The sequence below is a fragment of the Pseudomonas sp. NPDC008258 genome (assembly GCF_042956345.1).
In the GTDB taxonomy this organism is placed as follows: domain Bacteria; phylum Pseudomonadota; class Gammaproteobacteria; order Pseudomonadales; family Pseudomonadaceae; genus Aquipseudomonas.
In genome coordinates this window covers 1-56,990 of the sequence record NZ_JBIBGE010000031.1, presented here as the reverse complement: position 1 = coordinate 56,990, position 56,990 = coordinate 1, and the positions used below count along the sequence as shown (strand labels likewise).

The window sequence follows — 56,990 nt, the reverse complement described above, 5'->3', positions numbered from 1 at the left end:
ACTGGACAGCATGGCACAAGGTACCCCGGCCGCGCAGGTCGAGGTGCGTTTCGACCACCCGGAAAAATTCCGCGATGCCAGCCTGGACAACCATGGCTACGAGCGTGGCGCCGATGACTATGTAATGAAAACCCTCACCCAGTACCTGCAGAAACTCGGCCAGCGTTACCTGCAACCGGGCCAGCAGCTGGTCATTGACATCCGCGATATCGACCTGGCCGGGCGCTTCGAGCCCTGGCACAGCCAGGCCTACGATGTGCGCTTCATGCGCGAGATCACCTGGCCAACCATCGACCTGACCTACACCCTCAGCCAACCGGGCAAGCCCGCCCAGCAAGCGCAGGAGCGGGTCAGCGACAAGATGTACCTCAGCCGCCCGGGCAGGGTCGCCAGCAGCAGCGACCGCCTGTATGCCGAGAAAGCCATGCTCAACGACTGGTTCCGCCAGCGCTTCGCCCCGCACCCGGCAACCTGAAAAACCCTTCACTGGTACAGGCGTTGGTGCCGGTAGTATGCTCGGCCCTTCAACCTGTACCAGGGAAGGGTTTAGATGAAACTGTGCGCCGTACAACTGGCGTCGCTCAAGGGCGATGTGCCAGGCAACCTCCAGCGCCACCTGGCCTGCATCGAGCAAGCCGCGGCCCTTGGCGCCGAGCTGGTGGTATTCCCCGAACTTTCGCTGACGGGCTATGAGCCTACCCTGGCACGCCAGACCGCCCTGCCGGTCAGCTCTGCACGGCTGGACCCACTGCAAGCGGCCTGTGACCGGCTGGGTATCACCGTGGCCGCAGGCCTGCCGTTGCCGACACCCGAGGGCATTCGCATCGGCATGCCGATTCTCAGCCCCATGGCTGCCCGCCAGGCCTATGCCAAACGGCGCCTGCATGAAGACGAGTTGCCGTATTTCATCCCGGGCGACCAGGCAGTGTTGCTGCAGGTGGGTGAGCACCGGGTGGCACCGGCAATCTGCTACGAATCCATGTTCATGGCGCACGCGGCCGCTGCCCGCGAGCTTGGCGCCGACCTGTACCTGGTCAGCGTGGCGAAAACCGCCAAGGGCATCCGCGAGGGGTACGTGCATTACCCTGATGTAGCGCGCGAGCTGGGCATGCCGGTGTTGATGGCCAACTGCGTGGGCCCGGCCGACACCTTCATCGGTGCCGGGGGTTCGGCGGCATGGGACGGCCAAGGGCGCTTGCTGGCCAGCCTGGATGACCACAGTGAAGGGCTGATCCTGCTGGACACTGGCAACGCCAGCGCAATCGCCCTGCCCTTGGACCCGCAATCGGCATGATCTATGTGCTTATCGCGCTGGTGAGCTACAGCGGCACGTACTACCTGGTCGGCTTGCTGGTTCAGGGCCAGCTTGCCGATGTGGCCGAAGGGTTGCGCCATCGGCCCGATGCGCCGACACCCGGCGAGTACCTGCGCGAGGTCAGGCCCCATGCACGCAGGGCCCACCGGCACTACACCCTGATGGCCGGGTCGGCGGTGGCCATACTGGCCTGCCTGCTCGCCAGCTGGTTCACCTGACGCCTTACAGGTCCAGTGCCAGGCTCTGCCGACCTTCCAGCGCCAGCAAGTACTGCTTGGCCGCCAGGCCGCCGGCAAACCCGGTAAGGCTGCCCGAAGCGCCGATCACGCGGTGGCACGGGGCGATGATGGAGATCGGGTTGCGGCCGTTGGCGGCGCCTACCGCCCGCACTGCATTGGGGTTGCCGATTTGCCGGGCAATGTCGCTGTAGCTGCGGGTTTCACCAAACGGTATCGCCAGCAACGCGGCCCATACCTGACGCTGAAACGCGGTGCCGGCAAAGTCCAGCGCCAGCTCGAAACACTGGCGTTTACCGGCAAAATACTCGCCGAGTTGCCGAGCGGTTTCCCGCAGCACCGGGCACTGGTCATCGCGGTGCAAGGCGCCGAGGCGCACGCGGTTTTCCCGTTCTTCTTCCCACAATACGGCGGCCAGGCACTCGCCACGGGCCACCAGGGTCAAGGTGCCGACGGGGGACTGCATGAGGGTGAATGCGCTGGACATATGCGTTTACCTGCCTGTTTGCGATGGGCGTACTGTACGCATCTACAGCCCTGCACGCACCCGCTTTCTTGCTCAGGTAATTGCACAACCGGCAATCTGCCGCGCCTCGTTCAGGTTGACCTTGGGGATCAACTCGGCGGGTATGCGCGAGTTGGCCGACAGGTTGTAGACGTGGAAGTGCTCGTTCACCACCTCCCGTGCCATCAGCGTCAGCGACGGCAGGATGCGGCTGTCCCAGTGCTGGTCGAGCCCGCATGGCGAATACGGGCCCTGGCCATTTTCGTAGAAACGCCCCACGGTCTGGTCCAGGTCTACACCGACCAGCAACACTTCTTCAAAACCCAGGTGATACGCCAGTTGCAGCGCCACATAGGCCACAGTCCGGGCATCAAAGAACCCGTATGCCAGGTCTTTGCTGAAGGCGATCGACCGGGTCCGTTTGCTCCACAGTGCCCGGTTGCAGACGCAGTTGTCACCGTGGCCTCGCAAACCGTCCAGCAGGCCTGGGGTGTCGGCCTTGCGCAGGGCGTAGCGCTCGGTGCTGGCTGGCACATTGGCACCGGCATATTGCTCGGGCCAGAGCGCCAGGCGTTCGCTGTCGCGCAGGGCGGTGGCGAACAGGGCCGGCTGTTGCTGGCGGAAGCTTTTGTCCGTGCATACGTAGAAGAAAGGCTTGATGCCATGTTCGGCAGTCATGGCGACCGAGCCGTTCATGGCGATGATGGGCAAATGCGCGAACTCGCCCAGCGGGAAATGCTTGGCAGAGGCGCCGGAGGCAAGAATCACCACGGGGCCCTGACGGGTATTGCGACACGCCTCGAAACTGGAGAACGCCCCGCGTTCAGCGCTTGGCTGCGACGGAAGTGTGTTCATCAATGGCATCTATAACTGGACAGTACAAACCACAATACTGATCCGTGTATGTGCCGTGGCCGCTTTTACCTAACTTTACCCAACTGAACAGTAGTCGACCGCCGAGTCCATGATTGGCGGGGTTCAGGCTGCTATGCAGCCCTCATGGACCACCTGTACCAAGGGTAGTTCCCCTACTTTGCGTGAGGAATAGAGGTTACCGCTGCCGACACGACAGACGGCTTTATTCATGAGCCAGCTTGATGCCTATGGTTGGCAAGTTAACCATTACCCGTTTGCCAATCGGCAAGCAGACGCTGGGCATTCGTTTCGCAATCCATCCCTTGTGGCTTGCCTTCGATACCCGCAATAACCGCCAGCAACTGGGCGCGGTTCTGCGCCAGGCGCTGTTGCAGGGCTTCGATCTCCGTCACCTTGCGCTTGAGGCTCGCCAACAACTGGCCGTGGCCCGCCGCCGTTGCCCCTGAGGTGTCGCCCAGTTCGCGCATTTCCTCAAGGCTGAACCCGGCCTGCTGGCCACAGGTGATGATCTCCAGCGCCCGAACTACCTGCTCCGGGTAATCCCGGTATCCATTACCCAGGCGCCGGGCGGCAATCAACCCGCTGGCTTCATAAAAGCGGATGCGCGATGCACTGAGCCCCGTACGTCGCGCCAGTTCACCAATTTTCATTTCGGCATCATTCCCCTATTGACCTTAAAGTTGACTTTAACCTTAGCCTTCTCGGGAACCTAGGGTTTGTACGAAAAGTCGCCGAGCGGCGATCAGGCAAGGCGAAAACAGGCGAGGAACGGCCGGGGTCGCGCCCGACTTTGCTGGTTGCAAATGAGCATTCCGAGCCTGTTTTCAACGCAGCATGATCGTCGCGCAGGCACTTTGCGCACAAAGCCTAGCCCACGCCTGCGCAAATCGATGCGTGGTAGCCATCTCGGAGATCGCCATGACGCCATTCCAGCCCCTGCACCTGCACCTGCCCAACGGCAGCATCATTCCCAACCGCATCGCCAAGGCCGCGATGGAAGAAAACCTGGCCAACGCGGACCAGACCCCTTCCGACAAGTTGCTGCGCCTGTACCAGGCTTGGGCCGAAGGCGGTGCCGGGTTGTTGCTGACAGGCAACGTGATGATTGACCCCGGTGCAATGACTGGCCCCGGCGGCGTGATGCTGGACGACAGCCAGCCGCTACAACCCTTTCGCGACTGGGCCCGCACCGGTCGCGCCCATGGCGCGCAGTTCTGGATGCAGATCAACCACCCCGGGCGGCAGATGCAGGCCAACCTGGGCCAGCCCACCGTGGCACCTTCGGCTGTCGCCCTGGACATGGGCGGCCTGTCCAGGCTGTTTCCGGTGCCCAAGCCACTGGATGAAGCCGAGATCGCCGCAGTGATCCAGCGCTTCGCCCGCACCGCAGCACTGGCCGAAGAAGCGGGTTTCAACGGTGTGCAGATCCACGCCGCCCACGGGTATCTGCTGAGCCAGTTTCTGTCGCCGTTGAGCAACCAGCGTCAGGACCGATGGGGTGGCAGCCTGGAAAACCGTGCGCGGCTGTTGCTGGAAGTGGTGAAAGCCGTGCGCGAAGTGGTTTCGCCCGGCTTCAGCGTGGCCGTAAAGCTGAATTCGGCAGACTTCCAACGCGGCGGCTTCGAACCTGCCGATGCCCGCCAGGTGGTGCTGTGGCTGAATGAATTGCCGGTGGACCTGGTGGAGCTTTCGGGCGGCAGTTACGAGGCCCCCGCGATGCAAGGCGATGCGCGAGACGGCCGCACCCTGGCTCGCGAGGCTTACTTCCTGGAGTTTGCCCAGGAAATTGCGCGCATCGCGACCATGCCGGTGATGGTCACCGGGGGCATTCGCCGCCTGCCGGTGGTCGAGCAGGTACTGGGCAGTGGTGTGGCAATGGCCGGCATTGCCACGGCCCTGGCCGTGGAGCCCACCCTGCCCCGGCGCTGGCAGCGAGGGGAACCTGCGGCCACCGCTGCACTGCAGTCGATTCGCTGGAAGCGCAAGGCATTCGCCGCGCTGGCTTACATGGCCCTGGTGAAGTTGCAGATGCGCCGGCTGGCAGCCGGCAACAGGCCAAAAGCACACGCGTGGCCGTTGCGGGCCTTGTTGTTGGAACAGGGCTGCACATTACTGCGGGTAAGGCAGTACAGGCGTATGATGAAAGGCCGAGCGAATCAAGGGTGAGGCATTGTCATGAACAAACCCTTACACGCGCTGATCTTCGCCTTGGCGGCGCTGTCTGCCTGCTCATCCAGCTCAGCGCAGTATCACGACCTGCCACTGGTGGCCAATGTCGAAACCGGCATGAGCAAGGACCAGGTCGTGCAAATCGGCGGCAAGCCTGTTGCCGAGTCGGACCGCACCGTCGTGCCGGGCACCTGTTATGACTACGTGCTCAGCAAAGCCGCAAACCGGCAACCCTACAGCGTGAGCTTCGACGGTGCCGGCAAGGTCGACAAGACCGCCTTCATGACCTGCGCCGAGTGGAGCAATGCTCAGCACAAGGCCCGGTTGCCCAGCATGGGCGGCTCAAGCGGCTCGGGCTACTGAGGTCAGTCCAGGCATTCCCTGGCTGCCTGGCGCAACTTGTCGCCAGACAGGAAGCTGCCTTTGTAGAACGTTGCGCGGCTGCCCTCGCGAGAATCGACTACGTCCAGCACATCGTCGGACGCCACTGCGCTGGGGGCCGTGAGCCGATAACCATGGGCGATTGACTTCTGTGTGGCCTGGGGCGCCAGCGCTTGCCACTTGGGCAGGACACAGGCGGCATACTGCTGCGGTGACTTCTTGGTCAGTTTGCTGGCAGTGGGGTTGCCGGGCGTTGCGCAGCCGGCAAGGTTGGCGGCTAACAAAGCGCCGATCAGAATACGAAAAGTAGGCATTTGCAATTGGCCGTTGGGGATACGCTGCATTCTATCGATAGTTGCCGGAAGTTACTAATCAACCAAGGTCTTGCTACAGGCACCGTGCGCACCAGCACCTGATAATTCTGCCAGTGGCATGGGTTGGTAAATGCTGGGAAAGTGAAACACCCAGGCGGCAGCCAACCACAACCCTGTAAGGAACATCACGCCATGCAAAAGAATACCAACACCATGCAATATTTCTACCAGAACGGACAACTTGTCACCCTGACTGGAAAGCAAAGCCGCAGCATCTTTCGAAGCCCAGACATGCCGCTTGCAGAATACCAAACGCAAGGCAGCAGTTTGCTGGTTACGGACGACAAAGGGTCTGTACTTCAAGTGCAGGAAAAGGATTGATCGGCCACGGTCTTCCCAAAGCGGGAAGACCATGCCGGGCCAACAATGCCCGCCTGCATGAATCCATTTGCTCCTGCGCAAACCTGCGTCCGCAAGGTCCTTCTTGTACACTCCTCGCATTAGCCCCCACCTGCACATTTTTTGGTGAACGCATGATCGAGGTAACCGAGGTTTCCATTGCCGAGCTGCGCGACGCGCTCGAGTCGGGCCGCACGACGGCGGTCGAGCTGGTCAAGGCCTACCTGGCGCGTATCGACGCCTACGATGGCGCCGACACCGCCACGGCCTTGAACGCCGTGGTAGTGCGCAACCCAGAGGCGCTGAAAGAAGCCGAGGCCTCCGACGCCCGCCGCGCCAATGGCCAGGTACTGAGCCCGCTGGACGGCATCCCCTACACCGCCAAGGACAGCTACCTGGTCAAAGGCCTGACTGCTGCTTCCGGCAGCCCTGCCTTCAAGGACCTGGTCGCCCAGCGCGACGCTTTCACCATCGAGCGCCTGCGCGCCGCCGGTGCCGTGTGTCTGGGCAAGACCAACATGCCCCCCATGGCCAACGGTGGCATGCAGCGCGGCGTATATGGCCGCGCCGAAAGCCCCTACAACGCCAATTACCTGACCGCGCCCTTTGCCTCGGGCTCTTCCAACGGTGCCGGTACCGCCACCGCTGCCAGCTTCAGCGCCTTCGGCCTGGCCGAAGAAACCTGGTCCAGCGGCCGTGGCCCGGCATCCAACAACGGCTTGTGCGCCTACACCCCATCGCGTGGCGTGATTTCGGTGCGTGGCAACTGGCCGCTGACCCCGACCATGGACGTGGTGGTGCCTTACGCCCGCACCATGGCCGACTTGCTGGAAATCCTCGACGTGGTGGTAGCCGATGACGCTGACAAGCGCGGCGACCTGTGGCGCTTGCAGCCTTGGGTGCCGATCCCGGCAGCATCGGCTGTGCGCCCTGCGTCGTATCTGGACCTTGCAGTAGATGCCGGCGCACTCAAGGGCAAGCGCTTTGGCGTACCGCGCATGTATATCAATGCCGACACCGAAGCAGGCACCAGCGAGAAGCCAGGTATCGGTGGCCCGACCGGCCAGCGCATCAACACCCGCGCCACCGTGATCGACTTGTGGCAACAGGCACGCCAGGCCCTGGAAGCGGCCGGCGCCGAAGTGCTGGAAGTGGACTTCCCGCTGGTATCCAACTGCGAGGGCGACCGCCCAGGCGCCCCGACTGTTTACAACCGTGGCATCGTCAGCAAGGAATTCCTGCATGACGAACTGTGGGAACTGTCCGGTTGGGGCTTTGACGACTTCCTGCGTGCCAACGGTGACCCCAAGCTCAACCGCCTGGCCGATGTCGACGGCCCACGGATCTTCCCGCACGACCCAGGCACCCTGCCCAACCGGGAAGACGACCTGGCTGCCGGCATGGACGAATACGTCAACATGGCCAAGCGCGGGCTGAAGACCTGGGACCAGATCGAAACCCTGCCTGACGGCCTGCGCGGCCTGGAACAGACCCGCAAGCTGGACCTGGAAGACTGGATGGACACGTTGGGTCTGGATGCGGTGCTGTTCCCCACCGTGGCCGATGTGGGCCCGGCGGATGCCGACGTCAACCCGGCCTCGGCAGACATCGCCTGGAGCAACGGCATCTGGGTTGCCAACGGCAACCTGGCAATCCGTCATCTTGGCGTACCAACCGTCACCGTGCCCATGGGCGTGATGGCCGATATCGGCATGCCGGTGGGCCTGACCTTTGCCGGGCGGGCTTACAGCGATAATGCGCTGCTGAGCTTTGGTGCAGCGTTTGAGGCAACCGGCTCGCGCCGCATGATCCCACCACGGACCCCGGCCCTCAGCTAAGTACCGGGGCTGCTTCGCAGCCCATCGCCACCTCGACCGCGCCGCTCTCATGGCCTGTGCAGCACCTGTGGGAGCTGGCTTGCCGGCGATGAGGCCGGTAACAGCAGCATGAATCGCATAATTCAACGTTGTGTGTAAAAATACACATAACGTTGAATTATGCGATCTGCCATGCCCATCTCTCCTAGCGAAGAACGCCACCTCACCCTCACCGTACTCAAGGCTGCCATCCAGGCCCTGGGTAGCGTTGCCGCACGCAACATGGAAATCCTCCTGCACGACCTGGACCACGCGGAGCACTCCGTGGTGGCGATAGTCAACGGCCACCTTTCCGGCCGTAGCGTCGGCAGCCCGATTCTCGCCGCCCCGGAACAGGACCAAGGGTTCAAGGCATTGATGCAGGCCTCGGCCGATCAGCGCGGCTGCGAGCCCGTGGTACTTCCCGACTACCCCACCACGCTGAAGGGCCGCACCCTGCGCAGTGCCACTGCCATCTTCCGCGACAGCACCGGCCACCCCTTCGCCAGCCTCTGCGTCAACACCGACGTCACCGGCCTGGACGCTGCCATGAGTTTTCTCCAGCAGTTACAGCCATTGGGGGCCACACCCACCGTCAGCGAACCTGCCGACATGGAACAGCTGATGAGTGAAATCATCCAGGCCTCGCTGCAGCGTACCGGCCAGGGGCGAATGAACAAACAGGCCAAAGTCGAGGCTGTTCGAGTCATGCAGGAGCGTGGCCTGTTCATCGTCAAAGGCGGCGTGGAGAAGGCTGCCAGTGCCCTGGGCGTGACCCGTTACACCATTTACAACTACCTTGAACAATTGCGCGGAGCCAGCCAATGACCTTGCATATCCACACACCCCTGATCGAATCGCGCCCGCTGTCGTTGGCCGCCGGCTGCAATGTCTGGCTCAAGCTCGATGCCCTGCAACCTTGCGGCTCCTTCAAGCTGCGCGGGGTGGGCCATGCCTGCGAAGTGCATCAGGCCCGCGGCGCCAAACAGTTCATCTCGTCCTCGGGCGGCAACGCCGGCCTGGCGGTGGCATACGCCGGGCGCAAGCTGGGCGTGCCGGTAACCGTGGTAGTGCCCGAAACCACCACGGAGCGGGCCAAGCAATTGCTGCATCTGGAAGACGCCAAGGTGGTGGTGCATGGCAGCTCCTGGCAAGAAGCCAACGCCCTGGCACAGACCCTCATCGGCCCGGATGACGCCTTTATCCACCCGTTTGACGACCCACTGCTGTGGACCGGGCATGCCAGCCTGATCGATGAAGTGGCCCAAGCCGGCGTGAAGCCCGACGCGGTGGTGCTGTCGGTAGGCGGTGGCGGCTTGCTCAGCGGCGTGGTCGAAGGGTTGCAGCGCAATGGTTGGGCTGATGTACCGGTGCTGGCAGTGGAAACCAACGGCGCAGCATCGCTGAATGCGGCCATACAGGCGGGGCATTCGGTTGAGCTGGAGCGTATTGCTTCAGTGGCAACATCGCTGGGGGCAAAGCGCGTCGCAAACCAGGCGCTGGCCTGCGCACAGCAGCACCCGGTGCACAGCCACCTGGTCAGCGATCGCGCAGCGCTGCAGGCCTGCGAGCGGTTCCTGCTGGACCATCGCGTGCTGGTGGAGCCGGCCTGCGGAGCGGCGTTGGCACTGGCCTATACACCGGCCACCTTGGCGCAATACCAGAACGTGCTGCTGGTGGTTTGCGGCGGCGCTACGGCAACGCTGGAACAGATTCAGGCGTGGTTGCAGCAGGCCGATTGAGGCCTGCCACTTGTCGGTGCTGATTACGATAGTCACATGCGCCTGATCTACTGAGCCCGCCGCAACCGGAAAAATGCCTTCGCAACCGCGTCAACCCTGACGAAATGCGTATCGCACCCTTTCGGTCTGCGGCAAGTGAAGGCACAATGCGTGTCCTTTTTTTGGCCGGCCTGGCCGGGGGCCTTTAAATGATCAAGACGCCGTACTACCTCATCGACAAAACCAAGCTGCTCAGCAACATGGAGAAGATCGCCTACGTGCGTGAACACTCCGGTGCCAAGGCGCTGCTTGCCCTCAAGTGCTTCGCCACCTGGTCGGTGTTCGACCTGATGCAGCAGTACATGGACGGCACCACCTCGTCCTCCCTGTTCGAGCTCAAGCTCGGCCGCCAGAAGTTCGCCGGCGAAACCCACGCCTACAGCGTGGCCTGGGCCGACGACGAGGTCGAGGAGATGCTCGAGAACTGCGACAAGATCATCTTCAACTCGATCGGCCAGCTGCAGCGCTTTGCCGAACAGTCCGAAGGCAAGGTGCGTGGCCTGCGCGTCAACCCGCAAGTCAGCAGCTCCGACTACCTGCTGGCCGACCCGGCCCGCCCGTTCAGCCGCCTGGGCGAATGGGACCCGGAAAAAATCGAAGGGGTGATCGAGCAGATCTCCGGCTTCATGTTCCACAACAATTGCGAGAACGGCGACTTCGGCCTGTTCGACAAGATGCTGACGCACATCGAAGAACGCTTCGGCCACTTGCTGCACAAGGTCGAGTGGGTCAGCCTGGGTGGCGGCATCCACTTCACCGGTGAAGACTATGCGGTAGACGCCTTCTGCGCGCGCCTCAAGGCCTTCTCGCAAACCTACGGCGTGCAGGTGTACCTGGAGCCGGGCGAAGCGGCCATCACCAACAGTGCCTCGCTGGAAGTGACCGTGCTCGACACCCTGTATAACGGCAAGCACCTGGCCGTGGTCGACAGCTCCATCGAAGCGCACCTGCTCGACCTGCTGATCTACCGCCTCAACGCCAAGATGGCCCCCAACGACGGCGAGCACACCTACATGGTCTGCGGCAAGTCGTGCCTGGCCGGTGACATCTTCGGCGAGTACCAATTCGACCGCCCGTTGGCCATTGGCGATCGCCTGTCGTTCATCGACACGGCGGGCTACACCATGGTCAAGAAAAACTGGTTCAACGGTCTGAAGATGCCTTCCATCGTGGTCAAGCAACTCGACGGCAGCGTCGAGGTTGTTCGCGAGTTCGGTTTCGAAGACTACGTTTCCAGCCTGTCGTAAGACCGGCTATCCAAGTAAGGAGCAAAAGGTAAATTGAAGAAGAACGTTCTTATCATTGGTGCAGGAGGTGTCGCCAAGGTGGTGGCCCACAAGTGCGCACAGCATAACGACGAACTGGGTCGTATCGCTATCGCGTCACGGAACATCTCCAAATGCCAGGCCATCATCGACAGCGTCAAGGCCAAGGGTAGCCTCAAGGTACCCGCCGACATCCAGGCCTTCTCGCTCAACGCCCTCGATGTCGAGGCAACCAAGGCTCTGATCCGCGAGACCGAATCGCAGATCGTGATCAACGTGGGGTCCGCCTTCCTCAACATGTCGGTGCTGCGTGCCTGCATCGATACCGGTGTTGCCTACCTGGACACCGCCATCCACGAAGAGCCGGGCAAGATCTGCGAAACCCCGCCGTGGTACGGCAACTACGAGTGGAAACACCTCGAAGAGTGCCAACAAAAGAACATCACTGCCATTCTCGGCGTCGGTTTCGACCCGGGTGTGGTGAACAGCTACGCAAAACTTGCGCAGCAGCAGTATTTCGACAGCATTGATTCGATCGACATTCTCGATGTCAATGCCGGTTCGCATGGCAAGTACTTTGCCACCAACTTCGACCCGGAAATCAACTTCCGCGAGTTCACCGGGCAAGTATGGAGCTGGCAGAACAGCCAGTGGACCAGCAACACCATGTTCGAGGTCAAGCGTACCGACGACCTGCCCGTGGTAGGTTCGCAAAACCTGTACCTGACGGGTCACGATGAAGTTCACTCGATTTCGAAGAACCTCAACGTGCCGAACGTGCGTTTCTGGATGAGCTTCGGCGAGCACTACATCAACGTGTTCACCGTGCTGAAAAACCTGGGCCTGCTCAGCGAGCAGCCGGTAAAAACCGCCGAAGGCCTGGAAGTGGTACCGCTGAAGGTGGTGAAGGCCGTACTGCCAGACCCGGCCTCGCTGGCGCCTGGCTACACCGGCAAGACCTGCATTGGTGACCTGGTCAAGGGCACCAAGGATGGCCAGCCACGCGAAGTCTTCATCTACAACGTGGCCGACCACGAAGAAGCCTACGCCGAGACCGACAGCCAGGGCATTTCCTACACCGCCGGCGTACCGCCAGTGGCTGCTGCCCTGCTGGTTGCCCGTGGCGAGTGGGATGCCAAACGCATGGTCAACGTCGAGGAGCTGCCAGCCGAGCCGTTCCTCAAGGCGCTGGACGTGATGGGCCTGCCGACCCGCGTGAAAGATGAAAAAGGCGATCGTCCTTGGGACGCTGAAGCCTAAGCGGTAAAACAGAGGGGGCGCCAACAGGGCGCCCCTTCTGCTTTTACAGGCCTGGCCTCTTCGCGGGCACGCCCGCTCCCACAAGTAATGCGTTGGTTTCAGGCCTGTGGTAATCCTGTGGGAGCGGGCGTGCCCGCGAAGAGGCCAGCACAGGATTACCCCCTACTTGCGGGCCTCCAGAATCAGGTTGAACGGCGTTTGCGTCGCCCGCCGGAACCGGCTGAACCCCGCCTCCTCGAACACCGCCCGCAACCGCGCCTCGCCGGCCTGCGCACCTAGCCCCAACCCCACCTCCTGGGACAACGAGTTCGGCGTGCAGATAAACGTAGACGCCGCATAGAACAACCGCCCAACCGGTGTCAGGTTGCCGTCCAGCGAATCCTCGGCATAAGGCTCCACCAGCATCACCGAACCGTCAGGCTTCAATGCACGGTAGGCATGCCTGGCTGCCCCCACCGGGTCGCCCATATCGTGCAGGCAATCGAAGAAGCACACCAAGTCATGGTCATGCCCCGGGTAGTCCTTGGCGCTGGCTTGCTGAAAACTCACCCGCTGCGCCAGCCCTGCTTCTTGCGCACGCTGGTTGGCGGTGGTGATCGATGGAGCGTGGTAGTCATAGCCCACAAACGTCGACGCAGGAAATGCCTGGGCCATCACCAGCGTCGAAGCGCCGTGCCCACAACCCACGTCTGCCACCTTGGCACCGGCTTGCAGCTTGCCGACCACACCCTCCAGCGCCGGCAGCCACTCAGCTACCAGGAAAGTGCGATACCCTGGCCGGAAGAACCGCTCGGTACCACTGAACATGCACGGGTGGTGGTCGCCCCAGGCCAGGCCGCCGTCACCGCGCATGGCCGCAACCAGCTTGTCCTTGTCATGGAACAGCGCCGCGATCACCGCCGCCCCGCCGGCCATGTACGCAGGGGAGTCCTCCAGTGCCAGCGCCATGGCCTGCTCTTCGGGCAACACGAAAACGCCCTTGTCATGCGTCATGTAGCCCGATGCCGCCTGGGCGTTCAGCCACTCGCGCACCAGCCGTGGGTGGCAACCTGTCTTGGCCGCCAGCGCCTCGGGCGTGGTCGGTTGGCTGTCTGCCATGGCCCGATACAGGCCCAGCTCGTCGCCCAGAATGACATTTGCCAGCGTCGCTGCCGCGCCCATGTCACCTACCAGCTTACCCATGAAATCGTGAAGCCTTGCCTCGTCCATGACCTGCCCTCCTCTGCAAGAAGGCCATCGCCAGCGAGGGACGTCCGCTCCGGGGAGGCGGTGGTCGATTGAATGGTATGGGCCTGCCGAGCGCTACCCGACGCAGGCCACCTGTAAGTTTAGTTGCCCCTATCGGTGCGCTTCGCCTGCTCAGCCAATTTCTCCAGCAGTACCGTGGCCAGCGCCTTGTCCGAGAACGGGTTCTGCCCGGTGATCAGTTCGCGGTCCACCACCACGTTGGGTTGCCAGGCCTTGGCGTACCCCATGTCGCCACCGGCCATTCCCAAGGCGTTGGCCGGGTAGAACAACAGGCGCTGGTCCTTGAGCGAACCTTCGAACACCTGCTCCTCCGGGTCGGAGAAAATGGTCATCTTATAGCCCTTGTACAGCCAGTCATTGGCAGCCGGCTTCTCGCCACGCGCCAGTGCCGCCTGGTAGCCGACCGGGTCCTGCTGCGCCGAAAGCAAGGCGATAGGGCCGTGGCAGATGGCCGCAGTGGGTTTGCCCGCCTGGTGGAAATGCCGCAACAAGGTGCCCACGTCAGGGTTGTTGGCCAGGTCAATCAACGGCGCGTGGCCGCCAGGAATGAACAGCCCGACATAACGGCCCAGGTCGCTGGCCAGCACTTCCTTCACCGACAGGGTATCGCCAATGTCCGGCAAGCCCTGCACGACCTGTTCGATCCGGCGCATTTCGGCCGCATCACCGGCAAAGTACTGCGGGTCAACCGAGCGCTGGTCCACACTCGGGGCATTACCCTTGGGCGTCACTAGCACCAGTTGGTAACCGGCCTTGAGCAACTGGTCAGCGGGCACGCCGAACTCGTTGAGGTAGTAGCCGGTGGCGTAGTGTTTGCCGTCCTGCAACGGCAGCTGGTGCTCGCTGGACAGCAGCACAAGTACCTCACCCTTTGGCGCCGCGTGGGCACCACCGGCGAGCAACGCGCCGGCAACCGCCACCGCCACTGTGGACATCTTGTTCATGCAGTTATCTCCTGATCAGGCAAAAGGTGCGATAGCAAGGGGACGGACCAATCGCACCTGTGTGGGTGCTGCCAGCCATTGCGCGGTGGCTGAGCGGTACGTCTGGTAATGGGGGCTCTGGCGATGAGCCTCGACAGCAGCCTGGTCGACATAAAGTTCGAACAGATCAAAGGTCAGTTCATCGACGTCGTGAACGAACAGGTCGTAGCGCAAGTTGCCCGATTCAGCTCGGGTTTGTTCGACCATCACCCGCAGTGCCCGCTCGACCGCGTTGCGGTGTTCGGACTTGGGCGTGATGGTGGCAAAGATAGCTACGTGCATGGTGGCTCCATGTCAGTCAAAAACTGGGAGAATCCTATCTCCACCGTTATCATTCGTTAATTCGAAAGCCGTCATATCCGACATCCAAAATATGAATATCATCAGCAAGGACCTCAACCTGCTGTACCTGTTTCATGTGCTGTACCAGGAACGTAACGCCACCCTCGCCGCCCATCGCATGGCGCTGAGCCAGCCCGCGCTCAGCCACAAGCTCAACAAGCTGCGTCATCAGTTTGGCGACCCCCTGTTCGTCCGCGCCCCCAGGGGCCTGACACCCACACCGCGCGCCCACGAACTGGCACCCGAGGTGGAACGCCTGGTAGCGGGCCTGGAAGGGTTCTATGAACGCTGCGAAGGGCAGGATTTTCTCAGCCGCCCTGCCCGCCTGCACATGTACAGCACCGACTATGTGGAACAGACACTGCTGCCCAGGCTGCTGCCGATCCTGCGCTGCCACGCACCTAACCTGACGCTGGTCACCCAAAACACCCGCGGCCAGCTACCTCGCGAAGGCCTGGAAAAAGGCACCTGTGACCTGGCCGTTGCCGGGTTCTACACCGACCTGCCAGAAACCTTCCACCAACAACGCCTGCTCAGCGAGCACTTCGTAGTATTGGCCTCGCGCAGCCATCCGGGCCTGGACAACGGCCTGGACCTCGACACCTTCCTTGCCAGCGACCACCTGCTCACCACCCTCACCGGCGACCTCGATGGGCTGGTCGACCGCGCCCTGCACAGCCAAGGTAAGCAGCGACGGGTGGTGGCAGGGCTGTCGAGCTTCATCGCGCCCACACGCCTGCTGCGCGGCACCGACCTGCTGCTTACCTGCCTGCGCTCATTGGCCATCGAAGCCACCCAGCACGATGACGACCTGCGCATGTACCCACTGCCGCTGGCACTGCCCGATGTCGAGGTGATGCAGATCTGGCACGAACGCACCCACGCCGACCCGCTACGACGCTGGTTCCGCCAACAGCTATGGACCGTTGCCCAAGAAGCAGATGGCCGCACAGGTCACAATTCCTAAACAACAATGTGACATTTTTTTTCAGCTTTCTTATCAAGGAGCTGAACGATGAAGGTCACGGTTTTCGGTACCGGCTATGTCGGCCTCACCCAGGCAGTGTGCCTGGCCCAGGTGGGGCACTCGGTGTTGTGCATGGACGTCAACGCCGAGCGGGTCGCCGCGCTCAACAAAGGCCATTGCCCGATCTTCGAGCCCGGCCTGGCGCCGATGCTGGACAAAAACCTGGCCTGCGGCCGCCTGCGCTTCACCACGGATGCCAGGGAAGCAGCCAACTACGCCAAATTGCAGTTCATCGCTGTCGGCACACCGCCACAAGCCGATGGCAGCGCCGACCTGAAGCACGTTTTTGCGGTGGTCGACGGCATCCTCGAACATGCTGACGGCGCCAGGGTGATCGTCAACAAATCCACCGCACCGGTCGGCACTGTGCACCGTATCAAATCGCGCATAGCCCAAACGGTCGCCGACAGCGGTCGCTTTCAGGTAATCAGCAACCCGGAGTTCCTCAAGGAAGGCTCGGCCGTGGATGATTGCATGCGCCCGAAGCGCATCATCATCGGCGGCGCAGAACCGGCAGAAGTGGAACTGCTGCGTGAGCTATACCTGCCCTTCAGCCGCAACCGCGAAAAACTCATGGTGATGGATGCACGCAGCGCCGAACTGACCAAGTACGCGGCCAACTGCATGCTGGCGACCAAAATCTCCTTCATCAACGAAATCGCCAACCTGGCCGAGCACCTGGGGGCCGACATCGAGATGGTGCGCCGCGGCATCGGTTCCGACCCGCGCATCGGCTACGACTTCATCTACGCCGGCTGCGGCTTTGGCGGCTCGTGCTTCCCCAAGGACCTGCAAGCCCTGCGCCGTAGCGCCGAGGCGGAAGGCTTCGAGCCGCAACTGCTGCGGGCGGTAGAGTCTGTCAACCAGCATCAGAAGGGCCGGCTGTTCAGCAAGATCCAGCGGCACTATCCCGATGGCCTGCGGGGCAAGGTATTTGCCTTGTGGGGGCTGTCGTTCAAACCCAACACCAATGACATCCGCGAGGCCTCCAGCCGGGTCTTGCTGGAAGCGCTGTGGGCCGCTGGCGCACGGGTACAGGCCCATGACCCGCAGGCGATGGAGGCGATACAGCAGCACTACGGCCCGCGTACCGACCTGCAACTGGTACCGTGCAAGGATGATGCTCTGGAGGGTGCCGACGCGCTGGTGATCGTCACCGAGTGGCAGGACTACCGTGTACTCAACCTGGACAAGGTGCCGCAACTGCTGGCGGACCGGGTGGTGTTCGACGGGCGCAACCTGTTCGAGCCCGAGCACATGGCCGCTGCCGGCCTGACTTACTACGGTATCGGCCGTGGCCAGGTGCAGCCAGCATGCCCGTACTGATTACCGGCGTGGCCGGTTTCATCGGCTTCCACCTTGCGCGCCGCCTGTGCGAGGCAGGCATCGAGGTGGTTGGTATCGACAACCTCAATGCCTACTACAGCATCGAGCTGAAACAGGCGCGCCTGCAGCAGTTGACCGGCTTCACCCATTTCCGCTTCCAGCACCTCGATATCGCCAACGCTGCCGACCTGCAACAGCTGTTCTGCGGGCAAGCTTTCAGCGAGGTGATCCACCTGGCAGCCCAGGCCGGGGTGCGCTATTCGCTGGACAACCCCGGCGCGTACGGCCAGGCCAATCTGGTGGGCTTTCTCAATGTGCTCGAAGCCTGCCGCCAGCAACCACCACGCCACCTGATCTACGCCTCCAGCAGCTCGGTGTACGGCGCCAACGCCAAGCTGCCATTCAGCGTCGACGACCCGGTCGAGCAGCCGGTATCGCTGTACGCTGCCAGCAAGCGCGCCAATGAACTGATGGCGCACAGCTATGCGCACCTGTATCGGCTACCCGCTACCGGCTTGCGTTTTTTCACCGTATACGGCCCATGGGGCCGCCCCGACATGGCGCTGTTCAAGTTCACCCGCGCCATGCTCGAAGGCCGCCCGATCGAAATCTACAACAACGGTTTGATGGGGCGCGACTTCACCTACATCGACGACATCGTCGAGAGCATCCTGCGCCTGCGCCTGAAGCCGCCACAGCCTGCCTACGGGCAAGCGCCCTGCGAGTTGTTCAACATCGGCCGCGGCCAACCGGTGCGGCTGCTGCACTTCGTCGAATGCCTGGAGGATGCATTGGGCATCAAGGCCCGGCGCGAGTACCTGCCGCTGCAAGCAGGCGACGTGCTTGAAACCTGGGCCGATGTGAGCTCACTGGCACGCTGGATCGGCTTCACACCGGGCACGCCGCTGGAACACGGCGTTAACGCTTTCGTTGGCTGGTACCGGGATTTCTACCGGGTTTGAGCCACGCAATCACAACAAGATCACAGGTAGCCTCATGACAGATCCACTTGACCTCTCGGTACTGATCCCCGCCCGGAACGAGGTCGACAACTTGCCGTCACTGTTGATGGAAATACGCACCGCGCTGGCAGCCGTAAACCATGAAGTACTGGTGGTTGATGACGGTAGCAGCGACCGCACCCTGAGCGTGCTGCAGCAACTGAAAAGCCAGGGCTACACGCAACTGCGCATACTGCGTCACGACCGATCGTTGGGCCAGAGTACCGCCCTGTGGCATGCCGCGCAGGCAGCCCGTGGTCAATGGCTGGCCACCCTCGACGGCGACGGCCAGAACGACCCCGCCGACATCCCCGGCATGCTGGCCCTGGTGCGTGCCGATCAGGACCTGGCAGGCGGCGTAAAGCTGGTGGCCGGGCACCGGGTCAACCGCCGCGACAGCGCCAGCAAGCGCTGGGCTTCACGCTTTGCCAACGGGCTGCGCAGCCGCCTGCTCAAGGACGCCACGCCAGACACCGGCTGCGGGCTGAAGCTGATCGAACGCGCCGCCTTCCTGCGCCTGCCCTACTTCGACCACATGCACCGCTTTATCCCGGCCCTGATCCTGCGCCACAACGGCTGCATGCTGGTGCACCCGGTCAACCACCGGCCGCGCCATGCCGGGGTGTCCAAGTACGGCAACCTGGACCGCGCGCTGGTTGGCATCGTCGACCTGTTCGGGGTGTGGTGGCTGATCCGCCGCACCCGCCTGGGCAGCCAACCGCAGGAGCTTGAAGGATGACCCGCGAAACCCTGTGGCTGATCATCGGCTTCGCCGGCCAGGCGGTATTCACCGGGCGCTTCGTGCTGCAGTGGCTGTACAGCGAGTTCAAGCGCCGCAGCGTGATCCCGGTAGGGTTCTGGTACCTCAGCATGCTCGGCAGTGCGCTGCTGCTGACCTATGCCATCTACCGCCAGGACCCGGTGTTCATCATCGGCCAGAGCTTCGGGTTTCTGGTTTACCTGCGCAACCTGCAACTGATCGCCCGCAACCAGGAACAGAAGGAATAGCCCTTGCCAAGCTTCAAGACGCTTGGGGCCGAACGCCTGGCCCTGATTGCCCTCGCGGTGCTGCTGGTAGGCGCAGGAATCGGCTGGCGTCAGCCGATGAATGTGGATGAAGAACGCTTTCTGGGCGTGGCCCTGGAAATGCTGCAGAGCGGCAACTGGTTCATCCCGCACCGGGCTGGGGAAATCTACGGCGACAAACCACCGCTGTTCATGTGGACCGTGGCCCTGTTCAGCCAGCTGACCGGCTCGCCCAAGGTCGCCCTCTACATCCCTGGGCTGCTGTCGGCGGCGACCATTACCTGGGTGCTGCATGATCTGGGGCGGCGCCTGTGGAACCGGCGTGTCGGCATGATTGCCGCCTTGCTGTTCCTGGCCACTTACCAGAGCTACAGCATCCTGCGCACCGGGCAGATCGACAGTTTCCTGTGCCTGTGGGTGGCGCTGGGCATCTACGGCATGGTGCGCCACCTGCTGTTAGGGCCAGCGTGGGGATGGTTCTACCTGGCCTGTGCGGCCATGGGCCTGGGCATCATCAGCAAGGGCGTGGGCTTTGTCCCGGCGCTGATGCTGCTGCCTTATGCCTGGGCGGTACGCCAGCGCTGGCACGGCGTTGTCGCCATGTCTGGCCAAGGGTGGCGCTGGAGCCTGGGGCTGCTGTGCCTGCTGGCCGGTTGTGCGGTGTGGCTGCTGCCGCTGCTGGTGTCGATTGCCCACGGCGGTGGCGCGGCGGAGCTGGCCTACCTGAAGGAAATCCTGCTGCGCCAGACCGCCAGCCGCTATGCCAATGCCTGGGACCATCGCGAACCGTTCTGGTACTTTTTCGTCAAGGTCATCCCCAAGTACTGGCTACCGCTGATACTGGCCCTGCCGTGGCTGGTGCCTGCCTGGCGCCGGCAGTTGCAAAAGCACGATGGCCGCTTTCTGCTGCTGCTCGGCTGGGTAGCGCTGGTGCTGCTGTTTTTCAGCCTCAGCAGCGGCAAACGCAAGCTGTACATCTTCCCGGCCTTGCCAGGCCTGGTGCTGGCCATCGCCCCGCTGGTGCCATGGTTGCTCAAACACTGGTTTCAGCGCCGGCCGGGCTGGCGCAAGGCATTTACCGCCGTGGCGGTGGTGTGGTTTGCCCTGTGGTTTGCGCGTGGCTTTGTCGAGCCGCTCAAGGAGGGACGCAACCCGCACGACACCTTGATGAGCGAAGCTGCGCGCGCCACCGGCGGTGCCGAGCTGGTACTGGTCAACTGGCGCGAGGGCCACTGGCTGTTTGCCCGACAGCCCATCGTGCACTTCGGTTTTACCGGCCAATCCAAGGCGGATGCGGCGGCCTACTGGCTGCGCCACAACCCCAGCGCCTTCGCCCTGATTCCGGCCTCCGAGCTGGGCCGCTGCTTCAGTGCCGACAAGGCGCGCAGGCTAGGTGAGACTTCACGGGCCGAGTGGTATGTGGTGGGTGCCGGTGCCGACAACGGCCAGTGCCTGGCTACTGGCCCCAGCCACGTCTACCACTTCGCCTGGGCGAATACGCCTTAACGCGGTCCGGCGAGGTTTGCCGGCTTTACTGGGGCTGCTCTGCAGCCCTTCGCGGGCACGCCCGCTCCCACAGGAATCGCGCCTTTTCTGGGCTCAGCGCTACACCTGTGGGAGCGGGCGTGCCCGCGAAGGGCCGCACAGAGGCCCCACCGGCCTCAACTGACATCGTCAAGGTGTAACGGCGCTCACAGGTGGATCAAGCTGCAACACCTCGTTGGTATACGCCCACTCCTTCTCTACTTGCTCGGGGTGATCGTTCAGGCGCGTGCCGTAGGACGGGATAATCTGCTTGATCTTCGCCTGCCACTCGGGCGACGCCACCTTGTCCTTGAACACTTTGTTCAACACATCGAGCATGATCGGTGGCGCAGTCGAGGCACCCGGCGAGGCCCCCAACAAGCCGGCGATGCTGCCGTCCTTGGCCGTCACCACTTCAGTCCCGAGCTTGAGCACGCCACCCAATGCGTCGTCCTTCTTGATGATCTGTACCCGCTGGCCCGCCTGCCACAGCCGCCAGTCCTCCTTCTTCGCTTCGGGGAAGTAGGTGCGCAGCGCCTCGAAGCGGTCATTGTCGGATTGCAGCACCTGCCCGATCAGGTATTGCACCAGGTCGAACTCGCGCACCCCCACCCGCACCATTGGCCAGGCATTGTGTACGCTGGTGCTGGCAAGCAGGTCGAGCAGCGAGCCTTGCTTGAGGAACTTGGTCGAGAAGGTGGCAAACGGCCCGAACAGGATCATGCGCTTGCCATCGAGCACCCGGGTGTCCAGGTGCGGCACTGACATCGGCGGCGCACCGGTGGCGGCGATACCGTAGGCCTTGGCCATGTGGCGCTGGGCGATGGCTGGGTTGTCGGTGACCAGGAACGACCCGCCGACCGGGAACCCGGCATAGTCTTTGGCTTCGTCGATACCCGACTTTTGCAACAGCGGCAATGCTGCACCGCCAGCGCCGATGAACAGGAACTTGGCGTCGGTGGCCGCCTTGCTGCCGTCCTTGAGGTTCTTGTATTCGACATGCCAGGAGCCGTCGCCGTTACGGGTGATGTCCTGCACCTCAGTCGACAGCTTGAGGTCGAAGTTCGGCCGGGTCTGCAGGTAGCCCACATACTGCCGGGTAATCTCGCCAAAATTGACGTCGGTGCCGATTGGCGTCCAGGTCACGGCCAGTTTCTGGTTGGGGTCTCGCCCTTCCATCATCAACGGTACCCATTTGCGGATCTGCTCATGGTCCTCGGAGTACTGCATGGGCTTGAACAACGGGCTGGCCTGCAGCGCGTCGTAGCGTTTTTTCAGGAAACGGATGTTGTCGTCGCCCCAGACAAAACTCATGTGCGGGGTGGTGTTGATAAACGAGTGCGGGTTCTTCAACACCCCCTGCTTCACCTGCCAGGCCAGGAACTGGCGGGTGATCTGGAAAGACTCGTTGATCTCCACGGCCTTGCTGATATCGATCTTGCCGTCTTTTTCCGGCGTGTAGTTCAGCTCCGCCAGAGCCGAGTGGCCGGTGCCCGCGTTATTCCAGCCGTTGGAGCTTTCCTCGGCGACCTTGTCCAGGCGCTCGACCATTTCCATCGACCAGCCCGGCTCCAGCTCGTTGAGCCAGACCGCCAGCGTGGAACTCATGATGCCGCCGCCTACCAGCATGACATCGACCTTCCTGGTTTCCGCGGCCTGGGCGTTGAGCATGCCAAAGGCCAAGGCCAGCCCGGCCAATGCCAGCTCCGGCTTCAGGGTGATTTTCATAACCTTTTCCGCGCCTCGTTGCTATCTGTAAGTCCAGCCACAAGCTTAGCTGACAGATTTAGTCGGGTATGGTTGACGTACAACCACTTGCAATCAATCGAATCTCAAAATACTGTATGAATATTCAGTACCAAGAGACAGACCCATGCAACTCATCGCCAAACTCGGCATCCTTGCCGACGCCGCCAAGTACGACGCATCGTGCGCCAGCAGCGGCGCGCCCAAACGCAATTCGCGCGGCGGCAATGGCCTGGGCGCTACCAATGGCATGGGCATCTGTCACAGCTACACCCCCGATGGCCGCTGTGTTTCGCTGCTCAAGGTGCTGCTGACCAATTTCTGCCTGTACGACTGCCAGTACTGCGTCAACCGCCGTTCCAGCAACGTGCCACGCGCGCGTTTCAGCCCCGAGGAAGTGGTACGCCTGACGCTGGATTTCTATCGGCGCAACTGCATCAGCGGCCTGTTCCTCAGTTCGGGCATCATCCGTTCGGCGGACTACACCATGGAGCAGCTGATCCGTGTAGCCCGGCTACTGCGCGAAGAGCACAACTTCCGCGGCTACATTCACCTCAAGACGATCCCTGATGCCGACCCGCTGCTGATCGAAGAGGCCGGCCGCCTGGCCGACCGCCTCAGCGTCAACATAGAACTGCCCACCGAAGCCAGCCTCAAGCGCCTGGCACCGGAAAAACACGCGCATACCATCCGCCAGGCCATGGGCGTGATTCACCAGGGCCAACAAGCGGTGGCCAACGAACCCAGGGCCCCGCGCTTCACCCCTGCCGGGCAAAGTACCCAAGTCATCGTCGGCGCCGACAGCACCGACGACAGCACCCTGCTGCGCAATGCCGAGTCGCTGTACCGGGGCTACGGCCTCAAGCGTGTGTACTACTCCGCCTTCAGCCCGATCCCCGACAGCCCTGGCAGCGTGCCCCTGGCTGCACCGCCGTTGCTGCGCGAACACCGCCTGTACCAGGCCGACTTCCTGCTGCGCGGCTACGGCTACAAAGCGGGCGAATTGCTTGGCCAGAGCGGCAACCTGGCGCTGGACATCGACCCCAAGCTGGCCTGGGCGCTGGCCAACCGTGACGTTTTCCCGCTGGATGTGAACCGCGCCGAACCTGCACTGCTGGCGCGCATTCCCGGTATCGGTTTGCGTAGCGTACAGCGCCTGGTCGCGCTGCGCCGGGAACGGCGAATCCGCTATGACGACCTGATCCAGTTGCGTTGCGTGCTGGACAAGGCGCGGCCGTTCATTGTCACCAGCGATTACCGCCCGGCACAGGCCGAGCTGCGCAGCGGCTTGTTGCGGGCGCGTTTGCGCGAGCCACAGGCGCCGGTGCAAATGGGATTGTGGGGATGATTGCGCTCGACTGCGATGACCGCTTCGCCACCTGGCGGGACCAGGCCCGCGTGTTGCTGGGGCACGGCATCGACCCATCGCAGGTTACCTGGTCACATGGCCCGATGGCCGACTTGCTGGCGGTGCCCGCGCCGCCCCCTGAAGGCCCAGGCCCTTTCCGCGCCAAGGTACCTGCCGCCCTGCTAAGTCAGTTGGAACAGGCTGCCCGTTACTGCGGCGAGCAACGTTGGAGCCTGCTATACGAAGTGCTGTGGCGGGTGGCCCATGGGGACCGCACGGCCATGCTGGCCGGCGACCGGTTGGGCAGTGAATTGCAACGGCGCATCAAGCAAGTCACCCGTGAGGCACATCACCTGCATGCATTTGTGCGCTTCGTGCCCTTGCCAGAGCCTCTGGCAGAGCGCCTGCAACTTGATCTGGTGGCCTATCACGAACCGGCACATGACATTCTGGAGAGCGCCAGCGCACATTTTGCCGACCGCCTGGGGCGTTTGCGCTGGTTGATCGCCACGCCACAGGATGGCATTCGCTTCGATGGCCAGGTTTTCGATTACCAACGCCAGTGCCCCAAGCACTGGCAGCAATGGGCGCGCAATGCTGAAGACCCTGGCGCTGAACTATGGCGCACCTATTACCGCCACACCTTCAACCCCGCCCGCCTCAACCCCGATGCCCTGCGCCTGCACATGCCCGGGCGGTTCTGGCGGCACTTACCGGAGGGTATGTTGATACCACAGCTTGAAGGCCTCGCCCGGCAAGGCAAGCAGCGGGACGGTCAGGCGCTGGAAGTGGCCGCCAAACCAGGCAAACAGATCAACGCACCAGCAGGTGGCTGACCACACAATTGGCTCGTGCAATATCTATAAAGTTGACGCGATTACTCTGTGGGAGATTGCCCAGCCCATGGGCTGCGCTGTCGCGCAGAGAACTGATGCCGGGCGCACCGCGTACCCTGTGGGAGCGGGCGTGCCCGCGAAGAATCCTACGCGGTGCATGGCACCGGCTGCGCCGGTGTTCGCGGGCATGCCCGCTCCCACAGGTACCGCGCTGGCTTTGAGTTAACGCGGTACCTGTGGGAGCGGCTTTAGCCGCGAACACCGGCGTAGCCGGGGCCATCCACTTCAATGCCTGTCCGTTAAAGCAACCAGCCAGCATCCCCCTCCTCCAGCACACCACCATGATCCGTCCGGTCGCCTTTACGCGCCACCGCCGCACCTTCGATCAGGAAATGCTCGGCCCCACTCTCGATCACCGCACCACACGTGGTCCGGTCGCCCACCCTGGCAACGGCCCTGCCGTTGAACGTATAGGCAGCACTGCCGCTCTCCACCTGGTTAACCCCATGCAGCGGACATTTGTGTTGATGGCCTACAAGTACAACCGGGCTCATAGGGTTTCTCCTTCAGACGGTGCAGTTCGGGATTCAAGATCAATCGCCACTGGCCAGTGAACTTTCGGCGCCAGGCAATGCATGTGGCTAAGGCCATCGTCATCGTTCCAGTCACGGGGTGGGTGCACGAATGTTGGCAGCGCTTCGGGGCCTTGTTGCATGAACAGCCGGGCGATGGCCCAGTAGGCTTCACCCTTATATAGGTTGGAGGCGAATTCCACGCGATCAATGACTTCATTGGTTTCGGGGTTGCGGACAGACAACTTGACGTTTTCGATAACACCGCCGTGGCCGGGGGCGTAGATTCGGTGGACCTCGGCGGTAACGTCATCCCAGTTATAGGCGACAGGTTTTACACCCCAGTGCTTACGGCTGAACAAGTAAATGTAGTGGTATCGGTATTGATAGAAATAGATTTTTCGTCGCAGACGATTAAAACGGATTGGTTCGTCCCTTGGAAGCACTAAATCCAACTTAGCAAATGGGATAATAGCCCAAAGCGAAACAATCGGCACTAAAAAACCAAGAACGTTAGTCAACCAATCATGCGACCAGTCGCCACTAAATAAATCCCAGTACATCCATAACATCAAACCAATCTGAAACATCAAAAGAGGAATACTGATCAAAGCTATAACACCACGCAAAATGATACTGGACCGAGGCAGTTCCAGATACACCTCGTCAATATAATTTGGCGGCGGCTTGATGTCCCCTACACTGAAGCGCGGTGCTGGCACCTCGTCAACGTGCGGAAGGTCGTAGCTCCAGCCTATCGCTCGCCCCCATAATGCTTTTGGTTCACGATTAATCATTTAGCCCCCGACTACACACCTCGACATATGCACTATCAATATTCCGATCAGGCCAATACATTAGCAACAACGTAGATGCAACAATAGAGTGACTTCCTATTGTCGACATAAGACCCACAACCCCAGACACCTCTAAGTTAACGACTCCACCCTCATCCATCGCAGCAACATGAATTTTTTTATCAAAACCAAAACCGCTTTTATAGTCAGGAAACCGCGGCACTGCGAAGCCTGAAAAACTAACAAACTTGGTTAAAGGGTCTACAGATGAGGCATGATACTCGTCAGCAAGAATGTACTCCCCACCCGTGAACTCAGGGAACTCGCCATCTCCGCACCGATGTAAAATCAAACTCCAACGGTAAGCTGAAATCTCTTCTTTATAACCTGGTAAAATTATTTGAAATTTCAGTTTCTGCTCTCTTTCCAGCCCGATCAGCCCTCCTATCCGTGGCGCTGTAGGATCGGTACTGAGAGTCGACTCGAAATGCAAGGCAGCCGTTACACCCAACGTGGCTGCGTTGAGCTCTGCAAACGCAATGTCTGCGTATTCAGGAGTTTTCCAATGGACAACTGGAATTTCATCTGCCCTTCCAAAGCAGCATCGCCTTGCCCAACGCTCTAACGGGGAAGATTCGTTTTTTTCAGCATGCTTGCTTAGCGCATATGCTCCCAGCATCAGCAGTAAAGCCAGGCCTAAAGGGCCAAGCAAAGACGTTTTAATAACCGCCACTGCAAAGGCTACAGACCCAGAACCATAAAGTGCCGCAGCCAGCCTATGCTGCTTTCGCGCCGTACTATCGCCAAATGCTTTAGCCCGTTGACTAGCAGCGACTGCCTGAGCCATGTCGAAAATGCCTGCCACAGAACTTATAACCGCACCGACTTTTATCAAGACCTCTCCAGCAATTGCGACGCCTCTAGTCCACGGCATGTTTACGTGAGCAACACCAGATCGCATGATTAGCCCAATCACCTCGATATTCCCCCCAAGCACTCCCAGCGTTGAGCCTTGCAACGCCAACTGTGCTTCATGAGCCTTTGGCCCAATCTCCGCTTCCGCTTTTTCCTGGTTTCTGGTCAAACTGTCATGCTGCAAGTACAACCCGCCTATCGCCAATAGCAGCTCCCAACTGCCTGCCACACCCCGCAACCCGCCAAAGCCGGTTCGCACCAGCTGTGCTGCTTGATGTGAAGTAATGCGCAGCCCCTGGAAGACTTTTCGCGCATCCGCCTCCAGCGTCCCCGCCGCCACCGAGATATCCACCAAGGTCCGCTGCGCCAAGCTGCTCGCCTGGGTCACCTTCATGTTGGCTTCATCCAGCAAACGGCCACGCACCTCCTCAGCTGTGCCCTCGATCCACACCGACACACTGATCATGGTGTTGGTAAACCGCGGATCAAGCACGGCCAGGCTCATCAGCCCGTGCTGCATGATCGGCCGTACCTTGTTCCAGGCCTTCGTTGAATGAATGTCGATGTCATCGATATTGCGATGCATCCGGTCCCTGGCCTCCGCAATCGACGCATTGGCCTTGTGCTGCAACTCGCGTAGGTGGGCACTCTGCAGGGCGTAGTACTCGCCCAGCTTCATCTTCACTTCCAGTTCGATCAGGTGCACGCCGTTGTAAAGGAACTGCGTCGCGCTGTTCAGATGCCGCACAGCGTTCTGGATACCCGCTGGCAAGCGAGGTGCCAGGCGCTGGCTGGCGGCGTTGAGGCCTCCTTGGGTTTCTGCGATGGCCTGCTTGAGGGTATTGCGCATGCGCAAGCCGGCGTCGTTGCTGGCAATGATCTTGCTCAGCATGCCGTAGAGCTTGTCGCTGTCATTCCAGTTGATGGCTTCGGCAGTGGCAAAGCTGGGAAGCAGGCCAGCCAGCAACGCGCGGTCGCGCATCAGCAATGCGCGGTACGGTGGGCTATCGGGGTCTTGCAGCCATTTCAGCCAGAGCGTTTCGCTGGTACCAGCCGCAGGCGTTGCATCGGGCGCCACCGCCTCGGTAATGCCACCGCCCAGGCACAGCGCCATGGTCTTGGCATACGCCACGCCAGACTCACGATGCGCACCGTCGTAGTCGTATTGTTCGGCCACCTTGAACATGGGCGTGTCGAACAGCGCGGCATACGCGCGGGCGTCCTTGTCGATGTAACCCTGAAATTCAGCTTCCTGCTGATCGTACTCGGCCTGGAACGCTGCCCGTTGCGGTTCATGGTAGCGCTGTTCGAGTTTATCGTCGCTGTCCTTCTGTGCCTGCTCGACCATACGAGGCCGGTCCAGCGTCGGATCTATCGGTACAAACGGTCCCCTACCCGCCATCGACTCCAGTGAAGGCACCTTCTGCGCCGCCCACTCCCGGTGCGTGGCGCGGATGACTTGCAGGATCTGTGAGGTCTGTAACTGATAGGCCCGCATAGGGTCTTCCCGCCAGACCTGGCGCTTCACCACCCAGTTCAAACGCTGGTGGTTGAACTCCTGAATCAAACCAACGGTGTCATCGAGCACCACCGCCAGCACGCCATTCTCCAGCTTGTGCCGGTTCATCGCATTGACCAGATACCCTTTCAGGGCAAACCGGCGCAGCCAGCGGGTGTGAAAGCCATGCGCACTGTCGAACGGCGAACACCCGTGCTGCGCATACTCGAACACTTCCTTGTCGACGTGCAGGTTGTCAGGCGTCATGGCGATGCCTGCCAACTCAGGATTGTTGCGTGCCTGGGTCAGGTCCACCCCTTCGAAGCGGTGCGCAGGCGCCTGGCCCTTCTTGTAGGCATTCAGCACACTCACCGGCCAAGGGTCGCTGGAGAAGGCCAGCCAGGCGCTGCCATATTGGTCGGTGTCGATGTTCAGGAAGGACGAGGGAATGTCGTGGTTTTCATTCGTACACTTTTCGGGCAGTGATGCAGGCAGGCCATCTGACGGCTCGTAGGGATTGAAGCGGCGCAGGTGGCCCTGCTCACTCACTTCGTAGGCATGCCAGACCTGCTGGTCGAGCAGCACATACAGGTACCCCATGCGCAACGTTCGTACGCCCAGCTTGGCCGAGATATGCAGGCTGCCGACCACAGTGGTGAGGCACTGCGGCCGGGTGTCCGGTACCAGGGCGCGGCGCAGGGGCAGGATCGGCAGGCCTTGCCGTTCGCAGGCCATGCACTGGTCGTGCAGGAGCGCAGCTTCTGCCAGCGCAAGGTTTACGGCTTCATTGATACTCATTGGCGCTCCTCGGATCCACGCAGGCTGTAAACCGTGCGTTGCCATTGCTCATCGGAGTACTGGGCAAACATCGACGTGAGCGGCCGTTGCCCTTTGGCAGCCGCGTCAATCATGCTTCGAACGGCGGGTACGGTATGCAGGCGGGAGTGAAGGCAAAGGTGATAGAGGGCGAACACCTGAATGTCATGTGTCGCGTTCAAGCCCAGCATGCGAGCGTCATCGATGAAGTTGGAGGCGCTTACGGCCGCGAAGGGCGGAATCTCGCGCTGGTTCATCAGGGATGAACCAGCCCTCAACTCCCTCCAGGCCGCGAGCACCCGTTCGATCATCTTCACATCACCCTGAATACGCAGTGCAGGCCCCGGCAAAGAATGCCGCTGCCCCCCATGCCCCTTGAGGTGAGCCAGCCTTCCACCACTGCTCAGGAACAACCAGTTGTTGATCGGCCACCACGGGCCATGCTCGACGTGCTTGAACGTCGCCGCGAGCAGCTCCAGGCGAACGGGTTCATAGACCGGGTAAATGCTGAACTTCCGCTCGGCATCGGGTATTCGGCACATGGTGGTGAGATGGGTGGCTACCGTGGCCGACGCTGCCTCGCTGAGCAGCCAGCCACACAGGTAGCGCCGGTGCTGGTGCAGCCCTTTGTATGCTGCACGCGCAGTCAGCTCCAGCAACTCACGGCTGGGCATCGTTCCGGGTGAAGCCAGGCAGGCCAGCACCGGGTGCAGGTGAGGTGCATGGGCCAGGTCAGCCCTGTACACGCGAGTCAATGCAGACGCACCCAAGGTTTCGCGCAGGTGTGCGAGCAAGGCATGGTCGCTTTTCCCCGCGATCGCCAGCGGGTCTATCAGCACATGGCAATGCAGGTGCGCCGCATGATGCCCTACGATGCGGCTGACCAGGCTGTCGACATTCATGCCTTGACCTCGCACTTGTTGCTGCCATCGGCTGTAAGCTCAAGTGACTGGCTATTGCCATCGCCTTTCGCAACAGCCTTGGTCTGCCCTTCAAGGTCAAGTGTCAGGCCATTGATTCTAATGCCCTGCGCATCCAGCACGATGCTGCCCCCAGGGCTTGTGAATTCGATACGCTCACTGGCCAGCAACCTGAAGACCGTCGTGCGTTGCTGCACCCCCTGCCCGACGCTGATCGATTGAGCCCCTTTGACCACAAGCTCGCTGTTGTTACCGATGACAACGCGATGGTTGGCGCCCGTTGTTTCGGTGTGGTTGTTACCCACCTGTTCGACAAGGTCGCACTTGATGTCCAAAAGGCTGTTTTGCCCTATGACCTGGGTATGGTTGTATGCCGTTTCCTGGCGGAAGCTGTTGCCGATGCTCAGGTGCTCATCATTGCCGACCTGCTCGATACGGTTACGCCCCACACGCGTGGTCTCATCCTGGCCGACCACATTGTTCTGGTCCCGCTGGGCATGGATGAAAACTTCCTCTTTGCCCAGTTCATCCTCGAAACGCAGTTCGTTGTAGCCGTCGCCTTTATGGGTCTGGCTCTTGATGGTCATGCGCGTCTTGTGCTCGGGCAGGTCATACGGCGGCAACTGGTCACCGCAGTAGGTCCGCCCGGTGATCATCGGCTGGTCCGGGTCGCCGTTGACGTACTGGATGATCACGTCCTGGCCGATGCGCGGAATGGCCATCGAACCCCAGCTGCCGCCAGCCCAGCCCTGCGACACACGCACCCAGCAGGAGCTGAACTCGTTGCCCTGGCTTTCCCGGTCCCAGGGGAAGCTGACCTTCACCCGGCCCCATTGGTCGCAGTAGATCTCCTCACCCTTCGGCCCGACCACCGTGGCCATGTGCGGCCCGTCGATGCGTGGCCGGGGCAAGGGCGCCGGGCGCCATTCGGCTCTGCCGGGGACCAGTACGGTTTCCTGCGTGTAGCGCGTGCCTTGCTGCGCACCCGCCGCTTCCTCCTGCAAGCTGGTGAACTGGCTGCCCTCGTGGTGCACGCGGCTGGCCCGCCAATGCAGGTTCAGGCCTTCGCGCGGGTGCCCGGTCAAGGTGAAGCTCAGCCCCGGTTGCAGGCGCACATCGTCGCCTTCCACCTCGGCCATGCGGGCGTCATGGCGCAGGGCGGTGATGCGGGTGGCAGTGAAGGGCACGCCCACCGCCTCGCGTTTGTAGCGGCCGGGGTAGTCGAAGCGTTCGTAGGGGGTGGACGGCTGCGTCAGGTCGCTGCCGTGGGCACGCTGTTCCAGGCGGTAAGCCGGGTGGGTGAAGGTGTAGTCGCGTTGCACCTGGCGGGTAGTCCGCACCTGTTCGCTGTAGCGCAGGCGGCGCAGGCAAGGCCGGGCCTGATCGCCGCCGCTGTTGGCGTGGTACAGCACCTGGTTGGGGTCGAGGTCGTCCTGCGCGAAGAAGCCGTCGTCCTCGTCATCCGCCTTGATCGCGCCCAGGCTGATCTGCCCGAAGGCCAGCAGCCGGTCGGTGATGATCAGCCTGTGCAGTTTGGGCGTGTGTTCGAAGCGGTAGACGAAGCCCTCTTCGGCGGCCAGCCGGGCGATGAAATCCAGGTCGGTTTCGCCGGCCTGCACGCAAAACTCACGCACCTCATGCTTGTCGATGCTTTTTAGCGTGTAGCCGGTAATACCCTGGCGCTCGAGCATGATTTCCAGTATCTGCGGCACGGTTTTCTGCTGGAAGATGCGCCAGTTCGAGCGCAGCCCGGCGCGAGCTAGCGTGGGTTCGACCAGGGCGTGGTAGCGGGTGCGATGGAAACCCGTTTCACCCTGGCTGAAGGTGCTGACCAGGCCGTGCACGTAGCGCAGCGGGCGCTCACCGCGCCAGACCGTGAACAGCACCGGCTTGTCGAGCAGTTGGCCGAAGTCGATATCGTCCTGGAAGCTGATCAGCTCCAGCTGCAGTTGAAAGGGCGAGCTGATGGCTTCGTCCAGTTCGAACGACACCACCTCGAACTCATTTCGGCCCACCAGCGGCTGGAAGGTAAAGCGCAAATCGGATTGGCTAGGCATGTGGCGTCCCCGCTACTGCTGGATGATGGCGTCGAGTGCTTCCAGCACTTGGGCGGTGACCAGGTCGAGGCGGTAGCTGTAGTAGCTGTAGGCGCAGACCATGGCGATGGCCGAAAGCACCAGCGGGCTCCACCAGGGCCACTCCCAGCCTGGCCCGCGGTAGGGGCGATCGACGACGTTGCTGTAGGGGTCGCACAGCTCTTCCGGCACGGGGCCGCGCAGCTCACGGATCACCTTGTGCATGCGCGAGATCAGGGCAGCGGCGATGTCATCGCACTTGGGGTCGAGGGCGTATTTGCCCCTGAGGCCCAGGCAAATGCAGAAGTACAGGAACTCCAGCACATCCTGGAATTCCTTGGGCGACTGCAGGACCCGTTCGATCAGCACGAAGATCTTTTCGCCGCCCTGGGTCTCGTCGTGGAAGATGCTGAGCAGCGGTTCGTGGCTCCAGCACGAAGGGTTGCCCCATGGGCGGCTCATCACGGCCTCGTCCAGGAACAGGCAAAGGCCGTAGGAATAGACTTCCTGCTGGGCAATGGGGTAGCCGTGCTGGCGGATCTCTTCGCGGATGTTGCGGACCTGTTGCTGCACGGTCTTGTGCACGTAGGCGATATTGGGCAGGTCATCCAGCGTGCGCAGGCGAATGACCAGGCCGAACAGCGGAGTTGCCGCGTCGAGCATCAGGTTTTTGAAGGCGCCACGTATCTGGAACTCCGGGTCGGCGGGGTAGCCTTCGTAGCCCGGCTGATCGGCTTGCCTTCCCTCGTCGGCCGGGTAAGGCGAGAGGGTATCCTGCGGGCCGTCAAGCATCCCGTGCAGGGTGTTTTCGGTTACATCGCGGGCATCGGCAGCGCCCTCGGGTTTTACCGGAGGGGTATCGGTTGGGCCGGGCATGAAGGGTCCTTGTCTACCAGCAGGCTGAAGACACGAACACTATCGGGGAATCAATTCTTCAAGGAGTCTGGGGCTTCCTAAACGGTTGTAGGATCCGTCTCTTCTTCGAGTTACCAGACATTTCTCTGGCAACATTTTGGATAAATACATGTAGGCAAAGGGGGCTCATGCCAGTCAGTTAAGCAATTTGGGGCCGCGTTGCGGCCCATCGCCGGCAAGCCAGCTCCCACAGGTACAGCGCATGGCTTGAGTTCAGTGCGATCGGTGTGGGAGCTGGCTTGCCTGCGATGGGCTGCGCAGCAGCCCCAGTATTCTTAACTGACTGGCATTAGGCAAAGGGGCCGCTTTGCGGCCCATCGCTGGCAAACCAGCCCCTATGGAAAAGCGGGCCCGCTTCATCAAAGTCAGGCAAACAGCTTGGCAACACACGCCAGCTTTTTCTTGTACGAACGCCGCGCTTCCAGTGCCTGCTCCAGGCTCACCGCCAGGAACCGTGCCTGCTGGTTGGGCTGCATCTGGCCGATCAGGTCGAGGTCGGCGCTGATCACCGTGCCGATCATGGCGTAACCACCACCGGACACGGCATCACGGTGCAGAATGATCGGCTCCAGGCCCGCAGGCACCTGGATCGAGCCGATCGGGTAGCAGCTGTCAACGATGTTGGAAGGGTCGGAACCTGCACCAAATGGTTGCTCCCGTGGCTGGAAGCTCAAGGCGCTGCCACCTTTGTAGCGGTAGCCGATACGGTCCGCTTCGGAGCCGACAGTCCAGGCCTGGGTAAAGAAGCTCTGCGCCGCAGCTTCGGTCAGACGATGGAAATACAGCCCTGGCACTACCCGCAACACGACCTCGCCACCCAAAGCCTGGCGCAGGGCCATGGGCAAGCTTGCTCCGGCCCGGGTCTTGCCACTCGCGACGCCGACCGGCAACAGGTCGCCGGCCATCAACTTGCGCCCGTGCAAGCCACCCAAGGCGCCCAGCGCGTAGGTAGAACGGCTGCCAAGCACCTGCGGCACGTCGATGCCGCCGGCCACGGCCACATACGCCCTGGCCCCCGCGGTGGGAAAGCCGAAGCTCAGCACCTGCCCGGCACGCACGGCAAACGCCGTGTCCGGGCGTTGCTCGCGGCCATCCAGCAACGCGGGCATCTGTGCACCGCATACGGCCACCAGCGCATCCTGCTGGAACTCCAGCTCCGGCCCCACCAGCGCGCACTCCAGGCCAGCCGCACCGGCCGGGTTACCCACCAGGTGGTTGGCAGCGCACAAGGCATACTGATCGAGCGCGCCGGACGGCGGGATGCCGAGGTGGTAATAGCCTTCACGGCCCAGGTCCTGGACCGAGGTGGCCAGGCCGGGTTTGATCACCTTGATCATGCCAGCACCTCCTGCAACGATTTGGGGTAGCCGACCGGGTCGGCGAGGAAGGCATCCAGAGAAAACTCCACCGGGCGGATACGCAGGTCGAAACGGCCCTCTTCCACATCCGCTACCGCCTGGTCGTAAGCCCTGCGGTCGATGGGCTTGAACTGCACGATGTCGCCTGGGCGGAAGAACACCATGTGCTGTTTCAGGTAATTCAACGTTTGCTGCGGGTCGTAGATCGGTGCCGGGGTGACGCCGAACATCTGGTAGCCCCCTGCCCCGCGCACCGAGTAGATGCAACCGAAGCAACCGCCATGGCCCAAGGTGAGCTTGGGGGTGTCGGTGCGCGGGCGCAGGTATTTGGGCACCTCCAGTTGCCGCTCGCGCTCGACCATCTGGAACATGAACGGCAGGCCCGCCACGAAACCGACCATCGATACGAACCAGGGCGCGCCACTGTGGGCGGCGATGAATGCGTCCACATCGGCCAGGCCGTTGATACGCGCCGCGTACTCAAGATCGGTGCTGTCCGGGTCCTGATGGCGGTCGCGGAAACGCATCAGGGTTTCATGGGTCCACGGGTCGTTGTACAGCACCGGGATCTCGATGATCCGCGTCTGCAACGAGCGCTCGGCCACGGCCTGCGCTTCGGCGCCTTGCACCGCTTCGAGCAGCGCCTGCGGCGCAATGCGATCCGGATCAAAGCGGATCTGGAACGAGGCGTTGGCCAGGCACACGTCCAGCACGCCATCCAGGGCCAACCGCTCCACTGCGCGGGTGACGGCCATGCCTTTGAAGAAGGCTTCCAGCGACATGCTTTCGCTGACTTCGGCAAACAGATGCTCGTCGGCGCCGAAGCTGTAGCGGATCGGGGTTGTAGCAAGCGGTTCGGCCATGACTGTTCCTTTTCTTGGAATCTTTATAGAAAGGCAGGCGAAAACAAAATGCACGGGCTCCGGCCTGTACCGGCCGGATACCTCTCGACTCAGCGCGGCGCGCGCACCACGATCCCCGCCGCGTCCAGCGCCTTGCGCGTGGTTTCGACCAGGTCGAGCGCACCGGGGGTATCGCTGTGCAGGCAGATGGAATCGAACGCGATGGCCAGGTCCTGGCCTTCGACCGTGCGTACCACGCCTTGCTGGCAAGCGCGCAGTACCCGGTCTGCAACGGCCTTGGGGTCGTAGCCACGCACATTGCGGGTAAACACGATGGAGCCGCTCAGGTCGTACTCGCGGTCGGCGTAGAACTCGCGAACCACCGGTTGGCCGAGCGCCTGGGCAATATGGCAAATCACCGAGCCCGGCATGCAATACAACAGCAGTTCAGGCTCGATCACCCGCAGGTTTTCCACCAGCAACCGCGCGGCAGCTTCGTCACGCGCCAGGTGCATGTACAGCGCACCGTGCGGCTTGATGTGCTGCAGGCGCACGCCTTGGGCGCGGGCGATTTCACGCAGTGCGCCCAGCTGGTAGAGCATGTCGTCGACCAGTTCCTGGGCAGGCGCGTTGATATGCCTGCGGCCGAAACCGACCAGGTCACGGAAACCCGGGTGCGCACCCACCGCCACGCCCAAGGCCTTGGCCCGTTCCACGGTGCGGCGCATGGTGCCGGGGTCGCCGGCATGGAAGCCGGTGGCGATGTTGGCGCTGCTGATGTAGCCCATCAGCTCGTTGTCGACGCCGTCGCCAATGGTCCATGGGCCAAACCCCTCGCCCATGTCCGAGTTGAAATCCACCACCTGCATGACTGCTTCTCCTGGCGCTTGTGACTGCATGCCAGCCACGTTAGATTCTCCTCACCCCCTTGGGAAGATCTATAAACAGATAGGGTGTCTTCGGAAAATCAGATACCCCAGGAGCCTACCGTGTCACTGACCCTGCGCCAGGTCCGCTATTTCGTTGCCACTGCCGAGATCGGCCAGATTTCCCAGGCGGCCATCCACCTGAACATTTCGCAGTCGGCGGTGACCACGGCGATCAAGGAGCTGGAGGCCATGTTGGGTGTGCTGCTGTTCCAGCGTTCGGCCCAGGGCATGAACCTGACCGAGGCCGGCCGGCACTTTCTGAACCGCGCCTATGTGATCTTGCGCAGTGTCGATGACGCCCTGAACAGCCCGCTGCCGGACGTGCGTGCCAATGGCCTGCTGCGCCTGGCGGCCAGTTACACAGTGATCGGCTACTTCCTGCCTCACCACTTGCAGCGGCTTGAGCACTGGCACCCGGACGTGACCCTGGAGCTGTACGAGCAGGAACGCAGCGCCATCGAACAAGGCTTGCTGGAGGGGCGTTTCGACATGGCGGTAGTGCTCACTGCCAACCTCACCCACCCTGATATTGTCTCTGAGACGCTGTTCAACTCCGAGCGCCGGCTGTGGCTGCCCGGCCACCACCCGCTGTGCGAGCGCTCGTCGGTGAGCCTGGCCGATGTGGCCTGCGAGCCGTTCATCCTGCTGACCGTGGACGAAGCCGAACAGAGCGCCATGCGTTATTGGGAGCAGGCCGGGCAGCGCCCGAGCGTGCGGGTGCGCACCAGTTCGGTGGAGGCAGTGCGCAGCATGGTCGCCAATGGCAGTGGCGTGGCCATCCTGTCGGACCTGGTGCACAGGCCCTGGTCTCTGGAGGGCAAGCGCATCGAAACAGTGACCATCAGCGACCCGGTGACGCCGATGAGCGTAGGGCTGGCCTGGCATCGGGAACGGGCGTTCAGCCCGGCGATGCAGGCCGTGCGCAACTACTTCCATGATGCATTTCTGGCGCCGCAGCAGTTGTCTGCCCGGCGTTGAGCCTGCGATCAGTGTTTCAGGCAGCTGTCGATATTCCAGCCGTACAACCACTGCACCGCATCGTGAAACTGCTCTTGCGAACGCCCTGCCCACAACTGGTTGCGCACCAGCCGCTCTACACCCTTGGCATGGTACAGCCGCCCCATTTCCCGCGCCGACCACAACACCCGGGCGGTACGTGGAATACGGACCGACTCGTACAAGCGGAATGCCGCCTGCAGGTCATGCTCACACGCCTTCACTGCCTGCCCCAGCACCACCGCATCTTCCAGTGCCATGCACGCCCCCTGGGCCAGGTACTGGGTCATCGGGTGTGCGGCGTCACCCAGCAAGGTCGCCCGCCCTTCGCCCCACTGCTCCACCGGGTCGCGGTCGGCAGTGGCCCAGCGGCGCCAGGAAGTTGGCCGGTCGAGCATCTGCCGTGGCCGTTCATGAATGCCCTCGAAGTACGACAGCACCTCTTCCTTGCTGCCATCGGTCACACCCCACTGTTCCTCGTTGCGGCTGTGGAAGGTCACCACCAGGTTGTACTGCTGGCCGCCGCGCAGCGGGTAGTGCACCAGGTGGCAACGGGGGCCCGCCCACAGCATAGGGGCGTTGACGCGCAGGTCTTCGGGCATGTTCTGCACATCCACCACTGCGCGGTACACCACATGCCCGGTGACCCGCGCCGGGTCGCCGACCATGCGCTCACGGATCACCGACTTGACGCCGTCGCAGCCGATGACCGCGTCAGCCTGGTAACGGTTGCCCTTGCTGTCGGTCAGGGTCACGCCCTGGTCGTCCATCTCCATGCCGGCGATGTGGGTCGAGGTCTGGAAGCGGATCAGCGGGTTCTGCTGCACGGCTTGCAGGATCGACAGGTGAATGTCGGCACGGTGGATCACGCCATACGGGTTGCCGAAGCGCTGGCGGAAACGCTCACCCACCTCGATGCGCCCCACCTCGTGGGCATCGATGGCATCCATCATGATCAGGTGGTCGGTGAACACCGAGCGGTTGCGCGCTGCATCACCCACGCCCAGCGCATCCAGCGCGGCATAGGCGTTGGGGCCAAGCTGAATGCCCGCGCCGATCTCACCGATATGGTCGGCCTGCTCCAGCAGCAGCACCTGGATACCTTGCGCGGTCAGGGCCTGGGCGGCTGCAAGGCCACCGATACCGCCACCGACGAGGATGATTTTTTGTTGTTTGGCAGTCATGGTTGGGGTCTCCGTACAGGCTGCGTTTCTTATTGGATGAAATCGGGTTGGCGGCCTGGAGCCGCGCGCTCGAACGCGGGTTGTGCCTGGCAGTGCTCGTACACCGCCATCACCCGCGGGTAGGCTTGCAGGTCGCAGCCCATGCGCTCGGCGTTGGCCACTTGCGGCACCAGGCAGCAATCCGCCAGGGTGGGTTGCTCACCAAAGCAGTACGGGCCAGCGCCATGGCGTTGGAGTAAGGCTTCGAGTGCAGCCAGGCCCTCGGCCACCCAATGGGCGTACCAGCGGTCTTTATCCTCAGCGCCCACTTCCAGCACCCGCTGCAGGTAGCCCAGCACACGTACATTGTTCAACGGGTGGATATCGCAGGCGATCAGTTGTGCAACTTCCAGCACCCGTGCGCGCAGCAGCGGCTGCTTGGGCAACAACGGCGCCTGGGGGTACTGCGCATCGAGGTAGTCGATGATGGCCAGCGACTGGGTCAGGCTGATGCCGTCGTTGCCGACCAGTACAGGTACGCCACCGATCGGGCTGAGTTCACGGTGCTGCGCCTGGCGTTGCTCGCCGGCCCGCAGGTTGATGCCGTGGTAATCCACCTCCAGGCCTTTGAGTGCCAGGGCAATGCGTACCCGGTACGAGGTGGAACTGTTGAAAAAGCTGTAAAGCTGCATGGCAGTAGTCCTGCTGGATCAGAGCGTGATGTGGGGGTTGGCGTGCAGCACGGCAGTCGGCCGCATGCCCTTGAAGAAAATCGCCGCAGCAACCAGTACGGCGGGCACCATGAGCACACCGAACAGCACCTCGAAGGACAGCCCGGCATCCATCAGCAATGCGCCGCCAAAGGTGCCGCACACCGAGCCGATGCGCCCTACCCCGTGCGCCCAGCTCACCCCGGTGGCGCGGCTGCTGGTGGGGTAGAAAGCGGCAGCCAGGGCATTGGCGCCTACCTGCGAACCACTGATGCAAAAACCCATGCCGGCCACGCTCAGGCCCAGCAGTGAGTAGTCGCCGTGGCTCTGGCCGATGGCAAACAGGCACGCTGCGCCACCGAGCAAGGCCAGCACCAGCACGCGGTGCGGGTTGAAGCGGTCCATGGCCGCGCCCAGGCACAGCGCCCCCAGGGTGCCGCCAATCTGGAACAACGCACTGATCAACGCCGCCTGGCTCAGGCTCAGGCCGGTGTCACGTACCAGCAGCGGCAGCCAGTTGGTCATGCCGTAGATGATCAGCAGGCTCATGAAGAACGCCAGCCACAGCGCCAGGGTGCCACGGCGTAATGGCGGAGCCAGAATCTGGCGCACAGGCGAATGGCCTTCGACAACGTCGTCGATGCGCAAACCCTGGCAACCGCTCGGCAGTGCGCCGATGCGCTGCAAGATGGCCAGTGCCTTGGTGTCACGCGGGTTGCGTCGCGCCAGAAAGCGCACCGACTCGGGCAGGGCCACTACCAGTACCGGTAGCAACGCCAGCGGCAAGACGCCCCCCAGCGCCAGCACACTGCGCCAGCCAAACAGCGGCAACAGCTGCGCAGCGACCACGCCACCCAACGCCGAACCCAGCGTAAAGCCGCAAAACATGCCGGTCACCATCAGCGAGCGGCGGCGTTGCGGGCAATACTCCGACGTCAGGGTAATGGCATTGGGCATTGCCCCGCCCAGCCCCAGCCCTGTAAGCAGTCGCAACAACGCCAGGCTGTGCAAGTCCTGGGCGAACGCAGCGGCCAGGCTGAAGGCGCCGAAGCAGGCCACCGACAACAACAGCACCCGCTTGCGGCCAAAACGGTCGGCCAACGGCCCGGCCATGAAGGCGCCGAGCATCAAACCGACCAGCGCGGCACCCAGCACCGGGCCAAGGTCGGCAGCGCCGATCTGCCAGTGCTCGCGTAGCGCCGGGGCAATGAAACCGATGGCAGCCGTGTCCAGGCCATCGATGGCTGTCACCAGAAAACACAGCAGCAGGATGCGCCACTGAAAGCTGGCAACAGGCTGGCTGTCGATGAAGGCTTGTACATCCACGGTATTGTTTTTGTCGGTGGAAGACATGAGCGAAACCTCCGGGCCGGCGCCAGGCGCAGGCCACGTGTATAACCGGGAGGAAGGGCCGACTGCGCCGGCCCGGGGCTATCAGAAGACGCGGACGTGGATTTCGCCCAGGCCATCGACACCACCCACCATCAACTCGCCCGCGACCACCGGGCCAACGCCTTCGGGGGTGCCGGTCATGATCAAGTCACCGGGTTGCAGCTCGAAGAAACGCGACAGGTAGGCGATGGTTTCGGGCACCGACCAGATCAGCTTGTCGATGTCACTGCGCTGGCGGTCCGCACCTTCCACCTGCAGCCAGATGCCCGCCTGTGCCGGGTGGCCAACCTCGCTGGCCGGGTACAGCGGTGCAATGGGCGCAGAAGCGTCGAACGCCTTGCCGATTTCCCAGGGGCGGCCCATCTCGCGCATTTTCATCTGCAGGTCCCGGCGGGTCATGTCCAGGCCTACCGCGTAGCCCCAGACGTGGTCACTGGCCTGTTCCAGCGGGATGTTGCGCCCGCCTTTGCCAATGGCCGCGACCAGCTCGATCTCGTAGTGGTAGTTGCTGGTCTCGGCCGGGTAGGCCAGCTCCAGGGTCTGGCCCTCGGCTACCGGTACCACGGCGTCAGCCGGCTTGCAGAAGAAGAACGGTGGTTCGCGATCAGGGTCAAAGCCCATTTCGCGGGCGTGGGCCGCGTAGTTGCGGCCCACGCAGTACACGCGGCGTACCGGGAAACGCTGGTCACTGCCGGCAATCGGCAAGCTGGTGGTGGCGGCAGGTTCGAACAGGTAGGTCATGGCAGGGTTTCCTTGGATCAATGGTCTTCGCGGGCTTCGCGCAGCAGCCCAAGGGCCTCCTGCACAGGCCGGTCGGAATAGCTGAACAGCACACACTCGTCGTCGGCTTGCAGGCTCAACGGCACCCAGCTCGGCACCACGAAGGTGTCCTTGGGTTCGAAGCTGAAGGCCTGCCCACCGATGATGGCGCGGCCCCGGCCCTCGACCACCGAATACACGGTGGCGTCGGTGCAGCGGGCTGTCTTGCCGACAAAGCCACGCGGCAGCAGCTGCATGCAGGTGCCGATGGTGGGCATGGCCCAGCCGCCAGTGGCCGGGTTGACGTAGCGCAGCTTCACCCCGTCCCAGGCATCCAGCTCGCCCTGGCGCTCAAGGGTGGCCAGGGCTTCGCGGGTGCGGGCATAGGGGTAGCTGAAAATCGGCGAGGTGGCGCCCCGTACTTCGTGACGCAGCGGCAGCATGTTGGCGCCGTAGCGGGCCAGGCTGTTGCCCTCGGGGCGACTGACGGGCTGCACTGCTTCGGGGTAGTTCTCGGCAAAGCCGGCGCCATAGAAACGCACGGTGGGGATATCGAGGCCGTCCAGCCAGATCACCGGCTCGCCACCTTCGGCCTCGCTCAGGTTGCCATGGTCGTGCCAGGTCCAGGACGGGGTGATGATGAAGTCGCCTGGGTGCATGGTGGTGCGCTCGCCATCCACCGCCGTATAGGCGCCCTTGCCTTCGACCACGAAACGCAGCGCAGACTGGCTGTGGCGGTGGCTGGGGGCAATTTCGCCCGGCAGGATCAGTTGCAAACCGGCATACAGGCTGGGGGTGATGGAGGCCTGGCCACGGATACCAGGGTTTTCCAGTACCAGCACCCGGCGTACCGCCTCTTCTGCGCTGATCAGCTGGCCGGCCTCCATCAAGTACGGGCGCACCTCGCTGAAACGCCAGAGCGCGGGAACGCAAGAGGTAGTGGGCTGTGCCGGCACCAGGTTGTGCAGTTGCTCCCACAGCGGGAACAGCGCCTGGCTGTCGATACGTTGATAGAAGCCGGCGCGGGCCGTGCCGATGTTGTCGTTGTTATTCATCGCTTCACCTGTGGTGGGCTGTATGGGGCGAATGGCAGTGGCAGCGCCCCCGTTGTGGGAGCGATTAAACGCCCACGCGACATACAAAAAAAATGATATTTTCATATGCATCCATATAAAAAAGATGATGAGAGACATGCCATGCACTGGACCCGACGCCTGCGCCCGCGCCACCTGCAACTGCTGGTGACACTGGCCGAAACCGGCAACCTCAGCGACACCGCCCGGCAGGCCTACACCACCCAGCCAGGCCTGTCGAAGTTCCTCAAGGAGCTGGAGGAAGACGCCGGCGCGTTACTGTTCGAACGCCATGCCCGTGGCCTGCGGCCGACCGCCGAGGGCACTTTGCTGGTCAACCATGCACGGCGAATCCTTAGCGAAATGGAGCGGGCGCAGAGCAACCTGGATGCCTTGCGTGAAGGCAATACGCCCAATGTGGCCATCGGTACCTCACCGGCCTCGGCACCGAGCCTGGTACCCGATGCCATCCTGTATTTCCTGGATAAACACCCGAAAGCGCAGGTATCGCTGCAGGAAAGCACCATGAATGTGCTGCTGGAGCGTTTGCAACTGGGCCAGCTGGACGTGGTGGTAGGGCGTGTCGACAATTACCAGCCGAGCCAGGCCCTGCACAGCGAAATGCTGTTCCGCGAGCCGATGCAGGTGGTCGCCCGCCCCGACCACCCTTTGGCCCAGCGAAAAGGCCTGAGCTGGGACGACCTGTACCAGTACGACTGGCTGCTGTGGCCGCCCGCCACGCCCATTCGCAACCGCCTGGACACCGCCCTGAGCAACGCCGGGCGCAAGCCGTTGCCGTGCCGAATCGAATCGTCGTCGCTGATGGCCAACCTGTGGTTGATGCAGAACAGTGACATGCTGTGCGTGGCGTCCGGGCGGGTGGCCGAGCATTTCCATGGGCGCGGGTTGTTGCAGCGGCTGGATTTCGAGTTGGAAGCGGAAGGCTCGATTGGCATGTGCTGGCGGGATGAGCCGCATATCGAGGGGGCGGTGCTGGATTTGCTGGAGAGCTTGCGCGAGGCCGCCCGCAACCCCATTCGCAAGCCTTGATCGGTGGTGTGCCATTCGCGGGCACGCCCGCTCCCACAGGATCTCCCTGTACTTTAAAACCTGTGCAGTACCTGTGGGAGCGGGCAAGCCCGCGAAAAGGGCTAAACCGATCTCGAGCCGAACGATCAGAACTCAATGCCGTCATAACCTGAGCCGGTGCCGACACGCAAAGAGGACGCGAAATGACCCAGCCCGACCCGTCATACGTCAAATGGCTCGAAGACCGCGCCATGCTCAAAGCTTCCCAGGAGCGCGCCAGTTTGTATTCAGGCCAGTCACGCCTGTGGCAACAGCCCTACGCCGAAGCCCAACCCCGACGCGCCACCAAAATCGCCTCGGTATGGCTGACGGTATACCCCGACGCCATCATCGCCCCGCAAGGCTGCTCGGTGCTCGGCGCCCTCGCCCACGAAGCACTGTGGAAACGCCTGTCGGAGATCGGCATCCAGGGCCTGCACACCGGCCCGATCAAGCTCTCCGGCGGCATTCGCGGGCGCGAGCTCACCCCCAGCGTGGACGGCAACTTCGACCGCATCAGCTTCGATATCGACCCGCTCTACGGCAGCGAACAGGAACTGGTGCAGATGAGCCGCATGGCCGCGGCCCACAATGCTGTGACCATCGACGACCTGATCCCCTCGCACACCGGCAAGGGCGCCGACTTCCGCCTGGCCGAAATGGCCCACGGGCCCTACCCGGGGCTGTACCACATGGTCGAAATCCGCGAGGAAGACTGGCCGCTGCTGCCGCAAGTGCCTGCCGGCCGTGACGCGGTGAACCTGCTGCCGGCCCAGTGCGACGAGCTCAAGGCCCGCCATTACATCGTTGGCCAGCTGCAACGGGTGATCTTCTTCGAACCCGGCGTGAAGGAAACCGACTGGAGCGTCACGCCCCCCGTGACCGGCGTCGACGGCAAAACCCGCCGCTGGGCCTACCTGCATTACTTCAAGGAAGGCCAGCCCTCGCTGAACTGGCTAGACCCGACCTTCGCCGCCCAGCAGATGATCATTGGCGATGCCCTGCACGCCCTGGACTGCCTGGGTGCCCGCGGCCTGCGCCTGGATGCCAATGGTTTTCTCGGCGTGGAGGCCCGGGCCACCGGCACCGCCTGGTCGGAAAGCCACCCGTTGTCGATTGTCGGCAACCAGTTGATCGGCGGTATGATCCGCAAGGCTGGCGGCTTCAGCTTCCAGGAGCTGAACCTGACCTTGGACGATATCGCGCAAATGTCCAAGGGCGGGGCCGACCTGTCCTACGACTTCATCACCCGGCCGGCCTATCAGCATGCGCTGCTGACCGGTGACACCGAATTCCTGCGCCTGATGCTGAAAGAGATGCACGCCTTCGGCATCGACCCCGCTTCGCTGATCCACGCCCTGCAGAACCACGACGAGCTGACCGTGGAGCTGGTGCATTTCTGGACCCTGCATGCCCACGACATGTACTTGTACAAAGGCCAGACCTTGCCCGGGAGCATCCTGCGCGAGCATATCCGTGAAGAGATCTACGAACGGCTATCGGGCGAGCACGCGCCTTACAACCTGCGCTTCGTCACCAATGGCATCGCTTGCACCACGGCCAGCCTGATTGCCGCAGCGCTGGGCATCCGCGACCTTGAGCAAATCGGCCCGGCAGAAATCGAGCACATCCAGAAAGTGCACCTGCTGCTGGTCATGTACAACGCCATGCAGCCAGGTGTGGTTGCCCTGTCTGGCTGGGACCTGGTCGGCGCCCTGCCCTTGCCCGCCGAAGCAGTCGCCGAGCGCATGCTCGATGGCGATACCCGCTGGATTCACCGGGGCGGTTACGACCTGGCCGGGCTCGACCCGCAGGCACAAGATTCGGTGCGTGGCATGCCCCGTGCCCGCGCCCTGTATGGCAGCCTGGACAGCCAGCTGGAAAACAGCGACTCGTTTGCCTGCAAGGTGAAAAAGCTGCTGGCCGTGCGACAGGCCTATGGCATTGCCACCAGCCGCCAGGTGCTGGTGCCTGAAGTCTGTAGCCCCGGGTTGCTGGTGATGGTGCACGAGCTGCCGGCCGGGCGCGGTATCCAGATCAGCGCGCTGAACTTTGGCCAGGAGGTGATTGCCGAGGAACTGCAACTGACCGGGTTTACGCCAGGGCCGGTGGTGGACATGATCAACGAAACGGTCGAGGGCGACTTGACCGAGGATGGGCGCCTGATGATCAACCTGGACCCGTATGAGGCGCTTTGCCTGCGTATCGTCAACAGCAGCGCACATGTGTAATCAGCGATGAAAACACCTGCACGATCAATCAAATCGTAATATCGAATGGCCATATTGAGCGCCCCTGAACAATAACCCGTGGTCGCCCAATGCCTTTCACGCCCAACCGCCTGGCCCTGTGCATCGCCCTGGCCTGTGCCGCCTTCGCGCCTGCCGCCTTTGCCAAGGATTACCTGATCAACAGCTCCACCACCGATACACTGGAGCTGAAGAAGTCCGACACCTTGAAGGTGACCTCGACCGGCAGCATCGTAGCCAGTGACGACGACGGCGTAATCCTGCCCAAACACACCAGCGGTGCCAACGTGAGCGTCGACAACGCCGGTATCATCCGGTCCACCGACGGCCGCGGCATCGACACCAAGGATGAAGGCGAAGACCTCAGCCACTACGTGATCAACAACCACGCCGGGGCGTTGATCCAGGGCACCAACGACGGCCTGCGCTTCCAGACCAACCCCACCGCCGGTGGCAGCCTGAGCATCGTCAACGCCGGCACTATGGAATCCACCGTCGAAGGCCAGGCCATCGACCTCGAAACCCTGAACAACCCGGCGTTCACCACCACCCTGGTGAACGAAGCCACAGGGGTGATCCATGCCGTGGGCAACGACGCGGTCAAGACCGGCTCCAACGCCACCGTTACCAACTACGGGCTTATCTACACCGATACCGCTGCGCAAGACAAGAATGGCCTGGACCAGAAGTACGACGGCATCAAGATCGGCACCTCCACCGGCGTCACCGTGTACAACCACGGCACCATCAGTGCCGACCGCCACGGCGTCGACCTGAAGACCGATGCAACGCTCTATAACTACGCAGGCGCCAGCGTTACCGGGCGCAATGGTTCGGGCTTTGGTTCGGACGGCAGTGGCACGGTGTACAACTGGGGCACCATCACCGGTGCCATCGCCGATGGCAAGATCAACGGCGATGGTGATGGCGTCGATATCGACAACATCGGCCATGTCTACAACGCCGGAACCATCCAGGGCCTGGGCGCCAAGGGTGTCGACAGCGGCGGCCGGCCGAACGGCAGCGAAGGCATTGCCATGGGCGGTGGCAGCATCGTCAACACGGCCACGGGGGTTATTCGCAGCGTCGACAACGGCATCCTGGTGGATGACGGTGCCGAAGGTGCCGGGGTAGCCACCACTACCATCAACAACGCCGGGCGCATCGAAGGCGAAGGTGGCTTTGGTATCAAGCTGATCGGCCAGTATGACGACAGCCTGACCAACAGCGGCACCATCAGGGGCGGCAACGGCCTGGCACTGAGCATGGGGGCAGGCAACGACAGCCTGACGGTACTGACCGGCGGTGTGTTCGACGGCCTGGTCGATGGCGGCGAAGGCACCGACAGTGTGACCTTGAACGGCACCGGCAGTTTTGGCAACAGCGCCAATTTCGAAACCCTCAACGTCACCGGTGGCAGCTGGACCCTGAGCAGCGTCAACGACTTCAGCCTGGGTGGCGTGGTCACGTCGGGCGCCACGCTGATCAACCAGGGCAGCATTCTCGGCCAGATGCGGGTCGAGCAAGGCGCCACCTATGCCGGCGGTGGCTCGGTCGGCGGGTTGCACGTGGACGGCACCCTGCTGACCAACACGGGCCTAGGTGTGGCGACGGTTACTGATGACCTGAGTTTCGGTCAGGGCTCAAGCCTGGTGTACGGCGTAAATGCCGATGGCAGCAGCGCACCGATCACTGTCAGCGGCACGGCCAACCTGAACGGCGCCACCCTGCGTGTGCAGCCCACCCCTGGCGAGTACCCGTGGCAAAGCCGCTACACCGTTCTGACGGCCAATGCAGTCAATGGCACGTTCGCCCAGGTGACCAGTGACTATGCCTTCCTCACCCCCACGTTGAGCTACACCAGCACTTCGGTAGGCCTGGCCTACGACCGCAACGATGTAGCCTTCGAGCATTATGCACAGTCTGACAACGCCGCCGGTGCTGCACGCAGCCTGGCCAGCCTCGGGCAGAACAGCACCCTGTACAACGCCGTGCTTGGCACAACCACTGCCGGGGCCGGCGATGCCATTGCCCAGCTGTCCGCCAGCAACACTGCCAACCTGGCGGCGGCCACCCTGGCTGGCACATCACAGGTTGGCAATACGATGCTGGGTGCCATGCAGGCGATGACCGCTACTGGCAGCCTGATGGCGGGCCTGAACGATAACGACGGCCCGGTGCTGGCCGCCACTGGCGTGCCACGCGAGGCGCGTAACCTCAACGACCCGAAAGCCCAGGGGCGTGTCTGGGCACAGGCGCTGGGCAGCTACGGCAAGGTGGATGGCAGCCATGGCGCCAGCGCACTGGAGCAGCGCACCGGGGGTGGTGTGCTGGGCGTCGACTGGGCGTTGGGCGGTGACTGGCGCCTGGGTGTGCTCGGTGGTTACTCCCATACACGCCTGGACAGCAGCGGCCTGGATGGCACTGTGCGCAGCTGGCACGCCGGGGTGTATGCCCAGCACCAGCGCGGCCCGCTGGCCCTGCGCCTGGGGGCGGCGTACAGCCGCCATGATGGCGACAGCAAGCGTGATGTGGCCTTTGCCGGTTTCAACGAGCGCCTCAAGGGTGACTATGATGCCGACAGCCAGCAAGCCTTTGTCGAACTGGGCTATGCCATGGGCAGCGGCCGCTTGAGCGCCGAGCCATTCGCCAACCTGGGCTATCAGCGTTACCACCGCGACAGCTACCGCGAACAAGGCGGTGACGCGGCACTGGCAGTGGATGCCGATACCCAGGACAACCTCAGCAGCACCTTGGGTGTGCGCCTGGCGCACCTGGGGCAGCTGGACAACGGCATGAGCCTGACGCCACGTGCGACGCTGGGCTGGCGGCACACCTATGGCAACCTCGATACCCGCACGCGGCAGGCATTCATCGCCGGGGGCGATGCGTTCAGTGTCGAGGGCAGTGCGATTGATCGCGACAGTTTGCTGGTCGAAGCCGGTCTGGACCTGGGGCTGAGTGCGCGGCAGAGCATTGGCCTGGGCTACAGCGGGGAACTGGGCAGCAATAGCCGCAATCATGCGGTGGTTGGGCAGTGGCAGTTGAAGTTCTAGATCCTGGCTGCCTGTTCTGGCCTCTTCGCGGGCAAGCCCGCTCCCACAGGTACAGCATCGAACCTCATGGCAGTGAAATCCCTGTGGGAGCGGGCGTGCCCGCGAAGAGGCCGGCACTGCCACCTTGCTTTTGAGCCTTCAGAAGCATAGCTTTCGGGTGATTTCTTTTTGTGCCCAGGAGCAACTCCATGTACACCGGCATCGTCCAGGCCGTTCGCCCTCTGCTTGATGTGACCACCTACCCTGGCCACAACCAGTTCACCATCGACCTCACCCCGGAGCTGCTCGACGAGCTGAAGGTCGGTGCCAGTGTCAGTGTCGAGGGCACTTGCCTTTCGGTCACCGAAATCGCCGGCACCCAGGTCAGGTTCGACGCCATGACCGCCACCCTTGAACGCACCAACCTGCGCAACTTCAAGGCCGGCCAGGGCGTCAACATCGAGCGTTCGGCAAAAATGAACGCCGAAGTCGGCGGCCACCTGATGGCAGGCCACATCGCCACCACCGCCGAAATCGTCGAACTGTCGATCAAGGAAACCGGCGCGTTCATCACGTTCCGCATGCCGCCGGAATGGGGCAAGTATGTATACCCGCGCGGCTTCATCGGGGTCAATGGCTGCAGCCTTACCGTCGCCGATGTCGACGACAACGTCATTACCATCAACCTGATCCCGGAAACCCTGCGCCAGACCACCTTCGCCAGCTACAAAGCCGGCGAGCTTCTCAATATCGAGGTCGATCACCAGACCATGGTGCTGGTCGATGTGGTAGAGCGCACCATCAAAGGCACCCTGGCCCGCGAGCTGCCACGCTAGTCCCGCCTTTTACTCGATGCGTGGGTGCTGCTGTGCCAGCACCTTGCGCTTGGCTTCCAGTTCGGCAATCTGCGCGTCGATGTCTTCAATCTTCTGCTCGATGTTGTCGTGGTGCTCTTGCAGCAGCTCACGCGCTTCCTCGATGTCCGATGCCGCCGGTGCTGCCCCGCGCAGCGGCTTGTTGGCGGTTTCCTTCATGGTCAGGCCGGTCACCAGGCCTACGGCAGCGATTACCATCAGGTAGTAGGCCGGCATGTACAGGTTGCCGGTACTCTCCACCAGCCAGGCCGTGAGGGTCGGGGTAAGGCCGGCGATCAGCACCGATATGTTGAAGGCACTGGCCAAGGCGCTATAGCGGATGTGCGTGGGGAACATCGCGGGCAGTGTCGACGCCATGACACCGATGAAAAAGTTCAGCATCACGGCAATGATGAGCAACCCGGCGAAAATCACCACCAGCTCACCGCTGTTGATCAGCATGAACGCCGGAATGGCCAGGGCGAACAGGCCGACGCTGCCGACAATGATGAAAGGCCGGCGGCCGAACTTGTCGCTGAGCAGCCCGATCATGGGCTGTACGAACAGCATGCCGACCATGATCGCGATGATGATCAGCACGCCATGGTCTTCGCTGTAATGCAGGTTGTGCGACAGGTAGCTGGGCATGTAGGTGAGCAGCATGTAGTAGGTCACGTTGGTGGCGATCACCACGCCAATGCACGTCACCAGGCTGCGCCAATGCTGGGTGGCCACCTCCTTGAACGACACCTTGGGCCCGGAGGCCAGGCCTTCGCGGTCGCCCTGCTCCAGCTTGTCGACGTGCTGCTGGAACGCGGGTGTTTCTTCCAGGGCATGGCGCAGGTACAGGCCGATAATGCCCAGCGGCAGGGCCAGGAAGAACGGCAGGCGCCAGCCCCATTCCAGGAACTTCTCTTCGCCGAGGACGGAGGAGATCAGCACGACCACCCCTGCGCCCAGCACAAAACCGGCGATGGAGCCGAAGTCCAGCCAGCTACCAAGAAACCCGCGCTTGCGGTCGGGCGCGTACTCGGCAACGAAGATCGACGCGCCGGTGTACTCGCCACCCACCGAGAAGCCTTGGGCCATCTTGGCCAGCAGCAACAGGATCGGCGCCCAGATGCCGATGCTGGCATAGGACGGTATCAGGCCGATGGCGAAGGTGCTGAGCGACATGATGACGATGGTTGCAGCGAGGATTTTCTGCCGGCCGAAGCGGTCACCCAAGGCGCCGAAAAACAGCCCGCCCAGTGGCCGGATCAAGAACGGCACCGAGAAGGTGGCCAGCGCCGCGATCATCTGCACGCTGGGGTCGGCGTTGGGGAAGAACACCTTGCCCAGTGCGTAGGCGACAAAGCCATAAACGCCGAAATCGAACCACTCCATGGCATTGCCCAGTGCCGCGGCGGTGATCGCCTTCTTCATCTTGGCGTCGTCGACGATGGTGATGTCCTTCAGGCCGATTGGCTGGACGCTTTTCTTGCGAGGTTTCATGCCCGTATCCCTGTCGATGAATGCTCTAAGGGTTCAGATACAACGGGACACTAAATAATTCAGCGCTTACTGATTTTTTGTGCGTTTGCGCCGCTTCACCAACAGCGCACAAAGAAAAGCCGCTGCAACTACAGCGGCTTTGTGAACCGAAGGCCTGGCTTCAGATACCTTCGCGGGCCAGGTCCATGGCAAAGTAGGTCAGGATCAGGTCGGCACCGGCACGCTTGATCGCACCAATGCTTTCACGCACCACCCGGCCTTCGTCGATGGCACCGGCCAGGCCGCCGAACTTGATCATCGCGTACTCGCCGCTTACCTGATACGCCGCCAGCGGCAGGCGCGAGGCGGCGCGGATGTCGGCGATCACGTCCAGGTAAGTACCGGCTGGCTTGACCATCAGCACGTCTGCCCCTTCCTGCTCGTCCAGCAACGACTCGCGCACTGCTTCGCGGCGGTTCATCGGGTTCATCTGGTAGCTCTTGCGGTCGCCCTTCAGCGTGGTACCGCCCGCTTCACGGAACGGGCCATACAGCGACGAGGCGAACTTGGTCGAATAGGCCATGATCGCCGTGTCGTGGAAGCCAGCGCCATCCAGCGCGCTACGGATAGCCTGCACCTGCCCGTCCATTGCCGCCGACGGGGCGATGAAGTCGGCACCGGCAGCGGCGGCGATGACCGCCTGCTTGCCCAGGTTGGCCAAGGTGGCGTCGTTGTCCACGCCGTGGTCATGCAGCACGCCGCAGTGGCCATGGCTGGTGTATTCGCAGAAGCAGGTGTCGGACATCACCACCATTTCCGGCACGGTGTCCTTGCAGATGCGCGACATGCGCGCGACCAGGCCGTTTTCGTTCCAGGTGTCGCTGCCGGTGGCGTCCAGGTTGTGCGAAACACCAAAGGTCATCACCGACTTGATACCGGCACGGGCATAGCGCTCGATTTCCTGGGCCAGCAGTTTCTCGGGAATGCGGTTGACCCCCGGCATGCTGGTGATCGGCACGAAGTCATCGATGCCCTCTTCGACGAAGATCGGCAGGATCAGGTCTTCCAGGCGGAATGCGGTTTCCTGGAAGATCGTGCGCAGGGACTCGTTCTGGCGCAGGCGGCGGGGACGAACGGACGGGAATTGGTTGGACATGACAGCTCCAGGGCATTTTGAACGGCGTATACCTTATGCCTGTCGGGCGCCAGTGAAAAGGCCAAATGACGAGATTATGTCTTGCGTCAATGGCAAAGGCCGGGGTTCCCCTGTGCTGGCCCCTTCGCGGGCTTGCCCGCTCCCACAGAGATCGCGTAGCTCTCAAGACTGGCGCGATACCTGTGGGAGCGGGCAAGCCCGCGAAGAGGCCGGGACAGGCAACAGATCACTGCAACCAGGGCGGCGTCGGCTCTTCTGCCTTGGCCGGCCCATGCTCGGCTTCGGCGCGCGCAGCGCGGCGGCGGGCGTCATCCAGCCGGGCAGCATCGATCTCACGCATGACGCCGGTCACGTCGGCTTCATGCTCATCATCCTCGAACACCCCGGTCAACGGGCTGTCTGGAAGCAAGTCACCGGCCTCGAACAGCGCCCACATTTCCTGTGCATAGCGCGTGCTTTTCAGTTCCGGGGCAAAACGCCCGAAATAGTGGGCCATGTTGTCCACATCACGTTGCAGCATGTTGAAGGCATGGTTGTTGGCTGCGGCATCCACTGCCTGTGGCAAGTCGATGATTACCGGCCCGTCAGGGCCCAGCAATACGTTGAATTCGGACAAGTCGCCATGCACCAGCCCGGCACACAGCATCAGCACGATCTGACGAATGACGAACGCGTGGAATGTGCGGGCTTCCTCGGCATCAAGGTGCACGTCGTTCAGGCGTGGGGCGGCGTCACCATCAGCATCGGTCACCAGCTCCATCAGCAGCACGCCGTCCTGGAAGTCGTAGGGCTTGGGCACCCTCACGCCAGCACTGGCCAGGCGGAACAACGCCGCCACTTCGGCGTTCTGCCAGGCGTCTTCGGCTTCTTTGCGGCCGTACTTGCTGCCCTTGGCCATGGCCCGGGCCTGGCGGCTGTTGCGTACCTTACGGCCTTCCTGGTACTCGGAGGCCTGGCGGAAACTGCGCTTGTTGGCTTCTTTATAGACCTTGGCGCAGCGCACCTGGCTGCCGCAGCGCACCACGTACACGGCGGCCTCCTTGCCACTCATCAACGGCCGCAGTACTTCGTCGACCAGGCCGTCCTCGATCAGGGGCTCTATTCTTTTGGGTGTCTTCATCAGGCTGTGTTCGGGGTCCTGGCTGTGATGGTGGACATCCTCTCACAGCCGGATGCGACTTGCTCGTCTGTCTTCAACCCAGGCTGATCAGGCGCCCTGCCTGGCTGCGATGTTTGCCTTGAGGAAGTTGCCCCCTTGAAGACTGACCTGCTCACACACCTTCTCGACGATGTAGGCGCCGATCGGGATCGCCGAAGTGGCCGCCGGCGATGGTGCGTTGCACACATTGACGCTGCGCGCGGTATTGACGAACAGGAAGTCGTCGATCAGCTTGCCGTCGCGCGAGACTGCCTGGGCGCGCACCCCGGCCGGGTATGGCGTAAGGTCGGCCTTGGTGATGCTCGGGCAATACTTCTGCACCTGCTTGAGATAGCCGCCCTTGAACAGCGAGTTCTTCATCTCGATCAGGCCCGGGCGGAAGTTCTTCGCCAGCACCTTCAGGATGCCTGGGGTGGTGAGGGTCTGGAACAGGTCGCTTGGGCTGACGTCGGTCTTGCGGTAGCCCTCGCGCTTCATCGCCAATACGGCGTTGGGGCCAACCGTGACGGTGCCGTCGATCATGCGGGTCAGGTGCACACCCAAAAACGGCATCGAAGGGTCGGGAATCGGGTAGATCAGGTGGTTGACGATCTGATTGTGCTGCTTGGGCAGCAAGTAGTACTCGCCACGGAACGGACAGATGACGAACTCGGTACGCAACCCCAGCATGCTCACCACCCGGTCAGCCATCAGGCCCGAGCAGGTCACCAGGAAACGGCTGCGCAATTCGTCGTTCTGGGTACGCACGATCACTTCGCTGGCCTGCTCCTGCAAGCCGACCACCTCGGCGCCATAGCGGATTTCACCGCCAGCGCGCTGGAATTCTGCGCCCATGGCAGCGGTTACCTGGGCGTAATTGACGATGCCACTGGACGGCACGAAGATACCGCCCATACCGACGATGTTTGGCTCGCGCTCGCGTAACTCGTCTGCCGACAGCCAGTAGCGCTCAAGGCCGTTGGCCTCGGTACGCTCCCACAGCGCCTTCATGCGTTGCATTTCCAGGTCGTTGGTGGCCACCAGCAGCTTGCCACACTCATCGAAGCGGATACCGTGCTCGGTGCAGAAGGCCTTGGTGGCCTTGTTGCCTTCCAGGCAGAAGCGCGCCTTGAGGCTGCCGGGGGTGTAATACACGCCAGCGTGTATCACGCCGCTGTTGTGGCCAGTCTGGTGGCGGGCCGGCCCGGACTCTTTCTCCAGCAAGAGAATCTTCGCGTCCGGGTAAACCTTGATCAGGTGCATGGCCGTGGACATGCCCACAATGCCACCGCCAATAATGATGAAATCGTACACAGCCTTACCTCACACGCAGGCATTGCCTGGCTGGCTCACCAAAGCCCGTACGGGCCCTGGCGGCATCGTTTTTTGCAACGACGCATGGGCGGCACCCGCCCTGCGCCCTGTCATTATTGCCCGCGCTGGTACAGCGGTTTAGGGAACGCGACGTAACCACGCTGGCGCATCAGCTCACGGCGCAGGCCCTCGTGCGGGGTGAAGCGGTCGCGGCCATGCAGCCAGAACAGGTTGTTGATCAGCAGGAAGCTGCCCACCCCCACCGGTACCGACACCTTCTTCTCGCTGCCTTCCAGCGAATCGGACAAGGCGTTCAGCCAGATGCCCTCCTCGTAGTTCTCCGGCTGCACGAACTGATCAATGTAGCGCATGGTCGGGCGCCCTTCGCCATCGGTGTCGAACACCGCATGGAACACATCTTCAGCCACCTTCTTGCTCGGCGGTGCAGTCCAGCGCATTTCGCGGCGAGCCATCGGGTGGCGGAAGAATTCCTCACACTGCTCCCAGTCATCCAGGTGCAGCAGCAGGGAATTACCGCCTTCCATGTTCTTTTCATCGATCTTGAGCATCAGCACGTAATCGGTGATCTGGTTCACGAAGGTGCCGTCGTTGTGCAGCTCCATGACCCGGTGCGGCTGGCGCAGGTAGCTGTCGGAAGTGTCGGTGTTGACCACCACGAACCGCGCGTAGAACTGGCCACTCATGGCGTCGTAGTTGGAGCGGCCGATCAGGTGCGCGCAGGCGGTGGTGAACTTGACCATGTCCTCGGCCTGGCTCACATCGTCCAGGCCCAGCGGGGTAATCAGCATGCCACCGGTGGCGCGGTCAAGAATGGTGTTGAGCAGCACCGGGCGCAGGGTGCCCTGGCACAGCTCGTCGAGGATTTCGCCGACACGGAAACGCAGGAACGACTTGTACTCCAGCGCCTGAACGGGCCATTGGGCAACGGCCTGGACAAACGCTTCGACGACTTCCTGGGCGAAGGTCAGCTCCAGCAGCCGTGGCGACTGCTTCGAAGGGGCAATGGTGAAACCATGCGGTTCGAGCGGCAGTGGCATTACAAGGTCGGCGATCTGCGTAAAGGCGTTCATGGCAGTGTCCTGGCAAAAAAGGGATTGGCGCCGTCCAGTGGTGACCTGGACCAGTGCGGGCGAGCTAAAAATATCGCTACAAATGCAAAATGTCTACATTTTTATGTTTCATCGCCAATGTACATTTTTGTCCATTGTTTTTCGTCGACAGGCGGTTTCGGTATGATCGCCAAAACGTTTTGAGGAACAGGATCTTGGAAGCGCTCGCCCCCCGACAAAACTCAGCATTCAGCGGGTATGAGAGGCTCAAGAAGGACATCATCCGTGGCGTGTTCAAGCCCGGAGAGAAACTGCTGATGAGCGCCTTGAAGGAACGCTACGACCTGGGCGTAGGCCCGCTGCGCGAAGCGCTGTCGCAACTGGTGGCCGAACACCTGGTCAACGCGATCAGCCAGAAAGGCTACCGGGTGGCGCCCATGTCGCTTGAAGAGATGAACGACATCTACGATGCCCGCGCCAACCTCGAAGCGATGATCATCGCCCTGGCCATCGAGCGCGGCGACGACGCCTGGGAGGCATCGGTGCTCGCCCACTCGCATACCTTGGCCAAGGTGGTGGAAGTGAAAACCCGCGAACAGCGCCTGGACGTGTGGGACGAGCGGCACAAGGCGTTTCACACCGCCATTGCCTCGGGCTGCGGCTCAAGGCACCTGCTGCAGGCGCGCACTTACCTGTTCGACCAGGCCGAGCGCTACCGGCACCTGTGGCTGACGCAAACGGTGTTCTCCGAACAGGCCCTGGAGCTCAAGCGCCAGGAGCACGCGGCGCTGGTGGATGTCATTCTCGCCCGGGACGCCGAGCGCGCCAGCAGCATGATGCGCTCGCACCTGATGACTCCGGTGCCGATCATCGCGCAGATCATGCATGCCGAAGGAATCGGCGCCCGTTGAAGCCTTACTCCAGGGCCGCACGATACCGTGTGGGAGCAACTGTCTTGCTCAATTTCTAAAAGCTGGCGCGATCCCTGTGGGAGCGGGCTTGCCCGCGAACACGGGCGAAGCCCGTGCCATACACCGCGGTTTCTTCTTCGCGGGTAAACCCGCTTGTATGGTAGGACTTGAAGGGAGGAGGAGGGTCATAACTCGCTTCTGACTGTTCGCGCAGTACAGACCGTGGGA

At 62.4% G+C, this 56,990-nt stretch carries 52 protein-coding genes (1 of these 52 running past the window's edge); 25 read left to right on the top strand and 27 right to left on the bottom strand.

The annotated features are described in order from the left end of the window. The 3 genes from ACFY9W_RS22515 to ACFY9W_RS22505 all read left to right on the top strand — a co-directional run. Nucleotides 1-475: the 3' portion of a DUF3016 domain-containing protein gene (locus ACFY9W_RS22515; RefSeq protein ID WP_391134919.1), read on the top strand. 41 nt of this gene lie to the left of the window's left edge; the window shows 475 of its 516 coding nt (coding positions 42-516); the start codon falls outside the window, past its left edge; it ends in the stop codon at nt 473-475. Nucleotides 476-550: 75 nt separating this feature from the next. Continuing rightward, complete coding sequence (locus tag ACFY9W_RS22510) at nt 551-1,294, top strand: nitrilase-related carbon-nitrogen hydrolase (RefSeq protein WP_391134916.1); 744 nt, start codon at nt 551-553, stop codon at nt 1,292-1,294. Next, nucleotides 1,291-1,533, top strand: a complete 243-nt coding sequence (locus ACFY9W_RS22505; RefSeq protein ID WP_391134913.1) for a hypothetical protein — start codon at nt 1,291-1,293, stop codon at nt 1,531-1,533. The genes ACFY9W_RS22510 and ACFY9W_RS22505 overlap by 4 nt, the downstream gene beginning before the upstream one ends. 4 nt (nt 1,534-1,537) lie before the next feature. On the opposite strand, the gene ACFY9W_RS22500 is transcribed toward ACFY9W_RS22505, so the two are convergent. The 3 genes from ACFY9W_RS22500 to ACFY9W_RS22490 form a co-directional block, all read right to left on the bottom strand. Further along, nucleotides 1,538-2,038, bottom strand: a complete 501-nt coding sequence (locus ACFY9W_RS22500) for a methylated-DNA--[protein]-cysteine S-methyltransferase (protein WP_391134910.1) — start codon at nt 2,036-2,038, stop codon at nt 1,538-1,540. 72 nt (nt 2,039-2,110) lie between these two features. Continuing rightward, nucleotides 2,111-2,911, bottom strand: coding sequence for a lipopolysaccharide biosynthesis protein (locus ACFY9W_RS22495; protein ID WP_391134907.1), 801 nt, complete (start codon nt 2,909-2,911; stop codon nt 2,111-2,113). Between the two features lie 260 nt (nt 2,912-3,171). Then, nucleotides 3,172-3,582 (bottom strand): MerR family transcriptional regulator, encoded by a 411-nt coding sequence (locus ACFY9W_RS22490; protein ID WP_391134904.1) that lies wholly within the window; start codon nt 3,580-3,582, stop codon nt 3,172-3,174. 268 nt (nt 3,583-3,850) lie between these two features. On the opposite strand from ACFY9W_RS22490, the gene ACFY9W_RS22485 reads away from it, so the two are divergent. After that, complete coding sequence (locus tag ACFY9W_RS22485) at nt 3,851-5,098, top strand: NADH:flavin oxidoreductase/NADH oxidase family protein (RefSeq protein WP_391134901.1); 1,248 nt, start codon at nt 3,851-3,853, stop codon at nt 5,096-5,098. Between the two features lie 9 nt (nt 5,099-5,107). Continuing rightward, complete coding sequence (osmE, locus tag ACFY9W_RS22480; RefSeq protein WP_391134898.1) at nt 5,108-5,464, top strand: osmotically-inducible lipoprotein OsmE; 357 nt, start codon at nt 5,108-5,110, stop codon at nt 5,462-5,464. Nucleotides 5,465-5,466: 2 nt separating this feature from the next. On the opposite strand, the gene ACFY9W_RS22475 is transcribed toward osmE, so the two are convergent. Further along, a complete protein-coding gene (locus tag ACFY9W_RS22475) occupies nt 5,467-5,826 on the bottom strand; it encodes a hypothetical protein (RefSeq protein WP_391134895.1) in 360 nt (119 codons plus the stop codon). Nucleotides 5,827-5,988: 162 nt separating this feature from the next. Between ACFY9W_RS22475 and ACFY9W_RS22470 the strand changes: the two genes are divergently transcribed. From ACFY9W_RS22470 to ACFY9W_RS22445, 6 genes are all read left to right on the top strand, one after another. After that, the gene (locus ACFY9W_RS22470) at nt 5,989-6,177 is read left to right on the top strand and encodes a hypothetical protein (protein ID WP_391134892.1); all 189 of its coding nucleotides are present in this window, start codon (nt 5,989-5,991) and stop codon (nt 6,175-6,177) included. Nucleotides 6,178-6,329: 152 nt separating this feature from the next. Next, a complete protein-coding gene (locus ACFY9W_RS22465; protein ID WP_391134889.1) occupies nt 6,330-8,033 on the top strand; it encodes an amidase in 1,704 nt (567 codons plus the stop codon). A gap of 171 nt (nt 8,034-8,204) precedes the next feature. Beyond that, nucleotides 8,205-8,879 (top strand): PAS domain-containing protein, encoded by a 675-nt coding sequence (locus tag ACFY9W_RS22460; protein WP_391134886.1) that lies wholly within the window; start codon nt 8,205-8,207, stop codon nt 8,877-8,879. Further along, complete coding sequence (locus tag ACFY9W_RS22455) at nt 8,876-9,793, top strand: pyridoxal-phosphate dependent enzyme (protein ID WP_391134883.1); 918 nt, start codon at nt 8,876-8,878, stop codon at nt 9,791-9,793. Before ACFY9W_RS22460 ends, ACFY9W_RS22455 begins: the two co-directional genes overlap by 4 nt. A gap of 188 nt (nt 9,794-9,981) precedes the next feature. Beyond that, nucleotides 9,982-11,079: a carboxynorspermidine decarboxylase gene (locus ACFY9W_RS22450; protein WP_391134880.1), complete on the top strand. Its 1,098-nt coding sequence runs from the start codon at nt 9,982-9,984 to the stop codon at nt 11,077-11,079. 33 nt (nt 11,080-11,112) lie between these two features. After that, a complete protein-coding gene (locus tag ACFY9W_RS22445) occupies nt 11,113-12,357 on the top strand; it encodes a saccharopine dehydrogenase family protein (RefSeq protein WP_016394970.1) in 1,245 nt (414 codons plus the stop codon). Nucleotides 12,358-12,519: 162 nt separating this feature from the next. On the opposite strand, the gene ACFY9W_RS22440 is transcribed toward ACFY9W_RS22445, so the two are convergent. The 3 genes from ACFY9W_RS22440 to ACFY9W_RS22430 all read right to left on the bottom strand — a co-directional run bounded on the left by ACFY9W_RS22440 (nt 12,520) and on the right by ACFY9W_RS22430 (nt 14,870). Further along, nucleotides 12,520-13,566: a methyltransferase domain-containing protein gene (locus ACFY9W_RS22440; RefSeq protein ID WP_391134878.1), complete on the bottom strand. Its 1,047-nt coding sequence runs from the start codon at nt 13,564-13,566 to the stop codon at nt 12,520-12,522. 119 nt (nt 13,567-13,685) lie between these two features. Further along, entirely contained in the window at nt 13,686-14,549 is an 864-nt protein-coding gene (locus ACFY9W_RS22435; protein ID WP_391134875.1) for a DJ-1/PfpI family protein, read from the bottom strand. A 15-nt stretch (nt 14,550-14,564) separates the two neighbouring features. After that, nucleotides 14,565-14,870 carry an antibiotic biosynthesis monooxygenase gene (locus tag ACFY9W_RS22430; RefSeq protein WP_391134872.1) on the bottom strand — a complete coding sequence of 102 codons (306 nt, stop codon included), beginning with the start codon at nt 14,868-14,870 and terminating at the stop codon, nt 14,565-14,567. Nucleotides 14,871-14,961: 91 nt separating this feature from the next. Between ACFY9W_RS22430 and ACFY9W_RS22425 the strand changes: the two genes are divergently transcribed. Genes ACFY9W_RS22425 through ACFY9W_RS22400 form a run of 6 tightly spaced genes read left to right on the top strand, consistent with a single transcriptional unit; the run spans nt 14,962 to nt 20,816 of the window. Continuing rightward, on the top strand, nt 14,962-15,897 hold the full coding sequence (locus ACFY9W_RS22425) for a LysR substrate-binding domain-containing protein (RefSeq protein ID WP_391134869.1): 936 nt from the start codon (nt 14,962-14,964) through the stop codon (nt 15,895-15,897). A gap of 48 nt (nt 15,898-15,945) precedes the next feature. Further along, nucleotides 15,946-17,283 carry a nucleotide sugar dehydrogenase gene (locus ACFY9W_RS22420; RefSeq protein WP_391134866.1) on the top strand — a complete coding sequence of 446 codons (1,338 nt, stop codon included), beginning with the start codon at nt 15,946-15,948 and terminating at the stop codon, nt 17,281-17,283. Further along, a complete protein-coding gene (locus ACFY9W_RS22415) occupies nt 17,271-18,245 on the top strand; it encodes an NAD-dependent epimerase/dehydratase family protein (RefSeq protein WP_391134863.1) in 975 nt (324 codons plus the stop codon). Before ACFY9W_RS22420 ends, ACFY9W_RS22415 begins: the two co-directional genes overlap by 13 nt. Nucleotides 18,246-18,279: 34 nt before the next feature. Continuing rightward, complete coding sequence (locus tag ACFY9W_RS22410) at nt 18,280-19,023, top strand: glycosyltransferase (RefSeq protein WP_391134860.1); 744 nt, start codon at nt 18,280-18,282, stop codon at nt 19,021-19,023. Then, complete coding sequence (locus tag ACFY9W_RS22405; protein WP_043204254.1) at nt 19,020-19,292, top strand: lipid-A-disaccharide synthase N-terminal domain-containing protein; 273 nt, start codon at nt 19,020-19,022, stop codon at nt 19,290-19,292. The genes ACFY9W_RS22410 and ACFY9W_RS22405 overlap by 4 nt, the downstream gene beginning before the upstream one ends. Before the next feature lie 3 nt (nt 19,293-19,295). Then, nucleotides 19,296-20,816 carry a glycosyltransferase family 39 protein gene (locus ACFY9W_RS22400; protein WP_391134857.1) on the top strand — a complete coding sequence of 507 codons (1,521 nt, stop codon included), beginning with the start codon at nt 19,296-19,298 and terminating at the stop codon, nt 20,814-20,816. Between the two features lie 168 nt (nt 20,817-20,984). Here the strand turns inward: ACFY9W_RS22400 and mqo are convergent, their stop codons facing one another. Continuing rightward, entirely contained in the window at nt 20,985-22,562 is a 1,578-nt protein-coding gene (gene mqo, locus ACFY9W_RS22395; RefSeq protein WP_391134854.1) for a malate dehydrogenase (quinone), read from the bottom strand. A gap of 145 nt (nt 22,563-22,707) precedes the next feature. Here mqo and ACFY9W_RS22390 point away from each other — a divergent pair, with 145 nt between their 5' ends. Together ACFY9W_RS22390 and ACFY9W_RS22385 are read left to right on the top strand one after the other, a co-directional pair. Beyond that, nucleotides 22,708-23,928, top strand: a complete 1,221-nt coding sequence (locus ACFY9W_RS22390; RefSeq protein ID WP_391134851.1) for a putative DNA modification/repair radical SAM protein — start codon at nt 22,708-22,710, stop codon at nt 23,926-23,928. After that, nucleotides 23,919-24,764, top strand: coding sequence for a TIGR03915 family putative DNA repair protein (locus ACFY9W_RS22385; protein WP_391134849.1), 846 nt, complete (start codon nt 23,919-23,921; stop codon nt 24,762-24,764). The genes ACFY9W_RS22390 and ACFY9W_RS22385 overlap by 10 nt, the downstream gene beginning before the upstream one ends. A gap of 299 nt (nt 24,765-25,063) precedes the next feature. On the opposite strand, the gene ACFY9W_RS22380 is transcribed toward ACFY9W_RS22385, so the two are convergent. From ACFY9W_RS22380 to ACFY9W_RS22340, 9 genes are all read right to left on the bottom strand, one after another. Next, entirely contained in the window at nt 25,064-25,318 is a 255-nt protein-coding gene (locus ACFY9W_RS22380) for a PAAR domain-containing protein (protein ID WP_391134846.1), read from the bottom strand. Next, nucleotides 25,315-26,133 (bottom strand): DUF6708 domain-containing protein, encoded by an 819-nt coding sequence (locus ACFY9W_RS22375; protein WP_391134843.1) that lies wholly within the window; start codon nt 26,131-26,133, stop codon nt 25,315-25,317. The genes ACFY9W_RS22380 and ACFY9W_RS22375 overlap by 4 nt, the downstream gene beginning before the upstream one ends. After that, the gene (locus ACFY9W_RS22370; protein ID WP_391134840.1) at nt 26,126-29,344 is read right to left on the bottom strand and encodes a T6SS effector BTH_I2691 family protein; all 3,219 of its coding nucleotides are present in this window, start codon (nt 29,342-29,344) and stop codon (nt 26,126-26,128) included. Before ACFY9W_RS22370 ends, ACFY9W_RS22375 begins: the two co-directional genes overlap by 8 nt. Then, nucleotides 29,341-30,264, bottom strand: coding sequence for a hypothetical protein (locus ACFY9W_RS22365; RefSeq protein ID WP_391134837.1), 924 nt, complete (start codon nt 30,262-30,264; stop codon nt 29,341-29,343). Before ACFY9W_RS22365 ends, ACFY9W_RS22370 begins: the two co-directional genes overlap by 4 nt. Next, nucleotides 30,261-32,339 carry a type VI secretion system tip protein TssI/VgrG gene (locus ACFY9W_RS22360; RefSeq protein ID WP_391134834.1) on the bottom strand — a complete coding sequence of 693 codons (2,079 nt, stop codon included), beginning with the start codon at nt 32,337-32,339 and terminating at the stop codon, nt 30,261-30,263. Before ACFY9W_RS22360 ends, ACFY9W_RS22365 begins: the two co-directional genes overlap by 4 nt. 12 nt (nt 32,340-32,351) lie before the next feature. Further along, nucleotides 32,352-33,233 carry a type IVB secretion system protein IcmH/DotU gene (gene icmH, locus ACFY9W_RS22355; protein WP_391134831.1) on the bottom strand — a complete coding sequence of 294 codons (882 nt, stop codon included), beginning with the start codon at nt 33,231-33,233 and terminating at the stop codon, nt 32,352-32,354. 404 nt (nt 33,234-33,637) lie between these two features. Continuing rightward, entirely contained in the window at nt 33,638-34,609 is a 972-nt protein-coding gene (locus ACFY9W_RS22350; protein ID WP_391134828.1) for a 5-oxoprolinase/urea amidolyase family protein, read from the bottom strand. After that, on the bottom strand, nt 34,606-35,493 hold the full coding sequence (locus ACFY9W_RS22345; RefSeq protein ID WP_391134825.1) for a carboxyltransferase domain-containing protein: 888 nt from the start codon (nt 35,491-35,493) through the stop codon (nt 34,606-34,608). The genes ACFY9W_RS22350 and ACFY9W_RS22345 overlap by 4 nt, the downstream gene beginning before the upstream one ends. Before the next feature lie 89 nt (nt 35,494-35,582). Further along, a complete protein-coding gene (locus ACFY9W_RS22340; protein WP_391134822.1) occupies nt 35,583-36,341 on the bottom strand; it encodes a 5-oxoprolinase subunit PxpA in 759 nt (252 codons plus the stop codon). Between the two features lie 120 nt (nt 36,342-36,461). Between ACFY9W_RS22340 and ACFY9W_RS22335 the strand changes: the two genes are divergently transcribed. Continuing rightward, nucleotides 36,462-37,379: a LysR substrate-binding domain-containing protein gene (locus ACFY9W_RS22335; RefSeq protein WP_391134818.1), complete on the top strand. Its 918-nt coding sequence runs from the start codon at nt 36,462-36,464 to the stop codon at nt 37,377-37,379. An 8-nt stretch (nt 37,380-37,387) separates the two neighbouring features. On the opposite strand, the gene ACFY9W_RS22330 is transcribed toward ACFY9W_RS22335, so the two are convergent. From ACFY9W_RS22330 to gtdA, 5 genes are all read right to left on the bottom strand, one after another. Next, the gene (locus ACFY9W_RS22330) at nt 37,388-38,581 is read right to left on the bottom strand and encodes a 3-hydroxybenzoate 6-monooxygenase (RefSeq protein ID WP_391134815.1); all 1,194 of its coding nucleotides are present in this window, start codon (nt 38,579-38,581) and stop codon (nt 37,388-37,390) included. 29 nt (nt 38,582-38,610) lie between these two features. Next, nucleotides 38,611-39,252, bottom strand: coding sequence for a maleylacetoacetate isomerase (gene maiA / locus ACFY9W_RS22325; RefSeq protein ID WP_391134812.1), 642 nt, complete (start codon nt 39,250-39,252; stop codon nt 38,611-38,613). Nucleotides 39,253-39,270: 18 nt separating this feature from the next. Next, on the bottom strand, nt 39,271-40,623 hold the full coding sequence (locus ACFY9W_RS22320) for an MFS transporter (RefSeq protein WP_391134809.1): 1,353 nt from the start codon (nt 40,621-40,623) through the stop codon (nt 39,271-39,273). An 81-nt stretch (nt 40,624-40,704) separates the two neighbouring features. Then, the gene (locus ACFY9W_RS22315) at nt 40,705-41,403 is read right to left on the bottom strand and encodes a fumarylacetoacetate hydrolase family protein (protein ID WP_391134806.1); all 699 of its coding nucleotides are present in this window, start codon (nt 41,401-41,403) and stop codon (nt 40,705-40,707) included. A 17-nt stretch (nt 41,404-41,420) separates the two neighbouring features. After that, nucleotides 41,421-42,476: a gentisate 1,2-dioxygenase gene (gene gtdA / locus ACFY9W_RS22310; RefSeq protein WP_391134803.1), complete on the bottom strand. Its 1,056-nt coding sequence runs from the start codon at nt 42,474-42,476 to the stop codon at nt 41,421-41,423. 141 nt (nt 42,477-42,617) lie between these two features. Here gtdA and ACFY9W_RS22305 point away from each other — a divergent pair, with 141 nt between their 5' ends. The 4 genes from ACFY9W_RS22305 (at nt 42,618) to ACFY9W_RS22290 (ending at nt 49,682) form a co-directional block, all read left to right on the top strand. Continuing rightward, on the top strand, nt 42,618-43,544 hold the full coding sequence (locus ACFY9W_RS22305) for a LysR substrate-binding domain-containing protein (protein WP_391134800.1): 927 nt from the start codon (nt 42,618-42,620) through the stop codon (nt 43,542-43,544). 182 nt (nt 43,545-43,726) lie between these two features. Next, on the top strand, nt 43,727-45,793 hold the full coding sequence (gene treS / locus ACFY9W_RS22300) for a maltose alpha-D-glucosyltransferase (protein WP_391134797.1): 2,067 nt from the start codon (nt 43,727-43,729) through the stop codon (nt 45,791-45,793). An 89-nt stretch (nt 45,794-45,882) separates the two neighbouring features. Then, nucleotides 45,883-48,867: an autotransporter domain-containing protein gene (locus tag ACFY9W_RS22295; RefSeq protein ID WP_391134794.1), complete on the top strand. Its 2,985-nt coding sequence runs from the start codon at nt 45,883-45,885 to the stop codon at nt 48,865-48,867. Nucleotides 48,868-49,055: 188 nt separating this feature from the next. Then, the gene (locus tag ACFY9W_RS22290) at nt 49,056-49,682 is read left to right on the top strand and encodes a riboflavin synthase subunit alpha (RefSeq protein ID WP_391134791.1); all 627 of its coding nucleotides are present in this window, start codon (nt 49,056-49,058) and stop codon (nt 49,680-49,682) included. Nucleotides 49,683-49,691: 9 nt separating this feature from the next. Here the strand turns inward: ACFY9W_RS22290 and proP are convergent, their stop codons facing one another. The 5 genes from proP to glaH form a co-directional block, all read right to left on the bottom strand. Continuing rightward, entirely contained in the window at nt 49,692-51,194 is a 1,503-nt protein-coding gene (proP, locus tag ACFY9W_RS22285; RefSeq protein WP_391134788.1) for a glycine betaine/L-proline transporter ProP, read from the bottom strand. 160 nt (nt 51,195-51,354) lie between these two features. Further along, entirely contained in the window at nt 51,355-52,329 is a 975-nt protein-coding gene (gene hemB / locus ACFY9W_RS22280) for a porphobilinogen synthase (protein WP_391134784.1), read from the bottom strand. Between the two features lie 226 nt (nt 52,330-52,555). Next, nucleotides 52,556-53,449 (bottom strand): PA4780 family RIO1-like protein kinase, encoded by an 894-nt coding sequence (locus ACFY9W_RS22275; protein ID WP_391134781.1) that lies wholly within the window; start codon nt 53,447-53,449, stop codon nt 52,556-52,558. Nucleotides 53,450-53,536: 87 nt separating this feature from the next. Next, on the bottom strand, nt 53,537-54,781 hold the full coding sequence (gene lhgO, locus ACFY9W_RS22270) for an L-2-hydroxyglutarate oxidase (RefSeq protein WP_391134778.1): 1,245 nt from the start codon (nt 54,779-54,781) through the stop codon (nt 53,537-53,539). Nucleotides 54,782-54,894: 113 nt separating this feature from the next. After that, a complete protein-coding gene (glaH, locus tag ACFY9W_RS22265) occupies nt 54,895-55,872 on the bottom strand; it encodes a glutarate dioxygenase GlaH (protein WP_391134775.1) in 978 nt (325 codons plus the stop codon). Between the two features lie 194 nt (nt 55,873-56,066). Here glaH and csiR point away from each other — a divergent pair, with 194 nt between their 5' ends. Continuing rightward, nucleotides 56,067-56,762, top strand: a complete 696-nt coding sequence (csiR, locus tag ACFY9W_RS22260; RefSeq protein WP_391134772.1) for a DNA-binding transcriptional regulator CsiR — start codon at nt 56,067-56,069, stop codon at nt 56,760-56,762. Nucleotides 56,763-56,990 lie beyond the last annotated feature (228 nt).

Bases quoted from the DNA above. Each gene is read 5' to 3' on its own strand.
- icmH (WP_391134831.1), bottom strand. From the start codon at position 33,233: ATGCCCGGCCCAACCGATACCCCTCCGGTAAAACCCGAGGGCGCTGCC.
- ACFY9W_RS22405 (WP_043204254.1), top strand. From the start codon at position 19,020: ATGACCCGCGAAACCCTGTGGCTGATCATCGGCTTCGCCGGCCAGGCG.
- ACFY9W_RS22390 (WP_391134851.1), top strand. From the start codon at position 22,708: ATGCAACTCATCGCCAAACTCGGCATCCTTGCCGACGCCGCCAAGTAC.
- ACFY9W_RS22360 (WP_391134834.1), bottom strand. From the start codon at position 32,339: ATGCCTAGCCAATCCGATTTGCGCTTTACCTTCCAGCCGCTGGTGGGC.
- ACFY9W_RS22505 (WP_391134913.1), top strand. From the start codon at position 1,291: ATGATCTATGTGCTTATCGCGCTGGTGAGCTACAGCGGCACGTACTAC.
- ACFY9W_RS22490 (WP_391134904.1), bottom strand. From the start codon at position 3,582: ATGAAAATTGGTGAACTGGCGCGACGTACGGGGCTCAGTGCATCGCGC.
- ACFY9W_RS22495 (WP_391134907.1), bottom strand. From the start codon at position 2,911: ATGAACACACTTCCGTCGCAGCCAAGCGCTGAACGCGGGGCGTTCTCC.
- ACFY9W_RS22420 (WP_391134866.1), top strand. From the start codon at position 15,946: ATGAAGGTCACGGTTTTCGGTACCGGCTATGTCGGCCTCACCCAGGCA.
- ACFY9W_RS22415 (WP_391134863.1), top strand. From the start codon at position 17,271: ATGCCCGTACTGATTACCGGCGTGGCCGGTTTCATCGGCTTCCACCTT.
- gtdA (WP_391134803.1), bottom strand. From the start codon at position 42,476: ATGAATAACAACGACAACATCGGCACGGCCCGCGCCGGCTTCTATCAA.
- ACFY9W_RS22455 (WP_391134883.1), top strand. From the start codon at position 8,876: ATGACCTTGCATATCCACACACCCCTGATCGAATCGCGCCCGCTGTCG.
- ACFY9W_RS22370 (WP_391134840.1), bottom strand. From the start codon at position 29,344: ATGAGTATCAATGAAGCCGTAAACCTTGCGCTGGCAGAAGCTGCGCTC.
- ACFY9W_RS22305 (WP_391134800.1), top strand. From the start codon at position 42,618: ATGCACTGGACCCGACGCCTGCGCCCGCGCCACCTGCAACTGCTGGTG.
- glaH (WP_391134775.1), bottom strand. From the start codon at position 55,872: ATGAACGCCTTTACGCAGATCGCCGACCTTGTAATGCCACTGCCGCTC.
- ACFY9W_RS22375 (WP_391134843.1), bottom strand. From the start codon at position 26,133: ATGATTAATCGTGAACCAAAAGCATTATGGGGGCGAGCGATAGGCTGG.
- ACFY9W_RS22425 (WP_391134869.1), top strand. From the start codon at position 14,962: ATGAATATCATCAGCAAGGACCTCAACCTGCTGTACCTGTTTCATGTG.
- proP (WP_391134788.1), bottom strand. From the start codon at position 51,194: ATGAAACCTCGCAAGAAAAGCGTCCAGCCAATCGGCCTGAAGGACATC.
- ACFY9W_RS22500 (WP_391134910.1), bottom strand. From the start codon at position 2,038: ATGTCCAGCGCATTCACCCTCATGCAGTCCCCCGTCGGCACCTTGACC.
- ACFY9W_RS22485 (WP_391134901.1), top strand. From the start codon at position 3,851: ATGACGCCATTCCAGCCCCTGCACCTGCACCTGCCCAACGGCAGCATC.
- ACFY9W_RS22290 (WP_391134791.1), top strand. From the start codon at position 49,056: ATGTACACCGGCATCGTCCAGGCCGTTCGCCCTCTGCTTGATGTGACC.
- ACFY9W_RS22315 (WP_391134806.1), bottom strand. From the start codon at position 41,403: ATGACCTACCTGTTCGAACCTGCCGCCACCACCAGCTTGCCGATTGCC.
- ACFY9W_RS22275 (WP_391134781.1), bottom strand. From the start codon at position 53,449: ATGAAGACACCCAAAAGAATAGAGCCCCTGATCGAGGACGGCCTGGTC.
- ACFY9W_RS22380 (WP_391134846.1), bottom strand. From the start codon at position 25,318: ATGAGCCCGGTTGTACTTGTAGGCCATCAACACAAATGTCCGCTGCAT.
- ACFY9W_RS22435 (WP_391134875.1), bottom strand. From the start codon at position 14,549: ATGAACAAGATGTCCACAGTGGCGGTGGCGGTTGCCGGCGCGTTGCTC.
- ACFY9W_RS22350 (WP_391134828.1), bottom strand. From the start codon at position 34,609: ATGATCAAGGTGATCAAACCCGGCCTGGCCACCTCGGTCCAGGACCTG.
- ACFY9W_RS22345 (WP_391134825.1), bottom strand. From the start codon at position 35,493: ATGGCCGAACCGCTTGCTACAACCCCGATCCGCTACAGCTTCGGCGCC.
- ACFY9W_RS22340 (WP_391134822.1), bottom strand. From the start codon at position 36,341: ATGCAGGTGGTGGATTTCAACTCGGACATGGGCGAGGGGTTTGGCCCA.
- ACFY9W_RS22330 (WP_391134815.1), bottom strand. From the start codon at position 38,581: ATGACTGCCAAACAACAAAAAATCATCCTCGTCGGTGGCGGTATCGGT.
- ACFY9W_RS22440 (WP_391134878.1), bottom strand. From the start codon at position 13,566: ATGGACGAGGCAAGGCTTCACGATTTCATGGGTAAGCTGGTAGGTGAC.
- ACFY9W_RS22465 (WP_391134889.1), top strand. From the start codon at position 6,330: ATGATCGAGGTAACCGAGGTTTCCATTGCCGAGCTGCGCGACGCGCTC.
- ACFY9W_RS22365 (WP_391134837.1), bottom strand. From the start codon at position 30,264: ATGAATGTCGACAGCCTGGTCAGCCGCATCGTAGGGCATCATGCGGCG.
- ACFY9W_RS22320 (WP_391134809.1), bottom strand. From the start codon at position 40,623: ATGTCTTCCACCGACAAAAACAATACCGTGGATGTACAAGCCTTCATC.
- ACFY9W_RS22460 (WP_391134886.1), top strand. From the start codon at position 8,205: ATGCCCATCTCTCCTAGCGAAGAACGCCACCTCACCCTCACCGTACTC.
- treS (WP_391134797.1), top strand. From the start codon at position 43,727: ATGACCCAGCCCGACCCGTCATACGTCAAATGGCTCGAAGACCGCGCC.
- ACFY9W_RS22410 (WP_391134860.1), top strand. From the start codon at position 18,280: ATGACAGATCCACTTGACCTCTCGGTACTGATCCCCGCCCGGAACGAG.
- ACFY9W_RS22475 (WP_391134895.1), bottom strand. From the start codon at position 5,826: ATGCAGCGTATCCCCAACGGCCAATTGCAAATGCCTACTTTTCGTATT.
- mqo (WP_391134854.1), bottom strand. From the start codon at position 22,562: ATGAAAATCACCCTGAAGCCGGAGCTGGCATTGGCCGGGCTGGCCTTG.
- osmE (WP_391134898.1), top strand. From the start codon at position 5,108: ATGAACAAACCCTTACACGCGCTGATCTTCGCCTTGGCGGCGCTGTCT.
- ACFY9W_RS22470 (WP_391134892.1), top strand. From the start codon at position 5,989: ATGCAAAAGAATACCAACACCATGCAATATTTCTACCAGAACGGACAA.
- ACFY9W_RS22450 (WP_391134880.1), top strand. From the start codon at position 9,982: ATGATCAAGACGCCGTACTACCTCATCGACAAAACCAAGCTGCTCAGC.
- ACFY9W_RS22430 (WP_391134872.1), bottom strand. From the start codon at position 14,870: ATGCACGTAGCTATCTTTGCCACCATCACGCCCAAGTCCGAACACCGC.
- hemB (WP_391134784.1), bottom strand. From the start codon at position 52,329: ATGTCCAACCAATTCCCGTCCGTTCGTCCCCGCCGCCTGCGCCAGAAC.
- ACFY9W_RS22295 (WP_391134794.1), top strand. From the start codon at position 45,883: ATGCCTTTCACGCCCAACCGCCTGGCCCTGTGCATCGCCCTGGCCTGT.
- ACFY9W_RS22510 (WP_391134916.1), top strand. From the start codon at position 551: ATGAAACTGTGCGCCGTACAACTGGCGTCGCTCAAGGGCGATGTGCCA.
- maiA (WP_391134812.1), bottom strand. From the start codon at position 39,252: ATGCAGCTTTACAGCTTTTTCAACAGTTCCACCTCGTACCGGGTACGC.